The sequence below is a fragment of the Flavobacterium pectinovorum genome (genome assembly GCF_022802975.1).
GTDB lineage: Bacteria > Bacteroidota > Bacteroidia > Flavobacteriales > Flavobacteriaceae > Flavobacterium > Flavobacterium pectinovorum_B.
This window is the reverse complement of record NZ_JAFEVZ010000001.1, coordinates 519043-576713: the sequence shown is the minus strand read 5'-3', so window position 1 is coordinate 576713 and position 57671 is coordinate 519043. Positions and strand designations below refer to the sequence as shown.

Genomic DNA, 57671 nt, shown 5'->3' with positions numbered 1-57671 from the left:
TTCCCAATCATTACCACCGCCCACTTGTAAAATATTCCTAAAGTTAAAAGACTCAACTTCATTTCTCCACTGATTTAGTAATGCTATAGATGGAACCAAAATAATTGCTTTGTAAGACTTTTTAACCTTGTAAAGATTTAATAGACAATTTAGTGAAGTTATAGTTTTACCTGTTCCTGTAGCCATTGCAAAAACCCCTTTATAATCATTCTTTAGCCAATTTTCATAAGCTTCAATTTGATAATTTCTAGGACCTTCTATGTAAGGGAATTTTGGGTCATTATTTTGTAATTCCAACTTCTTTAATAATTTATATTAGAACGGTTTAAATTGTATACAATTAATTTTAACCTACAATTGAGTTAAAATATCACCTTACTATTTTTTTAGCTTCTTTTGTCAAATTTCATTATTTCTTTTTCTGACAAAGGAGTTATAGATAGTATTTTCAGTCGTTCTTGTATTTCTCCTGATTTACTCCCAGTATCTAAAATTTCTCTCTTTGTCAGTAACTGGATTTTTATTTTAACCAGATCATTTGAGAAAATTTTCTGAGGAAATAAATCTGAATATGAAACCAACTCTAATGCAGTTGCTATTCTAGATAACATTCTAATGTTGTATTTTCCTGGTTGTTTTAGATTTTCTACTTTGCCAAAATACCCTTCTGATACTCCTACCTTATGAGCTAAAGCAACTTGAGATAGACCAAATTTTATCCTTAATTCCCTAACTCGCTCAATTAAATAAAAATCTAATTCCGATATGATAATTTCTATAATCATGTGATTCAATTAATATAGTAAGAAAAGGATTAATCAAATATTTAACACATACCCATAGGTATGTGTTAAATAAATTTTGTACATTTGTTTGAAATTCATATTTCTAATAGAATTTTTGCGATTCTTCTGACATAATATTTGAAGCATTCGCTTAGAATCTCGCACTAGAAAACTGGTAATTTTTGCAACGAGATAATAAGTAAGATGCTCACGTCCTAATGGCGTGGGCTCACTTATTGTTGCTCGGTATACCAGTACCTCTAGTGCAGTAAGCTGAGTTCCATGCCTTTTTTATTAGGCATGATTATCTTGGTTTAAATTCTTAGCAATACTTCTTTAAGTTATTGGATTTGCAAAAAGTAAAAGTTTAACCTTTTAAAGCGTTTATCCATGTGAAAAAATAAAAATCTTATATGACCATTAAGCCGTTTACTTAATGCATAAAAAATGGCCCTCTACGACAGCGACCAAACTAGTATAGAGGACCATAGCTAATCAAATCTTCGTTTAACTAACCAATTCAATATTATGAATAATTTTTCATTTTATAAGGATGGGAAAGATCTTTATTGCCTATTTTTTATCTGGCTTTGTTTGTCCTTCTCATCTCTTTTTGCCAAATCTTCCAATGGGCATAATGCCATTTTTTTTCAACAGCATCAAATTCAGGGTACTATAACTGATGGTAATAATCCTTTGCCGGGAGTAACTATTGCTGTAAAAAGTAAACTTAATTCTTCTACCATTTCAGACTATAGTGGTCAATACACCCTTTTTACCTCTCCAACCGATACGCTGATTGTCTCTTTCATCGGATTTAAAACAGCGCTTGTACCCATAAAAGACCGTACAAAAATAGAGATACAATTGCTCTATGATACCACAACCCTGCAAGAGGTTCGTGTAAATGCAGGGTATTATTCTGTAAAAGAAAGTGAGCGTACCGGAAGCATTGCCAAAATATCGGCAAAAGATATCGAAAAACAGCCTGTTACCAATGTACTGGCCACCATGCAGGGACGCATGGCCGGAGTGGATATCATTCAGGATTCAGGAATACCCGGTGGAGGCTTTCAGATAAAAATAAGGGGGACCAACAGTCTGCGTGAAGAAGGCAATCAGCCCCTGTACATTATCGACGGAGTTCCCTACTCTTCCGATATCATTGGATACAGCAATACCACAACAGGCATTCCGACCCCGACAAGCCCTCTTAATAACATTAATCCCTCTGACATAGAAAGTGTCGAGGTCTTAAAAGATGCCGATGCCACTGCTATTTATGGCTCCCGTGGAGCCAATGGCGTTGTATTGATTACCACTAAAAAAGGAGCATCTGGAAAAACCCGTGTAACAGTCACTGCCTCATCCGGATTTGGGCAGGTAACCAAAATGATGAACCTGATGGATACTCCCCAGTATCTGCAGATGAGAAGACAGGGATTTGTAAATGATGGTATTACTTCTTATCCTGCTACAGATTATGATATCAACGGAACTTGGGATCAAAACCGGTATACCGACTGGCAGAAAGAGCTCTTGGGAGGAACCTCCGTTATGACCAACCTTCAGACATCCCTCTCGGGAGGTTCTGATCTGACACAATATCTGCTAAGCGGTACCTATCATACAGAAACAACTGTGCTTCCCGGAGATTTTGGATATGATAAGGGAGCAGTTCATTTTAATATGAACCATGCCAGTGAAGACAGAAAATTTAAACTTACTTTTTCAACCGGTTACACCTTCCAAAACAACAAACAGGCCGCAACAGACCTGACCCGTACTGCCAGAAACCTAGCGCCAAATGCTCCGGCTTTATATAACCCTGACGGGAGTCTGAACTTTGAAAACAGTACTTTTCAAAATCCTCTTGCAGCGCTTCGTGCTGTAACCACTGCCAAAACAAATGATCTTGTTGCCAACAGTGTGATCAGCTATGAATTCAGACCGAACTGGGAACTTAAAGTCAATCTGGGATTCACGGATCTAAAAAATACAGAACAGCGATTACTGCCTTCTACCATGTATGACCCTGCTTTTAAAATCGGCAGCAGCAGATCATCGATGTATTCCAATCTTACCTCAAGACAATCCTGGATTATCGAGCCTCAGCTTCGCTGGAACCATGAATTTGAAAGTAGTAAACTCGATGTTTTAATTGGTGCTACGGCGCAGCAGCAAAACTCCTCAAGATTATACCAATATGGTCGTGGTTTTACAAGCAACAGCCTAATTACTGATATTGCATCGGCAACAACAAAATCAATTTTCGTAAGCGATCAGACCATTTATAAATATCAGGCTTTCTTCGGCAGGATCAATTACAATTGGGATGAGAAATACATTTTGAACCTTACTGCCAGAAGGGACGGTTCAAGCCGATTTGGTCCGGGAAAACAGTTTGCTGTTTTTGCAGCGGCAGGCGCTGCCTGGCTATTCTCAAAAGAAAACTTTTTAAAAGAAAACTCTTTTCTGAGTTTTGGAAAACTTCGCGCCAGCTATGGAAGTACCGGAAGTGACCAGATCGGAGATTACCAATATTTAGACACCTATGTGTCCTCGGGTCAAAGTTATAATGGCATCATCGGTATGGATCCTACACGTCTGTATAATCCGGATTTCAGTTGGGAAATCAATAAAAAACTCGAAGTGGCAATAGAAACCGGTTTCCTAAGGGATCGTATTTTCTTTACCGCTGCCTGGTACCAAAACAGATCTTCAAACCAGCTCGTTGGAATACCGCTTCCCGGTACCACAGGATTCAGTTCCATAAATGCCAATCTGGACGCAACCGTTCAGAATTCAGGTTTCGAATTTACCCTTCGCACTGTAAATTTTAATGCCGGGGCTTTTAAATGGTCTACAAACTTTAATATCTCGCTTGCCAAAAACAAACTGATTTCTTTTCCCGGACTCGAAGGATCTACCTACTCCAACAACTACGTAATAGGACGATCTACAAACATTGTAAAAGTTTACCAGTACAATGGGATCAATCCACAAACCGGATTATATGAAGTTGAAGATGTAAATAAAGATGGTCAAATTACTTCTTTGGAAGACAAAAAAACGATCGCTGATCTGACCCCAAAATATTTTGGAGGTTTGGAAAACCAGCTTCAATACAAAAACTGGCAGCTTGACTTTCTCTTTCAATTTGTAAAACAGCAAAATTACAATTACACTTCAAATGTACCCGGAGGAAGTCCAATAAACCAGCCATCGCAGATGACTAATGCATGGACACAAGCTGGTGATAATGGCTCCTTTCAAATTAATACCTCGGGGCAAAATTCAGATGCAGTAAACGCCTATTACAATTACATTGACAGCAATTCCGGGATTGTAGACGCTTCCTATGTGAGGCTGAAAAATATAGCCCTGAGTTACGATCTTCCCTTGAGCACAATAAAGGGTGTCCGTTGCAGAATATCGCTTCAGGGACAGAACCTGCTGACCTTCACCCCATACAAAGGCGGTGATCCTGAATTTAGATACACCGGTTATCTGCCTCCTCTGAAAGTATGTACCGCAGGAATACAAGTCACATTTTAACTTAACACTCAAAACCATGAAAAATATACTTAAAATACCACAATCTCTCTTTTTTAGAGATAAGAATCGTTTAAGTAATTGTCAATTCCTGCTCCTTGCACTATGTACCCTTTTGGGCTCCTGCAATGACTTTGTGGATGTGGACATTCCTAAATCCCAGCTTACAGCCCAGGCCGTTTTTGAAGATGCCGCAACAGCCAATGCTGCGATGTCCGGAGTATATACCAAAATGCGAAACAGCGGAATACTAGCAGGAGACGCAACGGGTATTTCCTGCTATCTGGGTTTGTACGCCGATGAATTTGACTATTATCAGCAAAATGCCGTAAGTAACTTTTACAACAACTCTTTATTTGCAGCAGACTTGGGAGTAAATGATATATGGAATCAAAGTTATAACCAAATATATTCTGCCAATTCTATAATTGAAGGATTAAATAAATCCAATTCCATTCCTGAACCCGACAAAAAACAGCCTCTGGGGGAAGCCATTTTTATAAGAGCCTTGCTCCATTTCTATCTTTTAAATCTATATGGGGATATTCCGTATATCACCACAACAGATTATTTGCAGAACAGCCGGGTTTCAAGATTATCTGCAGATCAGGTTTACCAGAACATTGTAAAAGATCTGGACCAGTCCATTGCATTGCTCTCAGAGAATTATACCTCAACTGATCGCATTCGTCCCAACCGCGGTACAGCCCAGGCTCTTCTGGCAAGAGTATATCTCTATATGAAATTATATCCCGAGGCGTCCAATGCTGCATCGGCAGTGATCAATAATCCGCTTTATGTAGGAGAGAGTGATTTAAATAAAATATTTCTAAAAACAAGTAAGACCACCATTTGGCAGTTTATGCCCTCAGCAGCCGGGGCCAATACATCAGAAGGTAGTCTCTATATTTTTACAGCAGGACCTCCGGCTATTGTAGCCCTTAAACCTGAATTTATAAATGCTTTTGAGGCCAATGATCAGAGAAAAACACACTGGACTACAGAGGTCACAAATGACGGAGCAACATGGTATTATGCTTCCAAATACAAACAGGAATCCAGTACACCCACTTCGGTGGAATACTCTATCCTGTTTCGACTCTCGGAGCAATATCTTATCCGTGCAGAAGCCAGAGCCTATCAGGGAGATTTAATTGGTGCCAAAGAAGATTTAAACATCATTAGAAACACCGCTGGGCTTTCCAATACAACTGCCATAAGTGCAGAAGAGATTATTAGGGATGTACTCAACCAGCGCCGTTTTGAATTCTTTACTGAATTTGGGCAACGTTTTTTTGATTTAAAACGAACCGGAAAATTAAATGAAACTCTAACCATTTCTAAGCCCGGCTGGAATGCAACGGACAGTCTCTGGCCAATTCCTGTTCTGGAACTAAATGCCAATCCAAATCTAAAACCACAGAATCAAGGATACTAAATAATACGTTATGACCAATCTCTTTTTAATAAAAAGAAACATTAACGTTTCCATTTTGAATTGGTTGCTTTTGCTGTTAACCTGCCCTTTAACGGGGCAGGCGCAGCAAAAAAAACATCTTAAGGAAAGCGATTACATCAAATGGGGAACTTTAAATGTAAAGGCTCTTTCTGATGACGGTAACTGGACGAGTTATCAAATGTCTTATGAAAACCACCTTGATACTTTGTTTGTACAGAACACTCATACAAATAAAACCTTCGCTTTTGCAGGCGCTAAGGACGGCCATTTTGCAGGGAAAAACATATTCACGTTTACACAGCCTGAATCCTGCTTAAAAATCCTTACTCTTAAAACAGGCAAACTCAAAACAATTGAAAGTGTTAAGCACTATGAAGTGGTATTGGACGGAAAGTACATTCTTAGTTTTGATCAGGATTATGGCAAGAAAAGTCTTTTGAAAATTAGAAATGATAAGGGAGAAATAGTAGACAGTCTGGCTAACATTTCAGAGCACTGCTTAAGTTCCCAAAAAAATACCTTACTCTATACAACCAAAGCCAAAAAACAAATTGAAGTGGGGATAATCCAGTTTCAGCCTTACTCCAGATGTATTATATCAAAAGACAGTATTGGTAAATTCTGCAATTTAGTCTGGCAGAATAACGCCGAATCAGTTGCTTTTCTCCATGAAAAAGATTCTGTTTCAAAAGAGCCCGATCTTAATTACTTCAGGATTGCCGGCAAGAAACTTTTTTCTTTTGATTATACTGTTCAAATAGGATCCCCAGAGAATCGGACTGTATTTAAAAACACCTCATTATCGATTTCTCCTGACGGGAAAAAAGTGTTTTTTATGGAGATTAAAAAAAAGGATCCCAATACAAACAAAGATTCAAAAACAGTAGAAATCTGGAATGGAAATGATAAATGGCTCTTTATAGACAAACAGCGTATAGAAAGTAAGACAGGGATTGCTAATCTGGCGCTCTGGTATCCAGAAACTAATGGATATTTGACAATAAATAACACTGAACTGCCAAATTTTATGCTGACCGGCCAGCAGGATTATGCTGTTCTTTATGATCAAAATGCATACGGTCTGCAGTCCAAATATTATGACGAAGTAGATTACTATCTCAAAGATCTGAATAATGATACCCAGAACCTGATTCTAAAAAAACAATCTTGTGATCCCAGCCAAATAGGATTTGATCCACTGAGTAACAAAATACTTTATTATAAAGAAAAGAATTGGTGGATTTACGATCCCTTGCAAAACACACATATCAATCTTACAGGTAAGATTACGACTTCATGGGATAACAGCACAGAATCTTCCGCCCCTCATCAGTTTATGGTCTATGGAAACCCTGGCTGGAGCTCGAATGGCAATAATATTTTACTTTACGATGCCTATGATATCTGGCTTACAGCAACAGATGGCTCTGCATGTATCCGACTCACCGAAGGCCGTGAGAAAAACATCGTTTACAGGATCGCATCCTGTGAATTCAATAACAGCTCACAGCTCAGTTATAACGGGAGACTGCAGGCATCTTTTGATATGTCCAAAGATTTGATCCTCTCTGTTGAGAATACACAAAACCATTCAACTGGTTATTGCATTTTAAACATCCATTCCGGTATAAAACCAATTGATTATGGTTCTTATGATTTGAGTGAAATACAAAGAAGCCCGAATAACACTTATCTGTACAAAAAACAGACCTATGATCAAGCGCCATGGCTGGAAATTAAAAGAAAAAAAGATAGCAAAGCTGCTGTTTTATTTGCTTCCAACAAACAGCAAAAAAACTATTTCTTTGGTAAATCCGAGTTGCTCTATTACGACAGTCCCAAAGGAGAAGAATTAAAAGCTGCCCTTTTTTTCCCTGCTGATTTTGATCCTTTAAAAAAATACCCGATGGTGGTCTATATCTACGATAGTATGTCTGATGAAATACACAGATATGTCAATCCGTCTTTACTCAACAGCGAAGGCTTTAATGTCACTAACTATACTCTTAACGGATACTTTGTTTTGTTGCCAGATATCCAGTATGAATTAGGAAATCCTGGTATGTCAGCCTTGACCAGCGTAACTGCTGCAGTAGAAACAGCTACGCAAAAAGGTTATGTCGACAAGAATAAAATTGGTTTGTTTGGACACTCCTTCGGAGCGTACCAGACTAATTTCATCATTTCTCAAAGCAATCTTTTTGCAGCGGCTGTATCAGGGGCGGGAGTCAGTGATGTTATCGGAGCTTATTTCAATATCAGCAGAAATGGTATTTTTCAGTCCGACATGTGGCGCTATGAAAGCCAGCAGTTCCGCATAGGAAAATCTCTGTACGATGATAAAGAAAGTTACTCTAGAAATTCTCCTATTTTAAATGCTCAAAATGTAAAAACACCATTGCTTTTATGGACAGGTAAAAACGATCGAATAATTCCATGGAACCAGAGTATTTCCTATTATTTAGCCCTTAGAAAACTGCGAAGTAAAAGCATTATGCTGGTCTATCCAAACGAGGATCATTCCCTTGAGAATACGGACAATCAAATTGATCTTACCAATCGGATGATGCAATGGTTTGACTACTTTTTAAAAGATGATCTCAGACCTTCATGGATTACCAAAGGAGTATCTTACAACTAAAAAAATAATGCAGTTTCTACTTTTAGAAACTGCATTACTTTTTAGGATTAATTTGATTCATTTAATTGCGGTGCAATTGCAGGGTACAAGAATCTGGGGATTCTTTTCCATAAGCTGTAAAGCTGCCGCTAAGACAAGTTGGACCTGCTCCAGGGCTACAGTTGACCTGCACAGGCTGGCAGTCATCTACTGCCGGGTTGTGAATGTAAGCCGTAATTAAAGCATCCGCTTTACTCTCTTTTGCTGTATTGGTGCTAACAGCACCGGCACTAGCCAAAACAAATGCAGCCACAGGCAGTACAATTGCTTTCAAAATTGTAGTTTTCATAATCTTAAAATTTAAATTAATAAAATTTGATCTACTCTTTTCTACAGGTTTTCGATCATTACTCCTGCTACCGGCCGGTATCTTTTAAACTCATTATTAAGTCACTTTTTAAATTTTGATTTAAGGTTTTTTCCGTATCCATATTTGAGCAGATAATGTCCCGAAATGATATACATAGCTGAATCGGCTGCAAAAAAATTGTTCATGCGAAAGCCTTCTTCATCATACACGTAAAAACTTAGTATATAATGCTGTTTTGATATATCATATACATCAACAGCTGTGGCATGTTTCCATACATCATTCCCTTCATATCTGCCTCGGAGCAGAGAATTGACAAAAAGCAGATTATCACAAAGTGTGGTATGCCGATTAACCATATAAGGCGGCGCTGCAAGTTTAGTATCCCCCGATTGCTTTAGCTTTACCACTTTCAATTTTGCTTTGCTGGTGGTATCAATGGTATTTGCCCGATATTGAAGCTTTAAATTTTCATCTGCTGCGATATACTCGTTGCGGTAGTAATAAACATAAATCAGTTTTCGTAATGATCTGCTGTATTGCATTGTTCCATCCGTATCAAAAATCCCATCAATCTGTTTCTCTAATAAACCCTTATTATATTGTATCTCTGAACCAGTGTAATTATTACTTAAGCCCAGAATATTTTCCCCTGTATACTGCTTTTGAGTTCTGATGAATGCCTGTTTGCCATCATGGAAAATGATATCTGAAAAGCGAAATTTACCATCACTTATTACTTTTGCTTTCCATGTTGAAATAAGCCCTCTGTAAATTACCGGAACACTCCCGTCAATAACATAAAAATAGGGAGGATTTAGTCGAACTTCAACAGTCCTAAATTTGAAATTCTCACGATCCAGTGTAATGGTATGACTCTTTTTATTTTTGAAATCGGAATCCACTTCTAAGATTTGAAGCGGAGCCAGACGATTGGCTAAATATATTTTATCCTTATCGGCACCAATAATATAATACGAAAAATTCCTTAAGTCAATTCGATCAGTTTTTGCTGCACTGGCATTTGGAAAACGTCTAATAAAAGGATTTTCTTTCTCCATAATATCTTCAGAAAAAAGAAATAATGCCGTTACGAAAATAACACCTGCCAAAACAGCAATCGCAAATGGAATTACAATACGATTGCTTTTGGCATTGAGTCTTATAGCGGTAATGCCTAAGATTAAAAATCCCAAATTAAAAATTAAATGTGCAGTCCATCCTAACTTTTCTAAAATGCCTCCACAGGAACAGGGTATAAAAGAACTGAAATTTAAAATGATTACGATATAAGCGGTAAACATACTCATCAAAACTACTGCCCCCCATAAACCTAAATACCTTACTTTGGGAATACTTATAAAAATAGCCATAACAAGTTCAATTACAATTACACTAATTGAGAAAAATTCAGCATAAAGGCTTAAAATTGGAGACTGTCCCAGTTGAGTTTGAAAATTCTCAAAGTCTAATAATTTGCTCAAAGCCGCATAAACAAAAAGAAGAATGTACAGAAGACAAATTGACTCTATAATAACACTTTTAATATTGATCTTTGATTTCATTTTTTTGCACGTTTAGTAAAAAACATTAGAACTTTGAACTATCAACATCATCTGAAGATTCTTTACCTTTTTATATTTCAGTTATGTTGATTTATTACCAGGTTAAATAATACAGTAGACTAAATTTCCTATTCATTTTGTTCAGAGTCATATCCAAAGCAAAATTACAATAGACAGTAAGTGTGATTGTTATCAAAAACAAGCCAGGATTTTTCAATAACATTCAATTGTAGTTAAAAAACAGAATAAGGGGGAGTTTATAATGAAAAAGATGCCATTAGAAATTATTTTTCTAATGGCATCAAGTAATTGTTGATTTTTAAATGTCGCTACTTTATTGCATCACCAAGGACACTCAGTTTTTCACTCAGTTCAATAAGCCCTGCTTTTTGTAAACATTCCTCCCCTAAGAGTTTTAATTCCTGAAGGTTTTCTTCTTGAATAGTTGTCATAAGAATCGATGGTTTATCATTGTCCTTAGCAGATAATCCACGTTCAATAACATGATTTAATAACAATACATTTTTTCGTGAAATTTTCAAATCAATCTTCACTACATCATTCATGCTTGGGATACTAAGAACAGTATCCAAAACCTTGGCCACATCATTTGTTGTCATAATCTTCACGTTTTTAATTAATAAATTATTAATACAAAGATATAAAGGCAGTCTTAAAGTGTCATGGACATAATATGTCCATCATAGGTAAAATCCATTTCGCTTACTTAATTTTGTCTCTGAATTAAACAGCAAAGACCAAAATGAGCAATCAAAAACCTTCCTTAAAACAGTCAGGATTTTGTTGTTTTAAAATTGGTTTACTGCTTTGAAAGAGCACGTTTTTCAATCTAAAATTCGGAAGATAAATTGGCATAATAGATACCCGGTTATAATAGTTCTGAATTTTATACAGAGTGCACTTTCCTTGAGTTCTAAAAATAAAATGAAATAGATTTTACAAAAAATATTAAAAATTGAATGACTGTCTTTATAGTGTATTGAGTTCTGGCAACAATACAGTTAAAATATCAAATTGTCCAAAAAGAGGTAATAATTGGATATTTTGAATTTTTAAAATCTTAGAAAATACCAGAATGTCTAAAGAACATTAAAGTATCAGTAGGATTGCCACGTTCCTGCAATCGGCAAGATGTCCTGTTGTTAAACAACAGCCTTCTTGCTGCTCTGCACTCGGGACTCGTGAGCAGTGATTGCGGAAGGATAAAAAAAGTTTGACAACAATCAAAAAGAGAGATGATGAAAAGAGAAAATTCAAACAGAACACGCATTGTCGGGTTACGTTTTACACCCGAAGAGTATGCGAAAATTGAGAAAAAATGGAAAGCCAGTACCTGCCGTAAGCTGAGCGATTACATTCGCAAACACCTATTTGAGAAATCTATAAATACCATTTACAGGAACCAGTCTTTAGATGATATGGTCCATGAAATGATGCCGTTGTTCAAGCAATTAAATGGTATTGGAAACAACTTCAATCAGGCAGTAAAAAAACTACATACCCTAAATCAAATTCCGGAATTTAAAGTATGGATAATAAATGCTGAACTGGATAAAAAAATCCTTTTTGACAAGATTGATGAAATCAAAAATTACATCCGGAAAATCTCCGAAAAATGGTTGCGATCATAAAAACAGGATACGCTATCCATAAGGTTTTCTATTACAATGAAAACAAAGTAAAAGAAAATGTGGCCCAGTGTATAGGTGCCGGAAATTATCCCATTGATGTTGATAAAATGAGCCTTCCTTTGAAACTGAACCGTTTTTTAAAACAGCTGGAACTAAATGAAAATGTAAAGCGAAACAGTGTACATATTTCAATCAACTTTGATCCTTCTGAAAATCATTCCAAAGAAAAATTAATGGCTATCGCGGATAATTATATGGAAAAAATCGGATTTGGCCAGCAGCCCTATCTGGTATATCAGCATCACGATTCCGGACATCCGCACATCCATCTGGTCTCCATAAATGTGCAAAGGGATGGTAAACGAATTGACATGCAAAATATTGGTAAAAACCGATCTGAACCGGCAAGAAAAGAAATCGAAGAACGCTTTGGGCTTATGAAGGCGCAAGGGAGGAAAACCAGTACTGATTTACAGCCAAAGTTAATTATCTCAGGAAAGATTCAATACGGGCGAAACGACTCAAAAAAGGCTATTACAAATGTACTGGATCAGGTGCTGTCATCCTATAAATATACCAGCTTTCCAGAGCTCAATGCCGTGCTCAAACAATACAATGTTTTAGCAGACCGGGGCAATGAAGATTCAAGAATGTTTAAAGCAAAAGGATTAATGTACCGGATACTGGATGATGATGGTAAACCTATCGGAGTCCCCATAAAAGCCAGTCTCTTTTACAACAAGCCGACACTGAAATTTTTAGAGGAAAAATTTGCATCCAATACCGCAAATAATGTCTCAGATATAAGAAGGGTAAAAAACGCCATTGATATGGCATTTTTCAAAGCGGAAATATCACTTACTGATCTGGTTCAACTACTGCAAAAAGAGGGAATCAATACTGTATTTAGAAAAAACCCAGAAGGATTGCTTTATGGAATTACCTATGTCGATCATACCACAAAATGTGTTTTTAATGGCAGTACGCTGGGTAAACAATACAGTGCCAAAGCAATACAGGAACGCTGCGCATCCATTAATCCGTCTGAGCAAAAAACGGCAAATTTGGTTAGTAAAAAATTACACAAAATCACATTTGAAACGCCTAAGTCGGAAATCATTGCAACGCTGTTTGGGGATGATCTTCTGGATAACAAATACATAGGATCCAGCACTATAATGGGGCAGTTAGCAGAGATGCTCATGCAATCTGAACAGACAGCTAATTATCTGCCGTACGAGCTGAGAAACAAAAAGAAAAAAAGAAAAGGACATTCTAATAATCGATAAAACTTGAAATCATGGCTATGCAGACAGGAGAAAACGAACAGGCACTGAGAAAGATCTTGGATATGACAAGACTCATCAGCATCATTATTTTAGTAATCCATTTTTATTATTACCTCTACGCGGCTTTTCGGACCTGGCATCTTGTAAGCGGCTTTAGTGACAAAATAATGGGTAATATTTACCATACAGGACTATTCAGTAATTTTCATAAATCCAAACTCTTTGCTCTGGGATTTTTAATCATTTCTTTAATTGGAGCAAAAGGGCGAAAAGATGAAAAACTAAATTATAAAACAGCTTTTGCCTACATCATTACGGGGATCCTTATTTATTTTATAAGTTGTCTCTCATTATACCTGAAAATAGAATTAGTTCTGGCAGCAATTGCCTATATGATCCTAACTTCCAGCGGCTTTCTTCTGATGCTTTCCGGAGGTACTTTATTATCACGTATTATAAAAAACAGGCTCAACAGCAAGGATATTTTTAATAACGAAAATGAAACTTTTCCCCAGGAAGAAAGATTCTTGGAAAATGAATATTCCATCAACCTTCCGGCCCGATATCACTTAAAGGACAAGGTAAGGGACAGTTGGATAAATATTATTAACCCTTTTCGGGGACTCTTGGTTTCAGGTACTCCCGGATCCGGGAAATCCTATTTTGTTATTCGTCATGTGATTACCCAGCACATCCGAAAAAAATTTACCATGTTTGTCTATGATTTCAAGTTTGATGACCTGACCAGAATTGTCTATAATACCTGGCTAAAATACAAACATCTCTATCCGAAATTACCACAGTTTTATGTCATTAATTTTGATGATTTGACCCGTACCAACCGGTGTAATCCCCTAGAGCCGTCAGGGATGAGTGACATCACGGATGCTTCAGAATCGGCACGTACTATTTTACTCGGACTCAACAGGGAATGGATCAAAAGACAGGGTGATTTTTTTGTAGAGTCACCGATTAATTTTCTATCGGCCATAATATGGTATTTGCGAAAATACAAAGACGGCGAATTCTGCACCCTTCCTCATGTAATTGAACTCATGCAGGAAGACTATGACAGCCTTTTTACCCTGCTTAGGACTGAAAAAGAAATCGAAGTCCTTATTAATCCCTTTGTGAATGCCTACCTAAATAATGTAATGGACCAGTTGGAGGGTCAGATTGCATCAGCAAAAATTGCCATGGCACGGCTTTCCTCGCCACAATTGTATTATGTTTTATCAGGCAGTGATTTCACATTGGACATCAATAATCCTGAAGATCCCAAGATTGTATGTATGGGCAATAATCCTCAGAAAATCCAAATATATGGAGCTGTATTATCACTGTATGTTAACCGATTGGTAAAGCAGGTGAACCAAAAAAAGAAACAGAAAAGCAGTCTGATATTCGATGAATTCCCAACTATTTACCTCAACAATATGGACAGTTTGATTGCTACAGCCCGAAGCAATAAAGTAGCAACTTGTTTGGGTATTCAGGATTTTAGCCAGCTGCGTAAAGATTATGGACGGGAACAGGCCGATGTGATTATGAATATTGTTGGAAACGTTGTCAGTGGACAGGTAACAGGAGATACTGCCAAACAATTATCGGAACGTTTTGGGAAAATTATGCAGGACAGGGAAAGCCTTTCCATTAATAGCGGAGATACTTCAATCAGCCGGTCCAAACAATTGGAATCTGCAGTACCGCCGTCCAAAATTTCCGGACTGAGTTCCGGTGAATTCGTGGGAATGGTAGCGGATGATCCGGACTGTAAAATTGAACTCAAAACATTTCATTCGGAAATAATAAATGACCATGAAGCATTGAAAAAAGAACAGGATGGGTATGTCGATATTCCTATTATCCGTAAAGTCGATAATTCCATGGTACAACGCAATTATCTGCAGATAAAAAAGGACATCAAAGATATCATTTATGCTGAGAAAGAAAGATTGTTAAATGATATTGAACTGAGCCATTTAGTAATTAAGAAGTAATAAGAAGGGAAAAATTAAATCTAAGAAAAATGATAGAGCAACAATTTACCGATATTATCCAATTAATAAAGCAATCAAGATCAAATGCTATTACAGCAGTTAACACTGAAATGATTAATCTCTACTGGAATATTGGGCAGTACATTCACAATCGTATCGAAACAGCGCAGTGGGGAAAATCAATAGTCAAAGAACTGGCTGATTTTTTACAGAAAAGCGAACCAGATTTAAAAGGGTTCTCCGATGCGAATCTTTGGCGCATGAGGCAGTTTTATGAAATCTATAAAGATACACCAAAACTCGCACCACTGGTGCGGGAAATTAACTGGACAAATAATCTGATTATTTTTTCAAGATGCAAAACAGTAGAAGAACGAGAGTTTTACCTTATCTTCTCTAAAAGGGAAAACTATAGTAAACGAGAACTCGAACGCCAGATTTCCTCCAGCCTTTTTGAAAGAACAATGATCGGAAATTCAAAACTCGCACCACTGGTGCGGGAAATACACACGGATCTCAATAATACTTTCAAAGACAGTTATATTTTTGATTTTTTAAATCTTTCTGACCCCTACAGTGAGAGCGAATTACAGCAGGGACTAATCAAACAGATGAAGAATTTTATTTTGGAATTAGGGAAAGATTTTATCTTTATCGATCAGGAATATAAACTCCAGGTGGGCAATACTGATTTTTACATTGATCTTTTATTTTATCACAGAGGACTGCAGTGTTTAGTTGCTTTCGAACTAAAAGTAGATAAATTTAAACCGGAACATTTAGGACAGCTGAATTTTTATCTCGAAGCATTGGATCGGGATGTTAAGAAACCTCATGAAAATCCAAGTATTGGGATATTATTGTGCACCGATAAAGACAGCAAGGTAGTGGAGTATGCTCTTAATAGGAGTATGTCTTCTACTATGGTTGCTGAATATAAGATTCAGCTTCCCGACAAAAAATTACTGCAGCAAAAAATGCATGAATTACTGGAATAGAGATGATTCGCGGTTCATGCTTTTTGAAATTGGATTTATTAAAAAGTGTCCGATGATTCAAATCTTAAATACAAAAACGTAAAAATTAAATTTTGCCAGCGAAAGGTTGAAAATTGCAGTTAAATTTGTACTTGTTTAAGCAGCCATCCCAACAGATTTTAATTATGAAAAAATGCCTTTTATGCCAAGAAAAAGAAGCTGATAAAACAGGTTCCCACATAGTCCCTCATTTTTTAATGAAACGAATTGACAACCAAAACGGGGCAAAAGGAAGGGATAAGGAGTTAGGATTTGTTATAGGAAAACTGGAAACCAAGGGTTATTTTGGTAGAAATATACTCCCTGAAGACTTAGAGAAAATTTATGGAGAGGTTGACGAGCAGTTAATTGAAAATAATGATATTTCTCTTGTAGTAGACCATTTTTTCTGTTCTGACTGTGAAAAAAATTTAGGAAATCTGGAAAGCCTGTATGCCGTAAGTTTAAATAAAACAGCAGATCATGACACCACTTATAACAGTATTGAAAAGGAAGGTATTGGTTTTTTGTTTTGGATTTCAATTCTTTGGAGATTGTCCATATTAGAAAAGTGCGGAATTAAGCTTAAAGAAAAGGAAGAAAGAAAACTAAGAAGAATTTTAAAAAAGTACCTGACTGATGATAATTTCGTCACTTCTGATGAAGACTTGAAGAACATAGGATACAAATTAATAAGGGCGGCAAATTATAAGCAGGTACCTCATACATACCTTCATTGCTCAGGGTTCAATATTAGACCATATTCAATAATGGTTGATGAGTTTATTCTATTTTTCTATTTTAAAACCACGTATTTGAAAGCTATGGAATGTACGTTTTACGGTTCAGAAATTTTAATAAAAAAAGCGGAATATAATACAGCTTTTGCGCCAGAGAGGATATTGTCAATTAAGGAAAGTGAACTGCAGGAAATTATTCAAAATCTTGTCAACCATATTGCATCTTTACGAATGAACGAATATGCTCAAATCCTTGATCAATTACACCAAAAACTAGGTGGTAAAGGAAAAATGGATGTAAGATTAAAGCAAAAAATATTCGATAACATTGCGGCAAGCGAGGAACCCATTGGCAAAAAATATAGTTTTGAAAATATTAGAAAAATTATGGTAGCGACTATTATGGAAGATAACTAAGGCGCAAAAAGGTTACAATTATTTGGACTTTCCATACCAGTTTTCCGGATAGAGCCGCTTACCTGAACGTAATTGGTTATAGTAGTTTAGAGCATTATTTCTTATCCATTTGTTGGGGGTTGAAGGAGATTTATTTGATATTAGAACGACATTTTCTTTAGTTTTTAAACAGAATTATTTTTATGTACATTCGTCTTTTAATTCCCTTTTAATGAAACAACAAATCAAAGAAATTGATCAATGGGTTGACATAAGAAGCAGTTTGAATAATTCTTATGATTACTCAGGGCAGTGGAATATCGCTGTAATGATTTTTCAAAATAGAATTCTAACAAAATATTTTAATGCAATCAACAATCTTATCCATCCCAATACCAAAGAAGGTGAGGGTTTTGCAATAGTAACTCTGCAGTGTGCGCTAATTGAAATGTTTGCCGCGTTTAAAAAAGGAGCAGTTTACAACCATGGCTTAACTCCTAACAGTCCTGCATATGAATACAATAACAGCAGTTTGCTGTTTACAGAATTCCTTACTACGGCTGCAATTTTTGAAGGAATTTTTCATGCGAAAGACAAAGCAGGAAATCCCAGAAATACTCCTTTTAGTGCAGCATCTTTTTATGCCCATGTGCGATGCGGATTAATGCATGAAGCCAAAACAAAAGGAAGCTGGCATATTAATGCCACTTCAAATGATAATCCGTCAGATCGAAAATTTATTAAACAGAAACAGAAGGGGAATGTAATATACAGGACCTTGCTTCAATATGCATTGGAAGCGTATTTTAGAACATATTTAGGCGACTTACAAAATCCTGATCCCGCCTACAATCCCCTGCGAAGAGTTTTTGCCAGAAAAATGGATAACCTGTATGATCTTAAGGATAACTTCGAATGGTGGGCACCTTGAGACGTCCCACTTTGCAGTACCTCTTAATAAATAAATGACACTTCAAATGCCGATACAAAATAAAATTTCTGATTTCTTCTACACTGATGCGCATGAATTTCTAAAGCGTTATGAAATCTTAAACGAGCATGCTTCTCATTTAGGCAATAGAAGCAAATTACTCGTTGATTTGTGCTTTGCCTTGGAATGCGCTTTAAAATCTTTGATCTTTCTTGAAACCCGTATAGATGTAAAAGAAGCGTATAATAAAGTAAAAACGCACAAGCTGGCAAAACTTGTTGATCTGCTTGAGCCTGACTCGAAAATAAAATACAATGAAATCATTACAACAAACCTTGAACAATACCAGGTATATCTTCGATATCAGCTCGAAAGTGAAATTGATTTTAGAAATGAAACAGGAATTCTCGATAATCGGTATTATTCTACTATCGTTAATCAGCAGTGGCTTGATAGTATTTACCATCAGGTAAACAGCTTACTGGAATATATAAAAAGTCGTAATCCGGTTGATTTGACACCAATTAGTATTGCAGATATTAATGTGGAGGAAGAAATGGAGAAACACAGGACATTAATCAATCTTCGAATCCGAAATTAATTTAATACATAGATATTAATTCCCTTTATGTATAAACGCGGGGAATTAATTGTTTAAGTAACTTTTATAAATTGAAAGTTAAAGTCTATACTCAATCCCTCTCCTTTTCAGAATAGTGCTTTTTCAAAAGAAAATATAAGTTATTTCTTTAAGCAGCAAAGAATCCTTTTGCAAATGAAATAATGCGTAATCCCCATATAAATAGTATTTTAAAGAAAGGAAAAATGTCTTTTTTATATTTTTTAGTTATCATATATAACTCTATTTTCTCCAGTTTATTTGGGATATAGTCGGGACTGGTCAGTACAATAAAGGTTAAAAAATCTTCACCTGCCTCTTTAATGTGATGATACTTTACTTTACTGGGATTTTTAAAAACAGACCGGATAAAAGGTTTCTCATTTTGCTGGTTTTCAATGGTGTCGGGAAAAATCACAAAATGGATCTTCCCATCTGATGACTGTGAAATTATTAATGCTCCGCCATCTATCACCTCAAGTTCGCTTTTCATCAGTTCACCTTCTTTGTCAAACTCTTGCTGAAATCTTCCTGATGGTCTTTTCCCAATGTAAAACTGTATAAAGTTGGAGAAATTTGTAGTTCTTAGAAACATCACATCCTGCTCATCAATTATATACAGAGAATCATAATACTTTATCTCAGAAGCTGTACTTATGATCTGTGAAAAAATCTCTCTTGCAAGTTCACGTAACGAACTCCAGTCTCGTCTGGCAGCATGGGCCTTCTGTAGGCTTTGTGTTTTTTTTCTGTTGAGATTCTTCAAGAGGTTTTTCATTTGATAGATGCTAATGTTTCGACGAGGGTTTTTTCAGTCTGCTGTAAATGTAAATAGAAAGTATAAATATTTCATGAATCACGGAATATAAACTGTAAAGCTACATTTTATATTTCCCGGGATTCATCTTGTTATCCCGTCCTGACTACTTTGTTGCTCCGTTTTTTTCTGCTTTAAGTGTTAAATATTTATTTTCCTGCAGGATGCCCGCTGCTTTATTTTCCTCGTTGTCCTTAAAATAAAATCACTTTAAGGCGCATTCAAATCAAAAGGCCTCATCCGTTCAAAACGCTTGATCATTTCTAAAGGAAGTTGTAGGTTATCTCAGGCAGTTTTCACTCGAAACGGACTAAAAGGGCAGCTAAGATAGTGACTTCAGCATGCCCTGTGCGCATAATGGCGGCGCTCCCCTTGCCACCCTTCGGGACTTATAGCACCTGTGCATCCTAAAGCCACTGGAATCTTGCTTTCTTTTTTCCCGTTTTTCGTTTTGAAAACATTTTTTGTGGGAGCAGGATCAGAGAAAGTAACCAGTAGTAATCCTTAAAAATTAAAATTATGGAAATCACAGGACGAGTAACAGCAGATGCATCAGTTCAAAAAGTGAACAATGACAAACAAGTGGTCAATTTCAGTATTGCCATCAATGACAATTACAAGCCAAAAGGCAGTACCGAAGTAAAGCAAGTCGTTACCTATATCGACTGCTCCTATTGGCTGAATACAAAAACAGCACAGTGGCTTAAAAAAGGGACACTCGTACAGCTCTTTGGGCGTATTGGCATGAATGTCTACAATAACAGCCAAGGCGAAGCAGCAGGCACGCTGACCTTTCACACCAACAACATCAAGATTTTGGTTTTTCCCAAAAAGACAGAAAGTAATACAGCCAATTCAGTAGTAAAGAAAAAGAAATCAAAAAAAACTGCAGACGTACCTTTTTAACAGCATCACAATCATTTAAAACTTAACATCATGGCACACAATATCAATTACAACGAGAAGTGCGGAAAACACAGTTTTTTCAGTACTAAGCAAAAAGCATGGCACAATTTGGGGCAGATTATTACCGATTACCCCACAAGCGCCCAGGCAATTCAGCACGCAGGTTTGGATTATGAGGTGGAAAAACGCAAACTGTTTACAGCCGGTTCTGCCGAAATTATTCTGGATAAACAAATCATTCTGAGTAAAATAGAAGTACCAAATTACTTCAGTACGGTGCGAACCGATAATGATGCCGTACTGGGTGTAGTGGGCAAAGACTACCAAATTGTACAAAACAGGGATGCCTTTTCTTTTTTTGACAGCATCGTTGGCGGTGACGGTATCCTGTACGAAACCGCAGGGGCACTCGGGAAAGGGGAACGCATCTTTATAACGGCAAAATTGCCAGATTATATCAGGGTTGGTAACGATGATTTGATTGAAAAATATCTTTTCCTGACCACTTCCCATGACGCAAGCGGAAGCATTACCGCAGCATTCACCCCCATACGTATCGTATGCAACAATACCCTGAATGCCGCTATGAACAATAAGACCAATACTGTTCGTATTCGCCATACCTCCAATGCCAAACAGCGTTTGGAACAGGCGCACAAAGTAATGGGTATATCCGATATGCTCTCAGCGCAGATGGAATCCATTTTTAACCATTGGACAAAAATCCGAATCACGGACAATGAAGTGAAAAAACTAATACAGTCCGCCCTTGTTCCAAGTAAAGAAGTGCTTAAAACCATACAGGAGGGTAAACAAGACGAATTATCTACTTGTTTTACCAATATGGTCGATAGCGCATTTGAATACGCTATGAGCAACCCAACACAGCTTATGGATACCACCAAAGGGACTGTATTTGGGGCCTACAATGCCGTAACGGGTTATTTCCAGAATAGGAGAAATTACAAAAGCGATGAAGCCAAATTAACGTCCCTTTTGATGGGGGGTACAGCACAGATTCGCACGCAGTCCGCTTTTAACCTCTGCGTGGATTTTGCCAGTAAAGGCTCAGATGCCTTAAATCTTAATTAGTAATCAGGCAGGTATAACCTGCCTGTCCTTTTAAACCCTGACATTATAATACAAATAGAAGATAAAAACAAAGAAAACATTGATATATCCAATTTAGCCGAAGCAATAAAAAAGGCAGATTATTTCAGGAATGTTTCCCATACCGATAAACGCTTTGAAAATTTTGACCACAAACAACAGGCATAGTAGCAGGATAATTATTTTACTGATTATAAAAACCTAAATAATTGACCATAATTTGATTTATTACAGCATAATCAAATGTCACTTTATAATCTTCCCTGCCACTTATAACTTATTTTTCATTTTGGAAGCTTCTTTTATATCTATTTCCATTCTGATTTTATCCCTGTGCAGCCTTCCAAAATCCCGCAAAGCATTAATAACGGGTTTAATCGATTGGCTGTAAGGGGTCAGTTCATACTCCACCCTGAGAGAAGAGGTACTATAATTCTTTTTTATTATAAACCCGTGCTGTTCCATATCTTTTAATTCCTGGGAAAGAACTTTCGAAGCAATCTTAGGTATGCCTTTTTTTAATTCTCCAAACCTTTTATTCCCGCTGATTAAAGCCACTATAATATGAATACGCCATTTACTGCTTATAACATATAAGGTGTCAAGCACAGGTCCTATCTCAGACTTACAGACCCCTGCTATCCACTTCGGATCCTGTTCATTGTTTTTTGTTTCCATATATAATTTTTATCAAAAGACAATTATCTTACTCTTTTTCTACCCACATTAACTTTTCATTTACAAATATAATTAACTAGTCAATAACACTTACAAACCTCTATTTTTTAGCATTATTATCATTTAAAGTAAAAAAAGTTTTTTGGCACTCCGGCCAAAACCCAAAAAAGAGCTGTCCTTTCGAACAGCTCTTGAGGGCTTTTATAAATATCTACAAGTCTTTCTTTTTTTTTGTTTACTAATTCAAAAAATCTCAAACGAATAAAAAGCCCCAATTCTCAACTATCTTTAATTTATACTTTCGTTCTCAAGGGAATCGATTTGTAATAAAACGTCATTATAATGATATTTTGTAGCAGTATCCTTGATCTTAGGCAATACTAATTTTATTTTATTTTTTAAAGACTTTAATTGCGATGTTATAATACCGCTTATGGGATTAAAACCTCTAAATGGACTAGTCGATAAATTTTCATCCTCTACGGCTTTAACCAGGGTGGCAATATATTTTTGCTGCAGCCCCATATGAAAAGTGCCAACTGTAGCAGCGGTGGAAAGCTCCGGCCAGATACCCTGATCCAGATCTTTAAAAAAATCACGCGGTGTGTAGGTTTTCTCACCATACAGCAAGGCTGCATTTTCAAGGTTAATAAGCTTTTGCAGTTCAAGCAGGCTTACTAAGACACCGTCTGAAACAAGCGATGTTAGCTCACCCCTTGTAGGGCTCCAAATCTTATCCCTAATTTGGGCAGGCTGTATCCAAAGTGGCTCTTTGGCAAAGACTTCTCTATTCAAATAGGCCATAGCTTGCTGCTGTTTAGTCTTTGGAATAAGATAAAAAATCCTGGTCGTATCCCCTGCCGCCTTATTATTATAATACCCTTTGCCGATTGTATTGACAACATGGGAATGATATATGGAAAGCTGGGTTAGCAGACCTCCGTAATTTCTTCTTAAGCCGTTCCCTGAATTTATGGCATACTGATCGCCTGGCATCTCGGACCATTGCAGTAAATTAGCTGCTATCCTTTTAAGATTTTTTATGCCATAGGTATTCGCTGTGATGACATCATCACTTAAATCCTCACTTTGAGATCGGGAATCTTTTAAATCACCAAAAACTATTTGCTCTCCATAAAACAATCTGGGGCTGACCCTTAAAATATCGGTAGTTTTTTTGAACAGCATCTTTGTTTCTTCATTGAGGTCCTTTATATCAGGATACATGCGATAGCCCCATTCAATAGCCCATTTATCATAGTCCCCAACTCTTGGAAAAATACCTGCTTTGGAAATATTATCTTCAGGCTGTGCTACATAATTAAATCGGGCATAATCCATAATTGACGGTGTGTGACCGTTTTCTTCAACCCATTTTTTATCACGCAGTTTCTCTACCGGAACTGTTGATGACGAACCAAAATTATGTTTTAGCCCCAAGGTATGTCCAATTTCATGGGAGGAAACAAATCGAATTAATGCACCCATCAATTCAGTATCAAATTCCGGCTGCTGCGCACTTTTGTCAATTGCACCGGCTTGAAGGAAATACCATTCGTGAAGCAGTGTCATTACATTATGGTACCAGCTTACGTGAGAAGCAATTATTTCACCGCTTCGTTTATCACTGACATGCGGGCCCATCGCATTGGCCATAGTGGAGGGCTTGTATACAATTACGCTGTAACGGGCATCGTTCATGTTCCAGTCCTTATCCTCTTTAGGTACTTCAATGGCTTTAATGGCATTTTTGAAACCCGCTTTTTCAAATGCCGCCTGCCAGTCATTGACACCTGCTATAAGATACGGAACCCATTTCTTTGGTGTTGCCGGATCAATATAAAAAACAATTGGCTTTAAAGGCTCAACAAGTTCACCTCGCTTATACCTTTCTAAATCCTCAGGTTTTGGTTCTAGTCTCCAGCGCGAAATCTTAAGGGCCATTTGGACCTGTTTTGGATCCTTATCAAAATCATAATTAAAAGGTGTAAAATATCCTATTCTGGAATCACTGTAACGTTCTTTCATTACCTTTTTTGGCAATAACAGAAATGAAGTATTCAGAACAACTGTCATGGTGCTGTCTTTTGTTCCGATACCATACGTTTTATAGGCCTGTATTTCTGTATTGATTGGAAAAGACTCAATCTTGTCAATATAGGACTTATCTGCCTGAAAAGGCTTTTGACCAAATGAATTACCTGAAACAAGTTTGTTATTTCCCGATAGAAAATCAGTTACATCAATTAAAGTAGAAGCCTTTTCTTTCCCATAGGCCTTAACATCAAAAGCCATCCTTACACCGGGAGTACTGTTCATCTCTACAGCTCTTTTCATTCCGTTTTTAGTAGAATCCTCCGATCGGTCAAAACTCTCCGTACTGGTAATAAGAATCTTTCTGCCATTACCTTTTTTGAAAATAATGGTATTTTCTCCCAATTCTTCACCCGCAAACCCCTCTTTGTTCTTGTTTATGGCAACAGATGATTTTACAAGACGATTCAATATCAGGATCGGCTGATTTAAAATAGAATCCTTAATTTCAAAATAATACCGGTCCTTAACCGTATATACATTTATAAGACCCATAACACTCTTCGCTTCAGGGGTAATAAGCACATCAAAGGGAACCGGTTCGCTTACCTGGCTGGGAACAGTCCCTGAAGGCGCAGGCGCAATAGCCTGGGCAGCCAGAAAAAAAGGAAATAGCAATACAGCTAAAACGATATAAATATTTTTATGTAACATAATGTTTTTCTTCAGATTAGCTTAGTATTCTACAGTCTCTTTTTCCCAATATTCTACACTTCCCTGCTGGATGCTTTTCTTCGCGTTTGGATCTGAAGGCAGCGCAGGCGCCGGGGGAGTAACTACTCTTTTGGGATTCAGAAGGAAATTTGTTTTTGCCAGTAAATCCAGATAATGGTCCCTTGTATTCTTGTCTGCGGAAATCTTCGCTGAATTGCTTATTTTTTGTTTTAAATCAATAAGATGCCCTCTGACCAGTGCAATGGTATTGGTATTCATGACATCACGAGGCGTATCGATAACCATACCCAATGATTTTAAGTACATTTTTTGCAATAGCATATGATAGCTGCTTACCTTACTGGAAGTGTTTAATTCAGTCCAGACCCCCTTATCAAGATCATTTAGATACGAAATCAATGTATAGGTTTTATCGCCACCAAAACGTTCTGCCGTTGCATTTATATTTTTAAGCTTTTTAAAATCCAGTATTCGTGATAATAGGTTTGTACCGGTTAAATACATATCGTTATTATACGGAATATCCAAAGTGAGTTCTGATGTTGGATTATTTATAAGCCATTCAGGACCTTTTTCAAACAATTCAGACCTGTAAAATGCCATTGCGGCTTTCTGCTTCTCTAAAGGCACACTGCTGAATACCTTCTGGGTAGATCCCGGATCCTGGGGATTATAATAATAAGTGCCAAAAAGACTCGATACATTTTCCACATAAATATAATATTGGCCTATCAGACGGCTTAAATTAACACCAAGCTTACCTCCACTGGTTGAATATATTTCCAGCTCATTTTGGTTCCATTTAGGAAGTTTGTTTATTACTGTTCTCAAATTTTTTATCCCTAATTTACTTGCCTCAACAATATTATCACTCAGGTTATTAGGCTGGTTGCGGGGGTCCCAGACAACCTCATCCAATTTAACCTGTGCGCCATAGTATAATTGTGGGTTCACGCGCAGGCTGTCGGTGATCATTCTGCGCAGAAAATTGCGCTCTTCAATTGGATTTTTCATCTTAGGAAAAATTCTGTATCCCCATGAAATAGCCCATTTGTCATAATCCCCTACACGTCCTAAAATCCCATCTTGCGAAATATTATCCTCAGGTTGTGCCACATAATTAATCAGTGCGTTTTGCATAATAGAAGGGCTTATCCCATGTTTTGCAACCCATTGCTTATCTCTCAGCTTTTCCAGGGGAACCGTCGATGCCGCCCCGGCATTTGGCAGAAGTCCTAATGAAAGTCCTATATGACCCGTAAGTTCTGCACTAAGGAGTTCACCCATCAGCTCATTGCTGAACTGGCTGTTTTGAGCTCTTTTGTCAATGGTTCCCGCCTGAAGCACATAATTATTGTACAACTCATTGAGTACATTATGGTTTATTTCTATATTGGCCTGCAAAATCTCTCCGCTTCTTGGATCTATCACAAGCTTATGTATAATATCCGATGCCAATGAAGCCGCATAATCAATAGTATTGAGTCCCCCGTTTTTTGCATTCCAGAGAGAGTCACTAAGGGTACTCTCTTTTGCATATATGGCATTTTTAAAGCCTGCCTTTTCAAATGCAGCCTGCCAGTTATTTACTGCTTTTTTAATATAAGGAACCCATTTTTTTGGCGTAGTAGGATTAATATAAAAAACAATCGGTTTTTTAGGCTCAACGACTTCGCCCTTTTCATATTTATCAAAATCTTCTGCCCTGGGTTCTAAAAACCATCTGTTAATGATGCCGACTTTTTTGATTCTCTGGGGATCCTGGTCTAAGTCTGTTCTTAATTGTTCACTATATCCAACTCTTTCATCAGAATAACGAATAGGCATTAGCTCCAGCGGAAGCAGTAAAAACGAGGTATTAACCTCTGTAGTAACAGCAGATTGGGGTCCATCATACGTTTTTACCGTTGATAATTCTATACTCATTGGAAGGGCTTCTATACTTTTGATGTAAGAACGGTCTGCCTGAAAGGATGCCCCCTGAAATAGTTCTTTTAAATTCCCTGCAAAAATTCGTAAATCACTATTGATATAGTCCGTTACATCTATGACAATTGATTCTTTTCCGTAAGCTTTTATTTTAAATACTGACATTACAGGCTGCAGGTCATTTATTTTCAGTGCCCTGTAAAGCCCATTATCAGAAGTGTCAGTTGCCACCTCATCATACACAAAACGTTTAATGAACAAATTATCATTTGGCCCTTTGGTAAAACGGATCTGCATACTCTCTAACAATTTTCCTGCTGAAACCTCTACTGTTCTTTGCATAAGGGAAGGCCCTTTTCCTATTCGGCTGGTGATCTGAAAATCACGGTCTAAAACTGAATATGGAATCTCAAATAAGTACCGGTCTTTTACTTTAGCAACTACAAATACACCTTTGAACAAAGTGGCGTCCGAAGTAATGACCTTATCATAGGGCTGTGGTTTGTTCACATCTGATATCGTATCAGACTTCATATTCATTTTAGCTGCTTTCTCTTTTTTAGAACTTCTTTTATCAGTCTGTGAAAAAGTACTATTAATCCCTGCAATACAGAGAAGTACCGCTGGAAGGATCCAGCTGATTTTATTTTTTTTCATATTATTTATTTGTAACGAAACCTTGGCGGTTATCTATGATAACGAATGGTAAGATGTAACCCGAATAGCATATCGAATTACAGTATTCTAATTTTAAAAAATGAAAGGATATTTTATAAATCTATGGTAAGCACCTGAATTTTCTCCAGCGCTCGGCTTTACATTATTGAAAACAAAAAAGGCATCACTGGGGTTTCTGGTATTGATTTTTATCTGCATTTACACTCCCCAGCGGCTCATGATGACCACTGAATGGCCACAGAAAGACCATTCAGTTAGTCAACATTTAATTAACCGAACTAAAGTAATTGCGTTTTAACCAAAAATGTATTTTAATTAATACCCATCATTTTGTTTTAATTGGGGAGCCTTTCTTATTTCATCAATAGGAATAGGATAAAAGGCATCAGTAGATTGCCATGATTCTGGCTTAAGGGTACTCATCAGAGCGTCAACTCTCCCTGTTCTTTTTAAATCAAACCATCTGTTTCCGTATTCCATGAATAATTCGACACGTCTTTCCTGAATGACAGCATCTAGTATCTCAGATTGCGAAGTAGGTTCTATAACAGTAAGTAATGCTCTTTGGCGAATAACATTCAAATCCTCTTTTGCATTTATAAGATTATTTTGCATGGCACGGGCCTCTGCGCGGATCAGGTACATTTCGGATAATCTCAAAACAACCGAGTATTCTGAAGGGGATGTGGTCACTTCATAATCTTTATACTTTGCTGCATAAAAATAATCAGTCCCATCATAATTGAAAGTACCTACCCATGCCGTTTTTCGCGCATCCCCCGGTTCAAAAGCATTAGCTAATGATGCAGTCATCACATAGGCAGGGCCATCAGTTCCATATAAAAATCCATACATATAATAATTATCCTCATTTGTAAGAAAATGCCCTGTTTCCGTTGCCGTATTTAAAGCAAAAATACTTTCACTGCTGTCCTTTAAGAATACATCGCCAATTTCCTGACTTGGCAGGAGCTGATACAGATCAGCCGTATTGATCACTTCAGTTGCTTTACTTTCCGCATTGGCGTAATCCCCCATGTACAGGTATACTTTTGCCAGTAAGGCAGTAGCTGCGCTTTTAACAGGCCTGTCCCTTTTACCGCCATAACTGGTATAGTCTGCTGGAAGATTCGCTTCTGCCTCTTTCAAATCAGAAATAATCTGGGCATAAACATCCGCAGCAGGAGCTCTCTCTAAAGCCCTGCTAACTTTTACATCAGATGTTACTGAAAGCGGCACAGGACCAAACATATTAACCAGATAAAAGAAATTTAAAGCCCGGACAAACTTGGCCTCGGCAATAATTTTTGAGCGCCCTGCATCAGTCATTCCCTTAGAATTAGTACTGTTATCAATAATACTGTTAGCCTGATATATTATTTGATAAAATCCCCCCCAATATCCTGATGCTCCAAAATCTGAAGAAGTCAAATTATTGTTGCCAAAATTAGTATATAGAAAATCAAAAATGTAAAGCGGATCTGTTTCGTCAGCAGAAAGGCTTGTACCTAATCCTACTTGCAGTATATTATTATTTTTTACCATACTGCTATACATGCCAATCAAGGCAGCACTTGCATTGGCATCACTTTGAAATACAGACTCAGCCACTACCTCTGTTTTAGGCGGATCTATATCGATCAAATCATCACATCCCATAAACAACAATGGCAGGATTAACTGCAGTAAACCCATAAGGAGCCTTTTATATGAAATAAAATTATAGTTTCTCATAATAGTGTAATTAGTAATTAAAATGAAAATTGTAATCCGCAAACAAAAACCTGCAATGGCGGTACTGCTCCTAAACCCGTTTCCGGATCAATTCCCGCATACGCTTTTCCTGAAAAATTAATCAAAAGCAAATTCTGCCCCTGCAAATAGGCACGCATACCGGCAAGTTTCATACGTCGAGCCAGCGTATCTGGAAAATTATACGATAATGATACATTGGTTAATCGGGCATAGGACTTGGTTTGCAGAAATGCATCAGAGGACTTAAGCCTGTCAAAATCTGTAGAAAATGAACGTGTACTATATAATTTTTCTAAACCGAGTTCTCTCATTTCCTGCAACACAGCAGTTGGATAATTTGCCAAATTCCCTGGTGGACCCTGAAGTTGGGATACTATACCAAGGCTTTTGGCCCCCACTGTGAAAGTAAAATTAAAGTCAAGCTGAACATCTCCGTACTTAAGGCTATTGACTAGCCCTCCATAGAAATCAGGAGCAGATGTCCCTTTGTAAACCAAATCTCCAACCTTAGTATTTGTTCCCAATGCCGGTGTAATTACCCCATCCTTGTCTACATCTTCAAATGTCGGCCTCCCATTCGCGTCATTGCCTGTGTAATGTAGCAAATTTAAAGCCCCGACAGGCTTCCCAACTACATAACTGTAAGCATAGGGAGAATTTTCAAGACCCGGAAATGATAGCAGTTTATTGCTTACAAAACTGATATTCCCTGAAGTAGACCATCTGAATTTGTCAGTCTGAAAATTTATTGTGCTTAATGTAATTTCCCATCCCGTATTTTCAACGATGGCATCCAGATTTTGAGTATAACTTGAAAAACCGGTTTGCATTGGCAAAGGGTAATCTACCAGCTGATTGCCTGTTCGGTTTCTGTAGTAAGAAACATCCAATAGAAGCCTATCGTTCAGAAAACCAAAATCTGCAGCTAGTTCAAACTTTCTGGACAGCTCCCATTTGTAATCCGGGTTGGCTAATCTTGTTGGTACTAAACCTTTAACACCTGAATAATAATTACTTGCAGAACTACTGGAGTAAGTAGCCAGATAAGAATAGTTTTCTATATTGTCACTTCCAACAACACCATAACTGCTTCTTATTTTACCAAAACTGAACCATTGGGGTTTCCATGAGAAAAACTTTTCACTTGTAAAAATCCACGCGGCACCAACTGAACCAAAATTGCTAAAGAGATTATTAGAACCAAATTTAGAAGAACCGTCACGTCTGAAATTTCCATTAACGATATATTTTTCTTTAAAAATATAATTTATATTTCCAAAAATAGAAACATATTTATAAGAATTATCACCGTTTCTTACTTTGTAATTCGTAGCCAGGGACAAGTTCGACAAGTATAAATCTGATGCAAACCCCGAGGCTTCAATGTAAAAAGGCTGTTCGCTTGATGTTTGCTGATAAGTCCCTCCCAATAAGGCACTCAGTGAACTATTTCTCAAAGTCTTATTGTAATTGATCTGAGGCTCAAAAACAAAATTCTTATTTACGGATTCCGAATAAGTAGCCTGGCTGAAAAAGTTAGGATTATTCGGGTCCCCTGCCGAATTTGGAGTTAAAACACTTTGGGAAGATTGTGATCTGTTAAACCCTGTATTGACCGATATATTAAGATCCGGATTAATGTTATACTTTAAATTTAAACTCGTATTGTTTGAATTCATTTTATTTTCATAACTGTTGTTAAGAACAGACAAAGGATTCGCTATATTAGGAATACCCTGCGTATACCAATACAGAGAGCCATCGGGATTGTACAATGGAAAATTGGGTGGTAAGGAATAAGCATTGGTATAAAAACCGGCACTCGCTAAATTACTCACACCAGAGCCCATGGTCATAGAAATATTGGCAGTAAATTTCTGATCAGGGCTTACATAACCGGAACTGAAATGGAATCCGTAATTTTTTGAAAGACGATTGTCATCAAAAACAGAACCAGTGCTCGATAAGTTACCCGAAAGCATAAAGGTCATCCCGTTGTTCCCACCCGATACCGATAGATTACCTGTATAGGTCCTGGAGGGATCCCCAACCAATTGCTTTTTAAAATCTTTTGATTCTGTCTGGCTCCATAGGGTTAAATCCGGTGCATTACTGGTTGTTGGCGTCCTGTTATCATTGGCAAATGCCTGTCTTCTCAAAGCCAGATAATCATTCAAACCAAGTGCTTTCATTTTGGTGTTCACAATTCCAACACCCGAATTAAGATCAACAGAAATAGTAGGTTTACCTACTTTACCTTTCTTAGTGGTAATTAAAATTACACCGTTTGCCCCACGGGATCCATAAAGTGCCGTTGCATTAGCATCTTTTAACACCTCAATACTTTCTATATCCCTTGGATTTATAGTAGATAATGGACTTCCATTTCCATTTGGTCCTGTAATATAATTATAGTCGCCATTTGCATCCCTGCTTGATGCAAGCTGGTTTATTCCGCCAGCGGGGAATGCGATACCATCGACAATATATAACGGTGTACTCTTTAAAACATTCGTATTATTTTTGGCATTTATTTCATTAGTATCATTAAAAATGGAATTTTGCCCGCGAACCGCAACATTTACATCTGCTCCGTGAAGACCGCTTGTTTGAGTGATTACCATACCGGCCACCCTTCCCTGCAGCGCCTGCATGACATTCCCTACAGGCTGCTTTTCAATATCTTTACTGGTTATTTTTACCGAGTTACCCGTTGCAAAACGCTTGCTGGTCGTGATTCCGTAAGCCAGTACCTTAATCTCATCCAGCTCGCTTACCTCTTCTTCCAATCGTACCTGCGGGATCTCTGCCCTTCCACTAACGGCTATTTCCTTATCGGCAAAACCTATAAAAGAAATTACAATTTTAGCATTTACAGGAACATCATTTAAAAGAAAAAATCCACTCTCATCTGTAATAGCACCTGTATAAGTGTCTTTTATGGCAACTGAGGCTCCCTGAAAAGGTGAACCATCCGGCCTTACAACCTGTCCCGTTACTATAGGCAGAGTTTTACTATTGCTTTCTATTTTAGTACCTTTATTGCCCCCTTTTGAAATAACTACGGTTTTATTAACAATTTTATACTCTAATCCCTGAAGAACTAAACAGTAGCTTAACACTTCTTCTATTGTAGCATTCTTTAATTGTACGGTAAGATAATATTTATTAAGATCAACATCACCGCTGATAAAAACATAACCGGACTGTTTTTTAATAGCCTTGAGGATCGCCGGTAACGGCTTATCTTTAAAATTTAAATTGATTCCAGTATTGCTCTGGGCATTTATACCATGGAATGACAAAAATAAAAATAGCGCCAGGAATAGTTTTCTCAGCCGGGAAACAAAAGGATCCTTTACTATTTTAGCTTCTAAAATAGGTAGATAAATAAATTTCATTAATTTTGGTTTAGATTAATTTTTTGGTTTTTGGTTTTCCTCTTGCAGGAAATCGATTAAACCGATCTGAAAACCGTGATAGTGGTTCCAACACTATTGCGGTTCTTTTTTAATAGAAAGCTTAATCTATGATAAAATGGTTACATCATATATATTGCATTTTTTAATTAATAAATCCTTATTATTTTTCACAATTCGCATATTGCTTTGATCGCTATCGAAAAAGATTAATTTTTCACCATCAATTTATTGCCTTCCAGTTTATAATTTACACCCAGGGTTTTTAATATAGAGAGCACTTCTACTCCATTCATATTTCTGTAAATCTCCCCATTAATTGTCTTTGAAGGAACAATTCCTCCCTGATATTCAATTTTAAGATTGTACCAGCGTGCAAGCTGTTTTAACACTACATCTAATTTTTCATCCTTAAAATGAAACAGTCCATTTTTCCAGGCAAGGGCCGAATCAAAATCAGCCACTTTTACAGATATTTCATTTTTTTCTTTATAAACAAGCGCTTGCTGTCCCGGATTTAGAATCACTTCATTGAGTTTCTTCTGAACTTTAACACTTCCCTCTACAAGAGTAACGGCAGAAAAATTTTCATCTTCATATGCCTTAACATTAAATGATGTTCCTATATCTTCGATCAGCTGTCCTGCTGTCTGGATTCTAAATGGCATTTTATTGTTGTGCACCACTTCAAAATAAGCTTCCCCGGTTAGTTTTACCAAACGCTCAGGGCCCTGAAAAACTACGGGATATTGGAGTGTGGAACCTGCGTTCATATAAACCTTGGTTCCATCAGATAATACAAGTGAAAATTGCTGGCCATATGGGGTTGTCAGGGTATTATAGGCAATTTCTTTATCTGCAGGATTCTTTAAATTTTCGTATTTCAGCACACTGTCATTATAACTGCTGATTCCTAAAATTTTAGTGGGATTAATTTTATTTAAAGCATTTGATTTTAAGGCTATCTTTTCTCCATTCGCTAAAGTTAAGACAGCACCGTTTGATCCTCCCGGCAAGTCAGTGGTCACAATATTGGCTTTAATTTCCGTTGTTTTGGAAGTATACAGGAAATACGATGCTGAAGCTGTTAATAATAGTATGGATGCAGCTGCTGCGTATTTGTAAATTCTACGGTTCAGTCTGCGTACTTTCACAGGAGAAATCACAGTATTAATAGAGTTAAACATCTCCTGCTTGATAATTGTTTCTTCATCAGAAGAATCAGCTGTCCACTCTTGTGAATTTAACTGTTCCGCCCTATACCATGTATCAAGGATCTCCTTCTCCTGAAGTGTTGCGGATCCATTGAGGTACTTATGAATTAAATCTTGAATATTTTGGGAAATCATAATTTTATCTATAGACTGTACAAGAGCTCTCATACATGTTTCTATAAATAAGTCCCCTTAAGAAGTATATTACCCTTGCTCAGGTAAAAAAAAAGTTATCATTTATTTAAATAATCATCAACAGCACACCCTAAACCATCTGACAACATGAATACTGGAACTGTTTTAGTGCCTGAATTTATTTCGAATAATTTTAAGTCCTTTGGTCAAATGCCCTTCAACTGTTTTTTCTGAAATATTCATGGTTTTGGCAATTTCAGCATTTTTCATCTCATCAATTCGGCTGTAACCCACTACCAATCTGCATTTTTCAGGAAGATGCTCCATCAAATTCAATAAATAATCATTCAAGAACATCGATTCAATCTGATCATCCAGTATGGCTTCTTCCTTGACTTCCAGTTTTTCTTCCCGAATGACTCTTCTTCTTCTCTCTTTTTCAAAATGAGAATATACAGAAAATTTTAACGCGGTAGCAAGGTAAGCATCAAAATTGGTCACTTCGAGGTTTTTACGCCGGTTCCACAAACCAATAAACAAATCCTGAACAATGTCTTTAGAAATGGACTTATCTTTTGTTAAATTGTAAGCAATAGCAAGAGATTTATTCCAATACCGATCATAAAGCGCAGTAAATGATGCATGATCATCATACAAACTTATACGCTTTAGTAATTCATTATCAGAACCATTATTTGAATGATCTTTGCTCATCTACTTCCTAAATTTAACACCTGCAAGAATATATTTAAATTAAGCAATACGCAAAATTCCTTCCCTGCACTTAACTGTCAGAAGAGTCACAATATGCGCTATCTATCACTATATATTTATCAAATTTAATGATCTCTTTTACTTTAGTAATTTAAATTTTAGAATACTAATTGTATTACAAAAAAGCTTTTTTAGCTAATTTTTAAATGTAATTTGGCAAAAGACATGAGAAAAACTAATTTCTGTGTGCTAATTTAATTTAATTTTTACTCAAAAAAAATTATAAAAAAATTATAAGTAAGTAGCTTTTTTATTTTTGTAGGTTAAATTGCAAATAATTAGGAGTGCTAATAATATGACATCTGAAAATTATTTTTTTTAAATATTTTGATGTTTTACACTGTGGATATACTTCTGGACTTTACCTCTGTAAGAAAAAAGATCATGCACCCCTGGAGACAACTTTGTCTGCTTCATCACGAAAATATTCCAATTGAAAGCAAACTATCTCTAAAATTATAAAGGACAAGGAGGAACAGATGTAATCCTGCAGTTTTTAATTTTCTAAATCAGGATTTATTATCAGAAAGTCCTTCCTGTCTGATGGAATGATATTCCATCTGCATTGTGAAAACAATATGTCCTAATTATTATTTACTGTTTCAAGGCTATTTTCCAAGTAGCGTTTTATTTAAAAAGAGGACCTTTAAGATTAGTCCTCTTTTCCCTCCTTCTCCAATATTATTGAAAAGTTCCGCTTACTAATTCAAAAAAATTCCTGATAAAATAAAATATAAGAAAAGAAGTTAGTTTTTGTTAAAGATCAGTATTGCATATTTCGGGACTTATCTTTTAATAAAAATGTTTTGGATTTTTTAGTCCCTCTCTCAGTTGAGCCGGATTTAAATGCCCTGTTTTGTAAAAAAAGCAGTCAAAGCAGATTCATCAGAAGGCCTTGGTGCATTAGCGCTGATAATCCTGCCCTGAGGATCGATAAGGATAAACCTTGGAATAGCATTTATCAAATAATCCTTAATAAACTGTGAATCGAAATCATTATCAGCAAAAAGCTGTATACCTCCCATTTTTCCATTAACAATCATCTCCTTCCACTTGTCATGAGACTTTGCTTTGTCCACTGAAATACTCACAAATGCAATATTTTTACCGTGGTAGGCACTCTCCATTTTTTGCAAAAATGGAATTTCTGCCTTACAAGGTCCGCACCATGTTGCCCAAACATCAATATATACAAATTTTCCTTTAAGATCATCAAGAGACATAGTCCCACCAGCCAAATTTTCATAGTTGGAAAATTTGGGAGAAGTTACTCCCTTACCTATCTTTTTTAATTCCTCATACAGACCTGTGATTATTTTTTTTTGCTCGTCGCTCGAAGAAGCATCCATAAAAACCTTATAGTATTCCTGTAGGTCATTACTATAAGTAATTCCTTCGTTGGCTGCTGTAAAAAGCAGGTTGTTTTTTATAGAAGGCTCCTGAATTTTAGCATATGTTTTAAGCAGTGCAAGATCATCTGCGATGCCCTCGCTTTTGGCCATTAATGAAGCCTGCTTCTCAAAATATAACGATAATAAGATCTTGTAATCATCACAGTATTTATAGTCCTCTGCACTGACAAAAGTGATATTGGGCATTTCGCTTAAAAAGTCCTGTGAAACTTTAAAGTCCTCTTTTTTGGTATAGTAGCCGTGATAATCTTCATACTTGGATAATGAAACAAGATACCCGTAATTAATGTTTCTTTTCTCTCTGCTTTTAAAAGTTTCGGAAAGACCCTGAGCAGCATCCAAAATGGACATCAGGGTATTTTTAACCTCGGTAAATTTTGACTTAAATGCAGTTTCCTCGATACTATAGACTGCAGCGACATCGTCTCCCAATAATTGGTTTCTGGTTCGTGCCTTGGTTAGCAGGTAAGAGCTCGCAGCAGAGCCTTTGCCTGAAAATGCGATGGACTTCATAAAATTCTTTGCATCTGCACTCACTATAATCTCACCGCCTTTCTCTATATACAAAGGAGCATAATTTTTACCGTCAAAAATAAAATAAGTTCCTTCATCCACTCTAAGTGTATCCTTAAAACTTCCATCAGGGGCTATCTTTAAGGTTTTTGAAAAATTCTGGTTTCGGCTGGTGATTTTAAGGTCCTGCGTCTTATTGGTAATCACTCCCGAGATTAACGTATAATCAATTGTCTTTTTATTCAATGAAATAAGGCTCAAAGCCAGAAAGAGCATAAGGACTGTTTTTTTCATTTTCAGTTTGTTTTTAGTTGTTTTCAAATTGTTGTTTGATTGTTTTTACTTTTTAAATACAGGCAGGCTATATTAACTTTTTGGCTTAAATACTATTTTATAGGATTTGCCGCTCCCGATGATCGACTCTGCCAACTGCTGTATCTCTTTTTTAGTCATTTTGCTGACTATTTCTTCAAAGTTTTTAGGGTCACTGATATTTTCACCATATCTGAAATATTGGGTAAGAAGCCTCATATCATAAGAATTTTTATCTCTTGCCTGCAGATGTTCCTTTATCAGGTTGGTTTTTATCTTATCCCAGTCTTCATCAGCGATATCGCCTTTGGAAATCTTTACAAATTCAGCCTGTACAATACCCACCAGTTTGTCGGCCATTTTTGGATTACAATCAAAATTAAAAGAAACCAATACCTGAGATTTAGGCTCTCTGGATAAAGCGCCCCCGGCATTTGGACTGTAGGCGCCCCCTTCCGCCTCACGTACTGTGGCGATCAGGCGCAGCTGAAGAATGTCCCCCAGTACATTGCTGTAAAGCGCATTCTTAATGCTATAGGGCATTTCTTTTTTATAGACCAATTTAACAACTGCTTTGGGATTTTTCATCTGGATTTGAATGTCCTGCTCAATTCTCTCAGAGAGCCACTGTGGAGCATTATCAGCAAATTTTTCCTTTAAGTTACCCGTTTCTATCCCCGCAATATATTTCTTTAAAAGTGGCTCGAGCTGCGCCTGATCGATATCCCCTACCATAAAGAACTCAAAATCTGAAATATCGGAGAATCGCTGCTTATAAATGGAGCTTATTTTTTCAAAAGAAACTGCATCAGCATATTTTTGGTCGAAAATCGACTCTCTGGGATTCTCTTTCCCATAAAGGGCCAATGTCAGGCTGTCCTTGATTTTCTCTCCTACATCCTTGCTCCTTCTGATAAGATAATTAGTAATACTGCTCTGCATTACTTTGAAAGCTTCGGGGTCAAATCGCGGTTTTACAAACTGAAGATGAACCAGCTGCAGCATCGTTTCAACATCTTTAGTATTGGAATTCCCGTAAATTGATTCATTTATCTCCCCTAATGACAAAGAGATTCTGGCGGTTTTACCTGTGATAATCTTTTTTAATTCCGTACTGTTGAACTCTCCAAGACCGGACATCTCTGCCAGATTAGTTACAAAATCTGCAGAAGGCAGCTCCTCATCTTTTAAAAGTGAAGTTCCCCCGTTGCTAAGGGCATTTAAAGAAACCTTGTTTTTTTCCTTATCTGTGTGCTTATAATGAACGACAACCCCGTTGCTCAACTTAAAGGTTACTGCTCCTGTTTTTTTGTCGGTCTTTACCGATTTGATATCACCTGCCTTAATCTCCAGCCCCGATATAAGTGTTTTTCCTGCAGAGGCTTCAGTATAGGGTACAATAGAACTGCCCAGTTCCACCTCAGCTAAAATATCCAGTGCGGTTTCCTCAGAAAGACTATCCTGTCCTTCCACTGCTGTAACAATTAAAAACCTGTTTTCCCTTGTATATAAGTTTTTGATGGTGTTGTGCAACTCCTCTTTATTTAAAGAGGCTAATATATTTTTTGCAATCGGATATTCCTGCTCTACATCGGTCATGGCAGTACCCGATAGAAAGTTATCCTGAATCGCATCTTCGATTTCTTTATGGCTATTGTCATTTTTGGCAGCAATCTGATTCTCATAAGATGTCTCAATAACCTGTTTAGCCCTGTCAATCTCCGAATCGGTATAACCAAATTTCACTGCGCGCACCACTTCTGTCATAACCTCTTTGAAGGCCGCCTGCTGCAGGTTAGGTTTCGGACTTACAGATATGGCCAATGAATTAGATGTTCTTGTCATAGCAGAATAGGCGGTGCGGGCTCCAAGGAAAGAAGCCTCTGGCCTTTGGGCTTTTTCTGAAATTCGGTCAGAAAGCATTTTTAAAGCCATAGATTCCAATAGGCTTCGTTTCAAATCACCCGCTGTTTGCTCATTTAATACCCTTGGATGACGAATTCCAAAGTTCAGCGAAGCGGCTGATATTTCAGGGTCCGAAACCTGTACATACTGCATTTTATCGTTTGGGGCAATAGCAACTACAAAACGTTTCTTAGGATCTGAGATAGGTTTAACTGATGCAAATTTTTCCTTAATCTGCTGCTCTACCACCTTTACATCTATATCCCCAATAACAGCTATAGCCTGCAGATCGGAACGGTACCAGTCCCGATAGAAATCACGAAGGGCTTTATACTTAAAATTTTCCACAACCGACATCAGCCCAATAGGAAGCCTTTGCGCATATTTTGCATTATTGAATCTAACGGGAAGGGACTTTTCCATGACCCTGGATTGTCCATTTTGCCGGGTGCGCCATTCCTCCTTGATAACTCCTCTTTCAGCATCGATTTCTTCATCTGTAAGGAGTAATTTATTGGACCAGTCACGCAGTACAGTCAGGCAAACATCCACCAGTCCGTCCTTGGTGGGAATATTGTTCATGTTGTAAACCGTTTCATCAAACGAAGTGTAGGCATTGATGTCCTTCCCGAAAACCGCTCCGCTTTTCTGAAGTGTATTTAAAATGCCTTTTCCAGGAAAGCTCTCTGTACCATTAAAGGCCATATGCTCCAAAAAATGGGCTAGTCCCTGTTGGTCGTCGTTCTCTAAAATAGAACCCACATTTTGAATTATATAATAACTTGCTGCATTTCTTACCACTTCAGTCCTCTTTATATAATAGGTCATGCCATTGGGCAAGACCCCTTTTATTATAGTCAGATCAGGGGGAAGAGGGTCAGATTCCTTTACATTTTGCGCTGTGGTCTTCGATAGTACGGCGATAAAAAAACTGATGAATAAAATTAAAATGTGTTTCATAAAGATATTGCGTTAACTGATTTTTGTAATTTGTAAATTATAAACATGGTTTGTACTCTGGCTGCTAAGAAATAAGTCTCTTTTTATTTCAGAAATTCATCTAAAGCATTTCTAATTTAAAAGTGGAATGTTGCTGCCCGTCAGTTAACATACTAATACCATTAATTGATAATAGGTGACAAAAAAATAATATTTTTTTAATACCCAAATTTGAAATAAATTACCAATTTCACAAAAACACAATATTATCGTCAGTTAAATCTCATAATCACAAACAATAACACAAAAAACAGACTTTTGCAATTATATCAAAAAATTGCGCTATAATTAAAAAATCCACATTACAAGGCGTTAAAACATATTATTTCACAATATTTTAACATATACAAACATTTTTACCCACTAAACTAGCACTAATGTTGTGTTTTATATAAAAAAAAGTTAATTTCTCTGTCACCCGTTTAACATGGTAAGGGGTTATATTTTTGCAGACCCGGTTATTCGACCACGAAATAAAGTTGTTGTTAGAAACTTTTCATCTCAAATGACATCATCTTTAAACAAACCAGGATTTATAAAGATCTGTAGATCCGAAACAATCGATTAACAATGCAAGATAGATAACCATTAAATTTTATGCCCGTGAGATTAAAGCTAAACCAAAAAGAGAAAATTAAAAAACCTAACCAATTACAAATTCATGAGAAAAATATTTAATAATTTACATTCGGCCAGTCCCCGTCTGTTTCTAACCATGAAAAGAGGCCTGCTCTTTGGTCTGCTTCTTTTAAACATTTTCATTACAAAAGCAGAAAATAAAATAATATTTCAGACTTCTATAAATTTAAAGGATGTAAAAGTAGAGAGGGTATTAAATGAACTGGAAAATAATACGTCTTATAAATTTGTATACAAAATTGAAGATGTCGATTTAAATCGTATCGTAAGCATTAAGATTAGTAATGCCAAAATTGAAACGATCTTAAATGAATTGTTCAAAAACACGGGTACAAGTTTCAGGATAGCAAAAAATCATATCTTTTTAAGCAAAAAAAGCGTGACGGAAATCCAGCCAAAGTCTTCTGATCAGGATGCTATTAAAGGAAAAGTGACAGATGAGAAAGGCTTGCCTGTACCAGGGGTGAATGTATACTTTGAAACGGCTCTTACCTCAACGTTAACCGATCAGAACGGAGAATTCAGAATACAGAAAGAACCCCTGGATGACGTCCTTGTTTTTAAGGCACTCGGATTCATTACTTACAAAACTTCCCTGGGAGATAAAACGGAAATTAATGTCGAAATGAAACAAGATATAACCGAACTTTCTGAGGTGGCTGTAGTGGTGAATACAGGTATGAGCAAAAGGGCACTCAACAGCTACACAGGAGCTGCAACAACCATTACCGGAGCAGAAATAAAGCAGATCAGTGCCACTAATGTTTTTAGCGCCATTACCGCTATTGATCCTTCGGTGAGAATTGCACAGAACAATATCGCAGGGGGCAATATTAATAATCTTCCAAAAGTTAATATTAGGGGCACAAATTCTTTTCCCAATTTAACGGGCGAATTATCTGCAGATCCAAATACCCCCTTGATAATCCTGGACGGATTTGAGGTCGATATTGAAAGAATTTATGACCTTGATATCAATCTTATCAATAACATTACCATCTTAAAAGATGCTTCTGCAACTGCCATATACGGATCAAGAGGTGCAAACGGAGTTATGGTTTTCACTACTAAAACTCCTGAACCTGGTAAGTTACGAGTGACACTAATCAATGACTTCAATATTATGACACCTGATCTATCGGTCTACAACTATCTTAACAGCAGCCAGAAGTTGGACTTCGAGAACAGGATCGGAATCTACACCAAAGCAAATCCGGATAATCAATACGTTTACAGCTCCTTATACAATTACAGACTGAAATCTGCTTTAAGTGGCGTTGATACTGACTGGGCAAAAATTCCGGTGCAGAATGGCTACGGAAACCAGACTTCACTATATCTGCAGGGTGGAGATGAAAAAATCCGTTACGGGGCACAAGTGTCTGCTGATTTTCAAAACGGTGTAATGAAAAAGCAGGACAGAAACAACTTTACAGGTCAGTTTGACTTTTCTTACAGAACCAATAAACTTAAATTCAGTAATTCCCTTCGGGTTTTCCAAAACAAAGCCAATGAATCACCTTATGGAAATTTTGAAGAATATTTAAGGCTTAATCCTTATTGGGCACCTTATGATGAGAATGGCACCCCTAAAATGTATCTGGAATCATATACCATTGCAAACAGGACTTTTACTGAACGTAATCCTCTCTACGATGCAACCTTAAATTCGGTGAACAGCAGCGGTTACTTTGGATTTTCCAATAATTTTCAATTCCAGTACAAAATTTTACCTTCTCTATTTCTGGAAAGCAACTTTTCGATTAACCGCAGAAATTCACAGTCTGACCAGTTTTTTTCGGGGCAGGACAGCCGTTTTGAAGAAGTTACCGATATAAGCAGAAAAGGAAGCTATACAAAAACCAATACCGATACAAACTATTTTGAGAATCTAACTACGCTAAACTTTAACCTTCGAAGGAACAAACATCAGTTTTATTCCATGCTCGGACTCAATCTGTCGAGCAGCACTACCGAATACTACACCTTTGTAGCAGAAGGTTTTCCATATGACAAACTTGATAACCTATTATTTGCAGCCCAGTATGAACTTAATGGAAAGCCGACAGGGGATGAAAGCACTATTAGAAGAGTAGGCTTTGTTTACAGTGGAAGCTATAGTTATGATGAAAGGTTCTTAGTGGATGTCTCACTTCGCCGCGATGGTTCTTCTCAGTATGGTACAGATAAAAGATTTGGAACTTTCTGGTCGGCCGGACTTGGATGGAATATACACAACGAGGCTATTTTTAAAGATAAAGAATGGATTAACCGCTTAAAGATAAGAGGAAGTTACGGATCAACAGGTTCAACAAATATCCCGGCATACGGAGCCCAGACACGTTACAGTTATGGGGTTGAAACACTCTATAACGGTTCGATTGGAACCTCGCTGGAAAATTTGGGCAATAAATCATTAAGTTGGCAGAATGTTTATAAATTTAATGTGGGAATAGATGCTGTTTTGTTTAACAGCAGACTTGATACCCGTTTTGATTTTTATATTGAAGATACAAAAGATGCCCTTACACAAGTTACCCTTGCTCCTTCATCCGGATTTGCTACCTACTCTGAAAATCTTGGAAGCATCAGAAACAAGGGATTTGAATTTTCTGTGAGATATAAACTAATCAACAACAGGACTGAAAATATTTTTTGGAGTATCTACGCCAACGGCTATACCAACAACAATATTTTAAAGAAATTATCAAACAAACTCCAATCATCGAATAATAATTTGAATGAACTCAATACTGCCCAAACAGTTCCAAATGTACTGTTCGAGGAAGGCCAGTCAATAAATACTATATATGCCGTACGCTCACTTGGGGTTGATCCCGTTACAGGATCGGAGGTCTATTTGAAAAAAGATGGAACACAAACCTATGAGTGGGATGCTAAAGATAAAGTGGCAGTGGGTGTTACAGATCCTAAATGGAGAGGTAATTTTGGTACAAATTTCATGTACAAAGGATTTGAGATAGGCCTGATCTTCGATTATACCCTGGGGGGAGAACTTTACAACCAGACCCTGGTTGACAGAGTAGAATCAGTTAACCCACAATACAATGTTGATATAAGAGCCTACAATTTAGGATGGTCACAGCCAGGCGATGTAAGCCCTTACACGAGAATCACAGAGGGAAAAGCACCCACTAAAGTTACATCTAGGTTTGTACAGGAAGACAATACCATCAATATGCTCTCGGGTTCTTTAGCTTATAATTTTAATAAAAAAAATTATGTGTTAGAAAAATTAGGCATGAGCAGTTTGAAAATGACATTCATTGCAAATGATGTAGCACGATGGAGTTCTATTGAAATTGAAAGAGGAACAGCAAACCCGTATGCCAGAGCGTATTCATTATCAATGCTGGCTAACTTTTAAAAAATAAATAACATGAAAAAGTTACTTCAAAATATATTCTTAACAATTATCATAGCAATCTGCTTTAGCTGTGAATCCTACCTTGATGTAGAGCCAAAATCCAGCCTTTCTGAAGATAATTTATTTTCTTCCCAAATAGGATTTCAACAGGCCCTCACTGGTGTGTATGCTAAAATGGCCAGCAGGCCTCTGTATGGAGATAATATGTCTATGGGATTTGTCTCAGCCCTTGCACAAAATTACAATACAGAAGGCACTAACGCTCCGCTAGTGCAGACCCGAAATTATAATTATACTTCCAGTGAAGTAATTACCATTACAAATAATATATGGAAGGAAAGCTACAACCAGATAGCGGCAGTTAATAAAGTACTGGAAAACACAGAAAAAAATACAGGTCTTCTGACAGAGGCACAAAAAAATCATTATAGAGGAGAAGCCTTAACATTAAGAGCATATCTGCATTTTGATCTGCTCAGGATTTTTGGCAAATCAGTAGCATTTGGACCTGACAGCAAGGCAATCCCCTATAAAATCATTGTTGATGAAAAACCAACCCCTGCTTCTACTACAAGACAGGTTTTGGACCTGATCCTAAAAGACCTAAGTGATGCCGCACCACTGCTGAAAGACAGCAGCATGGATTACACACTGCTTAGTAGCCGGTTTTCAGTTAACTACTATACCGTAAAAGCACTTCAAGCGAGAGTATACTTATATTACGGAGATAACCTCAATGCATATGCTGCGGCAAATGAAGTGGTAACCTCTAAAAAATACACCTTTATCCCTACCGCAAGTGTCTCCACTACGGAACCTAACAGGGATCGACTTTTCACCTCAGAGCTTATTTTTGCATTGCGCGCAAGAGACATCACAACCTGGGAACAGAATTATTTTCATTTTTATCTTGGAAGCGCTGGCAATAGTTTGACAAGACCGGAAAAAGATATAAATACCATTTACGAACTAAGTGCCGGGGGAAGCACCGATATTAGAAGGTTATATCTGTTTGGATTTGACGGAGGTTCGCTTTATCCATCTAAATTCTGGCAGACCAGTTCAGCAGTTGCCCAGGAAACACGTCTTGATCAGATTGTCCCTCTTATCAGGCTTAGCGAAATGTATTATATACTTGCTGAAACTGCAGATGATACAGCAAAGGGGGTTCCTTTTTTGAATACTGTACTGGCCAGTAGAAATGTAAACAGAGTTTTGAACCCTGCTACGATAACCCCTGCAAATTTTAAATCAGAATTAACTAAAGAATACCAAAAAGAATTCTATGGAGAGGGCCAGATGTTTTTTTATTACAAACGTACAAATGCAGCATCAATAAACTTTTATGCCAGTCCTCTTACAGCCAATACTTATGTCCTTCCGGTTCCAGACAGTGAAAAAGAGTTTAATCCAAGTTATGACTAAAAATAATGATCATGAAAAATAAAATAAATTCAATTTCCGGCGCAGCTTTGGGGCTTATAATGCTTCTTTTATATGGCTGTGAAAAATCTGAAATTATCACTATCGACCCTGAAAACGCCGGTATTGCTTTTTACACCATAAGCAATGGAACAGAAACAGACAGTCTTTCGTATTCGTTTGCCTATAACAGTACAGAACTTGAAAAAGATACCATATTTATAAATATGCGGCTGACTGGTGAAATAAAGCCCTTTGACAGGGAAATTGGCGTGGTAGCCGATCAAGGGACAACTGCAGTTCAGGGCACTGATTTTGAGCTTCCTAAAATTGTTCTGCCAGCAGGTACATCTACGGTTAAATATCCTTTGATCCTATTCAATAAAGAGACCCTTCTTACTCAGGACTTAAAAGTAGTGCTTAAAGTAATCGAAACAAAAGACCTTAAAATAGGAGCTCTGGGAAGGGAAATAGGTACAACAACCCTTGTAAATGGTAATATCCAAATTTCTGCCACAACGGTCAATACAGACCGATATGTGGTCAATTTTAACAATAAACTTACCGAACCTGATTATTGGCTTGGACTAGAAAGTTACGGTTATGGAACTTTTAGTATAACCAAATTTCAATTTATGCTAAAAACATTGGGAACAGACAAAATAGATGCAGTATTGCAGTGGAACTACAATCAGACTTTAAGTTATCTGGTTCAGATGCAGAATGCACTGCAAAGCTATGAACAAGAAAACGGACCGATGATAGATGAAAACGGACTTCCGGTGGCATTTGAATAATTAGGAATATTTAAACAACAAAATATGAAAAGTAAAATACTACATGCCCTGACATTATTATTTTTAATATTGCTGGCCAGCTGCCAAAGTGATGACCAGGATTTCAATTATGATCCAACTAACGAAATCTCTGTTGTAACGGACACTACCCAGTATAATGTCATACAATTTGAAGTGCTTCATATTGTTCCGGAAATCGCAACTACAATAAAAGATAATCGTTCCTACACATACGAATGGTCTGCATACGCAACAATAGCACCCGGAAAACCTATTGTTTTATCAACAGAAAAAGAACTTAATGTGCCTATAGGCCTGGATGTTAAAACATATAATCTGCAGTTTAGTATAACAGATGCAGCAACAGGGGTTGTATATCTGCAACGATACGGTTTAAAGGTCAGTTCAGGATTTTATGAAGGTTGGCTTGTGGTGAGCAACAAAGAGGGACGCGGACAATTGTCATTCATTCGAAAAGACGGTCTTGTCATATACAATCCGGCGGAAGAAGTCAACAATAAAACCTATCCAGGACCAGGTTTTGATGCCGCTTCTCCTATTAATGACATAAGCGATATGCAACAAATCTATTATTTCGCCGGAGACAATATATATCTTTTTGATGCAAACAGCTTCTCCGAACTCAGTACTAGTGAAAAACTATTTGGAATTCCACTTGCCTCAACAGGGTATGCAGACGTAGCAATTGGTTCTCTGAGCATCAACTCTTATTTGATTAATAATGGCAAAATTCACCTGACAAGCATATCTCCTAGTTTTGAAGGGGCATACACTCCCGCCCTGACCGGAGATTATACGTCTGTTTTTCCCATGTCATTTGTAAATAATGATTTTAATGATTTTTTCGGCAATACCTACTTCTACGATAATGTAAGGAAGAGGTTCGTATATTCCGGATATGCAGATATTAAAATAACAGCTGTGCCTTCAACAGCATCCAGTCCGTATTTTGATATGGCCGCAGTAAACAGAACAATGCTCGCAGCAGCAAAAGGAACAGCAGGCAAGTATCATTTCATTATGAAAGATGACAGCACCTCTGAGTGTTATCTTTACACTCTTACTGACGGAAACCCCGATGACAATCAGCAAATCAACCTATCAAATATCGATCAGCTGAAAGGTTTCGATGCACTCTCCGACGGTGCTGATCTGGCGTACTTTGGTATTGGAAACAAACTCTATAAATTTGATATAGCTGCGGGCAGTACTTCTGAAATATTTGAATTTCCCGGGTCCTCTCAGATTGCAGACGTGAAAGTGTATAAAAATCCATATGTCGATTTTTCCATAAATCCTACTGACCCTGAGCATAACCAAAAAATTACAGTCGCGGTTAATAACGGTGCCCAGGGAGAAGTCTATATTTTCAGTCTGACCGGGACAGGAAACATAGCAAACGGCACTTTCTCAGAGCACTACACCGGTTTTGGAGAAATAAAATCTTTAAAATACCGAAATAAATAAAAAACATTCCGATAATGAAAGAAATTAAAAAAAAGATCTTATTGAGCATTTTACTGCTGGGAGTTATAACTTTAAGCAGCGCACAGGAACTGATTTTAAAAGGTTCGGTTGCCAATTTAAATACTAATATTGAAATTATAGAATTAAAACAGGGATCACCTAAAACCATTAAAAGTATACCAGTTGCAGACGGTACATTCTACGAAAAAATTCAGGTTGCTTCCGAACCGAAAAAATATAGGCTAAAAATTCAGGATTTATACCTAACCTTATATCTTGAGCCTGGAACTCTTACCGTAAGCGGAGATGCCAATGATAATGAGTCACTCAAATTTTCAGGTATAAAAACCATTGATGAAATCTCAGCCCATAAAGAACAATTAAATGCTGAGCAGAAAATAATTGAAGATAAGATGGGGGATCAATATGGCCTCAGCGAATCTGCCGCTCTGCGTGTCAGGTTTAATAGAGGATGGATTGCAGCGCATCCCGACAGCTACTATTGCTTTGACCTGATCGGGGAACTATACAACAATTATGACGAGGTGAAAAATGATTATGAACTCCTTGCTTTAAAATTAAAAAAATCTCCACAAGGCATTGCCCTGAAAGAAAAATTGGAGACTATGAAAAAAGCGGCCAAAGGAATGACATTTTTAAATTTTGCTCTTAAAGATGTAGATGGAAAAGAGGTCAGCATAGAATCCTATAAAGGAAAATACGTACTTATTGATATCTGGGCAAGCTGGTGTAAACCTTGCCGGGCGGAAAATCCCAATGTACTGGCTGCATATAACAAATTTAAGGATAAAAACTTCACCGTGCTTAGTGTCTCAATTGATGACAGTACTGAAAAATGGAAAACAGCCATTACACAGGATGCCTTGCCATGGACTCAGGTAAGAGACAGGGACGATAAAAAAAGTAAAATAATGGATTATTATGACATTCGTGCCATACCTGCAACGTTTTTAATTGATAAAGAAGGAAGAATCCTGGCACAGAACCTTCGCGGCGGCGCATTAGAGGAAAAACTTACAGAAGTGCTGCAGTAAGGACCAGACCCTGCAAAAAAATTTTTTCTTGATTTTTTTTAATACTATATTTATAGCCATACTGCCCGACAGTATGGCTAATTTGATTAAATATGCAGCTAAACGATAAATTAATACTGGAAAAATTAAAAAATGGAGAGGACAGTCGAAGCGCATTTAAAGAACTCTTTGAGTTATACTATGTTCCTTTAGCTTCATATTCATTAAAATTCTGCAATTCCTATATTGCAGCTGAAGATATTGTCCAGGAAGTTTTTATCAAATTCTGGGACCAACAGCTGTATTTTAAATGCCCGGAAACAGCAGGCCCCTATCTTTTCAGAGCAGTAAAAAACAATTCACTGAAATTAATCCAGCGTCATAAGACTATCTATTTTGAAAGTGTTGAAAACCAAATTAATTTAGTTTACGATGAGGACTTTATAGATGAACAGTCAGTGGAAGCAAAAAAAATAAAGCTGTATCAGGAAATAGAATTACTGCCGGCAAAAGGTCAGGAAGTCTTTAAAGCTATAGCTTTTCATAACAAGACATACAATGAGGTGGCAATAGAGCTAAACATTTCTATAAACACTGTAAAAACACATTATAGCAGATCCTTAAAACAATTACGTACAGCACTATATCTGTTAATATTGTTTTTATTTATAAAATAAGTCACCCATTTCACCTATTAACGATTATTAATATAAAAGACCTATGTTAACTAAGGAAGAAAATATACTGCCCCTGATTACTGCTTATCTCAATAAGGAGCTTTCGCACGAAGAACAAACAGCTCTTGAGGAAATGCTCAGAGAGGAAGAATATGAAAAGATTTTTCTTGAACATGTTGGTACTTACCGAAACTACAGGCAGCTTCATTTTGCAGACACTGTCAATGTTGAGGATGCATGGGGAAAAACTTCATCACAGCTCAACTGGCCCCTACAGAGAGAAGAAAAAACGATTACTTCATACCGTTTTTCTTTTAACCGCACTTTAAAATATGCCGCCATCTTAATTGTTATTATGACCGGAGCCTATTTTTTACAACCCTATTTCACTGAAGATCAAACTTTAGAAAATGCAGTAAAAGATGAAAATGCAGTGATCATCACCCTTGCAGACGGCAGAAAAAAAATTATTAACACTGGTGCTGACGATGTTTTAAAAAATTCTAAGGGCCTCACAATAGGACGCCAGCATGGAAATTCTCTTGCATACGGTGAAAACCTTAATTCTCAAACCATTCAATTCAATACCATCAGTGTACCTTATGGTAAAAAATTTACGCTCTATCTTTCAGATGGAACAAGAGTAGATCTAAATGCGGGCTCTACGTTAAAATACCCTGAAGAATTCATCAAAACAGCTCAAAATCGAGAGGTCTATTTTTCAGGCGAAGCATACTTTGAAGTTTCCAAGGATGATGCGCATCCTTTCCTTGTTCACTCTAACACAATGGAAGTCAAAGTACTGGGCACTCATTTTAACTTCCGATCCTATACAGAAGAAAAATCAGCAGCAGTAGCTCTACTGGAAGGTGCCGTAGAAGTGAAATCAAAAACCGGCAGCACTATTAAGTTAAAGCCTGATGAAATGGGAATACTAAATGAAGACGACAATGGGCTTATTAAGCAAGAAGTATATGCTGAGAATTATGCTGCATGGGTAGAGGGACGATTAATATTTCGTAAAGTTCCCCTTGATTTAATATTGAAAGCTTTGGAAAGACATTTTAATGTTGAAATAGAAAATCGAAGTAAAATACTCAAGAAAAGTCTGCTGAATGCTAACTTCGGAAATGACAATCTTGAGCAGGTGATGATTTATCTTCAGGATGACTTTGGTTTAAAATATAAAGTTAAGAACAAAAAAATAATACTTTATTGAAAATAAATTTTCATCCGTCGAAAATCAATCTAAGAAAGGAAAACTGCAGAAATATAACTAATAATTAAGTTTAGGATTAAAGTTATTTCAAATACCTTAAATTTTTTGCTTGTCTTATTGTGTAGACAAAAAACAAGCTCATGTTTTCTATCAGCTCTACAGCATTTTTATTCACTGGGTTAAAGCACTTATTAAAAACCAAAAAATCATGATATTAATGCATCAAGCATAAATACAAATTGAGTCAAGATCAAATTAAAAGAAAACGTAATCCAGAAAAAAGTATAAAAATCTCTCCCTGAGCAGTACTTTTTATTTAATGGATAGAGACCCAAATCAAAAGATAAAATCCGGTAAAAAACAGAACTATACTCTGGGAAAATGTATCTCCAATAACCTTTCGCGGTTTGCTACTTTTTACCATCCATTTGCAGGCAGGGAAGGGAAAAAATCTATGTTGAATTTGAATGTAAATTTAAAATCTGGAATGTAGAACAAAACACTCATTTAAGAAAATAAACCTCTTACTTACATCTTGCTATAGCACTAGGTTCTCTGAACTTTAAAAGCTTATCTGTAATCACAATTGCAGTAATGAAATCAACAACAAAGTATTCCTTATCAAAAAAATTGAATTATAAAAAAGCAAATTTATTTTTTTTGCTTCTTTTATTCTAAATCAAGTCACCCATTTCAAAGAATAAGGGTTATTAGTTAAAGAGAGATTGAAATTATAATAACTCAGTAAGTTAATATGAAGGATTATCTCAATAGTAAGTTCCATCAGGCTCAGAAAGGGCACCACTATAAACAGCTAACCAATAATACCATATGAAATTTAAAATTTTACTTTTAATCGGGTTGTTTTGTTTTAATTATATCTTAAGCCAAACAATTCCCTCAGTGGCTTTAAACAACGTCCGCACATTTGAAGTAACTGCATGTAAACCTTCAAAAAACACAATAATAGCTGCCTGGATGGAGAAAAGGCCCAACAGAACTGATAATGATGAATCAGCTGCCAATACCTCGGTAGCATATAAATTCTCAAATGACAACGGTAATCATTGGAATGAGAAAGCCCTAATTGATATACCCGACACATTTGGAACTGGAAACCCCTATCTCACAACTACTGCGGATGGCAAGGCATATCTGGCTGTTATGCACATTGGCAATAATTTTTATGAGGGCAATATTTCCGTGTATGAATTTAATTTCGATAAAAAGATATTTGAACTCAAATCAGTTCCTTTTAAAAGTGACAGCATGCTGCTTGATAAACCAGCAATCGCAGCTTTTGGAAACGAAATCCATTTAGTTTATACAGCATATCCAAAAGCAAATAAAAATTCCTTAAAATATCAAATGTCTCTCGATAAAGGTAAATCCTGGAGCGAGCCCGTTACAATCCAAATAGGTGATAATGTAAGTCACCTGGGAGCATCGATTGCCCTGTTGAAAAATAATCAGGTAATCATCTCATGCGGTACCTATAGCGGAAATGACAATATTTATTTAATAAAAAAGAAAGTCTCTTTGGACAGTATCGCTTTTGAGAAGCCTGTCATTATAAAGAAAGGCCCAGATAACCGCAACGCAGTGATGTCCGAATTATCCAGCTCTAATGATCATTTGGTGGTTAGCTGCCAAAGTCCCCATCAGCCTGACAAAGTCTTTATTTCTTACAGTACAGATCAGGGCAACCATTGGAGCGATACTTCTTCGATAACACAAAAAGGTAATTTACTATCAGCACACTTTGATCAGCAAGGTGATATGCATATCCTTTATTCAGACTTTAATGATAATCAGTTTTCTGTTTTGTATAAGTCATTTGACCAAAATAATAGCGTCGTGAACCAAAAAACTATTTGTGAACCCGCAGATTTTAAGCAACAGGAATACATCGGTGCTTTCCAAAAACTGCTAATACAAGATTCACAATATTATTGTTTCTGGATCGATTACACAAATAACTCTGAATTGAGGTTTACAAAATGGAAAAACTAACTATTTAGTATTAAAAAAAGCTCTTCCTGGATAAAATAAACTACTGTCACCCCCCATTTAAACAATACTTAAATTCATGATTACCATATAGATAAATAAAAACTAAACAGCAGATCAATGCAAAAAGCATTGACAAATGTCAATGCTTTTTTTTATCATTCATCATCGTTTTCAGTACTCACTAAAATGGAATTTTGACTCACATCTAAATCAGTATAATCACAAGATTAATTCTTAGCAATTATTTTAAAATAATGCTCTTATCATTTGTTTCTCTTCCGTGCAATGTGCCGCTAAAAAAGGATTTTTTTTTATTAATATAATATAGCTATGTCAGTAAATTCCAGTTTTGACCAAAACAAGCATATTTTTGATTTATCAAAAGGAAGTGAACTAGCCTTTACGATTTTATATGATAAATATAAAAATGTGGTATATTCCACTGCTTTAAAGATTACCAAATCAACAATTTTGGCAGAAGAAGTAGTCCAGGATGTTTTTTTGAAGATCTGGCAAAAAAAAGAAAATCTTATAGATATAGAAAACTTTGAAAATTATCTTTTTATATCTGGACGAAATCATATTTTTAACATGATCAAAAAGATAGCCCGGGAAACTGCTTTACGTAACAAAATCGGTTATGATGATTTTTCATATACCACTGCAGATACTTCTTTAGAGGATGAACAATATAATAGAATTTTAAATCAAATAATTGAGCAGCTCCCCCCTCAACAACAAAAGGTGTTTAGAATGGCCAGGATTGAGGGTTATACACATCAGGAAATCGCTGAGCAGCTGCAAATTTCTACTTTTACAATTAAAAGACATATGAATGAAGCTTTGAAATTTATTAAATTTCAGCTTTCTCGTCATATAGACCTCATCCTTTTAATATACTTTACTTGCTTATCCAAAACTACATTCAACTAATTGTTTTTCAATAATTTAACTTTAAGTTAAAAATAATTTTGCATTTTTTTAACTTTAGACTGGTACCTGTCCAGTTTTAAATTGTCTTTATATAAAAAGGAACTTATCATTAAAGAGTTTCTGTGGTTTTAACAACTATTGTAATTTATATATAGAGATGCAAAAAAAGGTATTTGAAAAATTATTTGAAGGTTACCTGCAAAATACACTTTCACAATTAGAAACCGATGAGTTAATGAAAGCCATGAACGATGGTCTTTATGATGATTTCGTTAAAGAACAAATTGATATTTCATTACGGGACGAGGAAATTGCTTTTGAAATGGATCAACAACAGGGAGATTCTATTCTCAAAGGTATTTTATCTAAACCTGTAAATACACCTACCCTTGTTCCATTTATTAAAAAGAAAAAAAGAAGTACACGTTTTATATTGGCAGCAGCAAGTGTTACAGCAATTTTATTAATGGCATCTGTCTTCTTTTTTAAATCAAATCATTCTCTTCCTGATGCTTCAGTACAAAAAAACATCAAGCAGGATTTTACTATGGCTTTTAGTGGAAAACAATTGATTCATCTCCCAGATGGAAGTACCGTTTTACTAAACAATAAAAGTAGCCTAACATACAATCAGGATTCTTTTAATAAGAAAACCAGAGAAGTAATACTGACTGGAGAGGCTTATTTTGATATAAAAAGAAACGAAGAAAAAACCTTTATTGTACATACCGGGAAAGTAGAAACTAAAGTTTTAGGTACCGCTTTTAATATCGATGCACGAAATTCTTCGCAAAACATTGAAGTTACCGTTACAAGAGGTAAAGTTCAGGTTGGGAATGCACAAAAAATATACGGTATAATTACTCCTAATGAGCAAATTAAGGTTAACAAAAAGACTTTAGATTTTGAGCAGAAAAAGATAAGTGCCGACCTGGTAACGCAATGGAAAAGTAATTATCTGATCCTTGATGATATTAATATAAAAGAAGCTGCGTCTTTAATCTCTAAAAAGTATAATGTGCAGATTTTATTATCAAATGAAAAAATTAATAACTGCAGGATAACAGCCAGTTTCTTAAACGATGAGGATCTGGAACATGTTTTAAAAGTAGTCTGCAGTGTTATTGAAACAGAATACCGCTATACTGCAAAAGGATCAATTCTTTTGGAAGGAAAGGGCTGTGAATAAGAGAAATAAACTGAATAAATAACTTAAAAAAAGTATTGCCTATAGAATTAAACAAGTACTGTTATATCCAAAAAAAAACCATCCGGCTCCGACACCAGATGGCAACTATTTTTAATAATTAAAATCGAACTAACCATTAAAAACATGCAAATTTATGAAATTACGCTGTAAAACAACCATGTTTGACAGGGAAAAGAAATCATCTTTTTTCAATCTGTCAAAAAAAACCATTATGATTATGCGAATCAGTTTATTCCACATTTTCTTACTTACCTGCGGTACACCTATGGTATTTGCCAACGAGATGAGTGGCCAGAATTTAGAATCCATATCCATTGATATTGAACTTCGTAATCAGGATATTAAAACTTTATTTAAAACCATTGAAAATAAAACGGGATTACTGTTCGCTTACCAGCCCCAGATCATAAAAGATTTTCCAAAAATAACGACACCTAAAGGTTCACGCAGTGTAAGTGATATTTTAAATACCGTATTTCAGGGTACTAATCTGGTCTACAAACAAGTGGACAAAAATGTAGTCATTTACAAAAAAGAAAAGACTGCTGACCAAACAGAAACAAATTTTTCTAAAAAAGGGAAATCCGATGATGCAGATTATATGCTTACGGGAAAAATTCTTGATGAAAACGGCCTGCCCTTACCTGGAGTAACTGTTTCATTAGTGGGCAGTAACAAACAAGGCATCACTGATTTTGACGGACAATTTTATATTGAGCTTCCCTCAGGAAAACATACCCTTAAAATATCTTACTTAGGATATAAAACACAAGAAATCACGGTTGAAAACCAAACTTCGATTACCATTAAGATGCAGTCCGATTTCGCGAAACTAGATGAAATCGTTGTGATTGGTTACGGTACAACAACCAAAAGGACTACCACAGGATCTGTAGTTAAAATTACATCTGAAGATATTGAAAAACAACCCGTAACTAATATTTTGCAAACCCTTCAGGGAAGAACTCCGGGGGTTTTTGTTACACAGACTTCTGGTTATGCCGGATCTGATATGAACATCAATATTCGTGGAACAAATTTCATACAGAGGCCTGGCTCAACACTTAATAAAAATCTTCCGTTGTATATCATTGATGGGGTCCCTTTTATTTCCAATGATATAAAGGAACAAGCACAAATTAATGAGCTTCAACCTAATATTATTAGAGGAGCTCAAAAGTCAACAAGCCCTTTAAATATTATTAATCCAAATGACATTGCAAGTATAGAAATTCTTAAAGATGCTGATGCTACTGCTATCTATGGATCACGAGGTGCAAATGGAGTAGTCCTTATTACTACAAAAAAAGGAAAATCGGGCAAAACAGAGTTTACTATAAACACCAATTCAGGAATATCAGAAGTGGGGCATAGAGTAAAAACACTCAATACGCCTCAATATTTAAATATGTTGCAAACAGCATTAACAAATGCCGGTGGCACACCTACTAACTATAGCAATGGGATTGCTTTGCTGGAATGGGATCAGAATGCTCAAACCAACTGGCAGGATAAACTCATTGGAGGTTCTGCTAATTTTAATGATTATTCAGCGAGTTTAAAAGGAGGAAATGACAATACCAATTTTCTTTTAAGCGCCTCTTATCATAAAGAAACTACTGTTTTGCCAGGAGATTTTGGTTATAATAAATTCTCTACTAACTTCAATATTAATCACACTACATTAAACAACAAACTAAAAATAGGTGCCTCAGTATTATTTGCTACTGATAAAAATAAATTGCCTTTTTATGATATAACAAATTATGCTATAAATACTGCACCTAACCGTCCTATTTATAATGCAGATGGAACCTATTACTGGAATGGAGAAGATTTTGGTGACATGAATCCCTTGGCTGCTTTAGACAGGAGAGTAGAAGATAAAGGAAATAATTTATTAACAAGTCTTAGCTTAGATTATCAAATCTTAAAAGGATTTTCGTTTAAAACAGATTTGGGTTATGGAAGAGGCCAAGCAATATCTAAACAAATTTTACCGGCTTCAGGAATGAATTATGTGTTTTACGAAAATAATAATATAGATCTTAATTTTTCAAGACAGTATACCGTTTCAACGAACATTACAGATAATTTTACTATTGATCCACAATTAAATTATTCGACTCCTTTGTGGAAAGGGAATCTTAGTGCCTTAGTTGGTGGTTCATGGCAAACTAGAAAATCCGAAATGCCTTCTTATGTTAGTACTTCAGGCTACAGCGCAGATAACCTAATTGGCATTACTGGCTCGGCAAAAAATGTTACTTCTTCTAATGCAAGTACGGAATACAAGTATATTTCAATTTTTAGCAGGCTAAATTATAATATTTTAAATAAATATATTGTTAATGTTAATTTTAGAAGAGATGGTTCTTCTCGTTTTGGCCCTAATAAACGTTATGGTAATTTTGGTTCTTTAGGTGCTGCCTGGGTTTTCTCTGAAGAAAGTTTATTGAAAGATAGCTCATGGTTGAGTTTTGGTAAGCTTCGTTCTAGTTACGGAGAAGTTGGTAACGACGCTATTGG

General features: G+C 36.5%; 38 protein-coding genes (2 of these 38 only partly in view). 23 read left to right on the top strand and 15 right to left on the bottom strand.

The genetic code is table 11. The annotated features are described in order from the left end of the window. Both FLV_RS02340 and FLV_RS02335 read right to left on the bottom strand, forming a co-directional pair. Positions 1–297 carry the 5' portion of a DEAD/DEAH box helicase gene (locus FLV_RS02340; RefSeq protein ID WP_243230451.1) on the bottom strand. 1113 nt of this gene lie to the left of the window's left edge, so the window shows 297 of its 1410 coding nt (coding positions 1–297); it begins with the start codon at positions 295–297; its stop codon lies off the left edge, out of view. An 89-nt stretch (positions 298–386) separates the two neighbouring features. Next, positions 387–785, bottom strand: coding sequence for a helix-turn-helix domain-containing protein (locus FLV_RS02335; RefSeq protein ID WP_243230450.1), 399 nt, complete (start codon positions 783–785; stop codon positions 387–389). 528 nt (positions 786–1313) lie between these two features. Here FLV_RS02335 and FLV_RS02330 point away from each other — a divergent pair. The 3 genes from FLV_RS02330 to FLV_RS02320 are packed head-to-tail and all read left to right on the top strand — an operon-like array spanning position 1314 to position 8440. Next, positions 1314–4343: a SusC/RagA family TonB-linked outer membrane protein gene (locus FLV_RS02330; protein ID WP_243230449.1), complete on the top strand. Its 3030-nt coding sequence runs from the start codon at positions 1314–1316 to the stop codon at positions 4341–4343. A 16-nt stretch (positions 4344–4359) separates the two neighbouring features. Then, a complete protein-coding gene (locus FLV_RS02325) occupies positions 4360–5778 on the top strand; it encodes a RagB/SusD family nutrient uptake outer membrane protein (protein WP_243230448.1) in 1419 nt (472 codons plus the stop codon). A 10-nt stretch (positions 5779–5788) separates the two neighbouring features. After that, positions 5789–8440, top strand: a complete 2652-nt coding sequence (locus FLV_RS02320) for an alpha/beta hydrolase family protein (RefSeq protein WP_243230447.1) — start codon at positions 5789–5791, stop codon at positions 8438–8440. Between the two features lie 61 nt (positions 8441–8501). On the opposite strand, the gene FLV_RS02315 is transcribed toward FLV_RS02320, so the two are convergent. From FLV_RS02315 to FLV_RS02305, 3 genes are all read right to left on the bottom strand, one after another. Further along, a complete protein-coding gene (locus FLV_RS02315; RefSeq protein ID WP_243230446.1) occupies positions 8502–8768 on the bottom strand; it encodes a DUF6520 family protein in 267 nt (88 codons plus the stop codon). A 101-nt stretch (positions 8769–8869) separates the two neighbouring features. After that, the gene (locus tag FLV_RS02310; protein WP_243230445.1) at positions 8870–10354 is read right to left on the bottom strand and encodes a MauE/DoxX family redox-associated membrane protein; all 1485 of its coding nucleotides are present in this window, start codon (positions 10352–10354) and stop codon (positions 8870–8872) included. A 329-nt stretch (positions 10355–10683) separates the two neighbouring features. After that, positions 10684–10974, bottom strand: coding sequence for a hypothetical protein (locus tag FLV_RS02305; RefSeq protein ID WP_262916377.1), 291 nt, complete (start codon positions 10972–10974; stop codon positions 10684–10686). A gap of 639 nt (positions 10975–11613) precedes the next feature. Between FLV_RS02305 and FLV_RS02300 the strand changes: the two genes are divergently transcribed. From FLV_RS02300 to FLV_RS02270, 7 genes are all read left to right on the top strand, one after another. Continuing rightward, on the top strand, positions 11614–12006 hold the full coding sequence (locus tag FLV_RS02300; protein WP_317235658.1) for a plasmid mobilization protein: 393 nt from the start codon (positions 11614–11616) through the stop codon (positions 12004–12006). Continuing rightward, positions 11991–13295, top strand: a complete 1305-nt coding sequence (locus FLV_RS02295; RefSeq protein WP_243230443.1) for a relaxase/mobilization nuclease domain-containing protein — start codon at positions 11991–11993, stop codon at positions 13293–13295. Before FLV_RS02300 ends, FLV_RS02295 begins: the two co-directional genes overlap by 16 nt. A 17-nt stretch (positions 13296–13312) precedes the next feature. Continuing rightward, positions 13313–15295, top strand: a complete 1983-nt coding sequence (gene mobC / locus FLV_RS02290) for a conjugal transfer protein MobC (protein WP_243230525.1) — start codon at positions 13313–13315, stop codon at positions 15293–15295. A gap of 32 nt (positions 15296–15327) precedes the next feature. Next, a complete protein-coding gene (locus tag FLV_RS02285; protein ID WP_410745949.1) occupies positions 15328–16293 on the top strand; it encodes a PDDEXK nuclease domain-containing protein in 966 nt (321 codons plus the stop codon). 164 nt (positions 16294–16457) lie between these two features. Beyond that, positions 16458–17468, top strand: a complete 1011-nt coding sequence (locus tag FLV_RS02280) for a hypothetical protein (protein WP_243230441.1) — start codon at positions 16458–16460, stop codon at positions 17466–17468. A gap of 211 nt (positions 17469–17679) precedes the next feature. After that, on the top strand, positions 17680–18378 hold the full coding sequence (locus tag FLV_RS02275) for a hypothetical protein (RefSeq protein WP_243230439.1): 699 nt from the start codon (positions 17680–17682) through the stop codon (positions 18376–18378). A 46-nt stretch (positions 18379–18424) separates the two neighbouring features. Beyond that, positions 18425–18979, top strand: a complete 555-nt coding sequence (locus FLV_RS02270) for a hypothetical protein (protein ID WP_243230438.1) — start codon at positions 18425–18427, stop codon at positions 18977–18979. A gap of 148 nt (positions 18980–19127) precedes the next feature. Here the strand turns inward: FLV_RS02270 and FLV_RS02265 are convergent, their stop codons facing one another. Next, positions 19128–19763 carry a hypothetical protein gene (locus tag FLV_RS02265; protein ID WP_243230437.1) on the bottom strand — a complete coding sequence of 212 codons (636 nt, stop codon included), beginning with the start codon at positions 19761–19763 and terminating at the stop codon, positions 19128–19130. Positions 19764–20333: 570 nt separating this feature from the next. Here FLV_RS02265 and FLV_RS02260 point away from each other — a divergent pair. Beyond that, positions 20334–20720 (top strand): single-stranded DNA-binding protein, encoded by a 387-nt coding sequence (locus FLV_RS02260; RefSeq protein ID WP_243230436.1) that lies wholly within the window; start codon positions 20334–20336, stop codon positions 20718–20720. 30 nt (positions 20721–20750) lie between these two features. After that, positions 20751–21812, top strand: coding sequence for a DUF932 domain-containing protein (locus tag FLV_RS02255; RefSeq protein ID WP_243230435.1), 1062 nt, complete (start codon positions 20751–20753; stop codon positions 21810–21812). Positions 21813–22100: 288 nt separating this feature from the next. Here the strand turns inward: FLV_RS02255 and FLV_RS02250 are convergent, their stop codons facing one another. From FLV_RS02250 to FLV_RS02210, 9 genes are all read right to left on the bottom strand, one after another. Then, the gene (locus tag FLV_RS02250; RefSeq protein WP_243230434.1) at positions 22101–22508 is read right to left on the bottom strand and encodes a winged helix-turn-helix transcriptional regulator; all 408 of its coding nucleotides are present in this window, start codon (positions 22506–22508) and stop codon (positions 22101–22103) included. 288 nt (positions 22509–22796) lie between these two features. Next, positions 22797–25256, bottom strand: coding sequence for a zinc-dependent metalloprotease (locus tag FLV_RS02245; RefSeq protein ID WP_243230433.1), 2460 nt, complete (start codon positions 25254–25256; stop codon positions 22797–22799). Between the two features lie 21 nt (positions 25257–25277). Beyond that, positions 25278–27863 carry a zinc-dependent metalloprotease gene (locus tag FLV_RS02240; RefSeq protein ID WP_243230432.1) on the bottom strand — a complete coding sequence of 862 codons (2586 nt, stop codon included), beginning with the start codon at positions 27861–27863 and terminating at the stop codon, positions 25278–25280. 336 nt (positions 27864–28199) lie between these two features. Next, positions 28200–29579 (bottom strand): RagB/SusD family nutrient uptake outer membrane protein, encoded by a 1380-nt coding sequence (locus tag FLV_RS02235; protein ID WP_243230431.1) that lies wholly within the window; start codon positions 29577–29579, stop codon positions 28200–28202. 56 nt (positions 29580–29635) lie between these two features. Then, positions 29636–33040, bottom strand: a complete 3405-nt coding sequence (locus tag FLV_RS02230) for a SusC/RagA family TonB-linked outer membrane protein (protein WP_243230429.1) — start codon at positions 33038–33040, stop codon at positions 29636–29638. 227 nt (positions 33041–33267) lie between these two features. Beyond that, positions 33268–34440 carry a FecR family protein gene (locus FLV_RS02225; protein WP_243230427.1) on the bottom strand — a complete coding sequence of 391 codons (1173 nt, stop codon included), beginning with the start codon at positions 34438–34440 and terminating at the stop codon, positions 33268–33270. 132 nt (positions 34441–34572) lie between these two features. Continuing rightward, on the bottom strand, positions 34573–35121 hold the full coding sequence (locus FLV_RS02220) for an RNA polymerase sigma-70 factor (protein ID WP_243230426.1): 549 nt from the start codon (positions 35119–35121) through the stop codon (positions 34573–34575). Positions 35122–36023: 902 nt separating this feature from the next. Continuing rightward, positions 36024–37400, bottom strand: coding sequence for a TlpA family protein disulfide reductase (locus tag FLV_RS02215; RefSeq protein ID WP_243230425.1), 1377 nt, complete (start codon positions 37398–37400; stop codon positions 36024–36026). 72 nt (positions 37401–37472) lie between these two features. After that, complete coding sequence (locus FLV_RS02210) at positions 37473–40283, bottom strand: M16 family metallopeptidase (RefSeq protein WP_243230424.1); 2811 nt, start codon at positions 40281–40283, stop codon at positions 37473–37475. 700 nt (positions 40284–40983) lie between these two features. Here FLV_RS02210 and FLV_RS02205 point away from each other — a divergent pair. The 11 genes from FLV_RS02205 to FLV_RS02155 all read left to right on the top strand — a co-directional run. After that, positions 40984–44349 carry a SusC/RagA family TonB-linked outer membrane protein gene (locus tag FLV_RS02205; RefSeq protein WP_243230423.1) on the top strand — a complete coding sequence of 1122 codons (3366 nt, stop codon included), beginning with the start codon at positions 40984–40986 and terminating at the stop codon, positions 44347–44349. A gap of 12 nt (positions 44350–44361) precedes the next feature. Continuing rightward, positions 44362–45774, top strand: a complete 1413-nt coding sequence (locus FLV_RS02200) for a RagB/SusD family nutrient uptake outer membrane protein (RefSeq protein WP_243230422.1) — start codon at positions 44362–44364, stop codon at positions 45772–45774. Between the two features lie 11 nt (positions 45775–45785). Then, the gene (locus tag FLV_RS02195; protein WP_243230421.1) at positions 45786–46568 is read left to right on the top strand and encodes a DUF4843 domain-containing protein; all 783 of its coding nucleotides are present in this window, start codon (positions 45786–45788) and stop codon (positions 46566–46568) included. A gap of 24 nt (positions 46569–46592) precedes the next feature. Further along, the gene (locus FLV_RS02190) at positions 46593–48056 is read left to right on the top strand and encodes a PKD-like family lipoprotein (protein ID WP_243230420.1); all 1464 of its coding nucleotides are present in this window, start codon (positions 46593–46595) and stop codon (positions 48054–48056) included. A gap of 14 nt (positions 48057–48070) precedes the next feature. Continuing rightward, on the top strand, positions 48071–49111 hold the full coding sequence (locus tag FLV_RS02185) for a TlpA disulfide reductase family protein (protein WP_243230419.1): 1041 nt from the start codon (positions 48071–48073) through the stop codon (positions 49109–49111). 92 nt (positions 49112–49203) lie between these two features. Next, positions 49204–49767 (top strand): RNA polymerase sigma factor, encoded by a 564-nt coding sequence (locus FLV_RS02180; RefSeq protein WP_243230418.1) that lies wholly within the window; start codon positions 49204–49206, stop codon positions 49765–49767. 43 nt (positions 49768–49810) lie between these two features. After that, a complete protein-coding gene (locus tag FLV_RS02175) occupies positions 49811–50986 on the top strand; it encodes a FecR family protein (RefSeq protein ID WP_243230417.1) in 1176 nt (391 codons plus the stop codon). Between the two features lie 903 nt (positions 50987–51889). Next, a complete protein-coding gene (locus FLV_RS02170; RefSeq protein WP_243230416.1) occupies positions 51890–52999 on the top strand; it encodes an exo-alpha-sialidase in 1110 nt (369 codons plus the stop codon). Between the two features lie 330 nt (positions 53000–53329). Continuing rightward, entirely contained in the window at positions 53330–53932 is a 603-nt protein-coding gene (locus FLV_RS02165; RefSeq protein ID WP_243230415.1) for an RNA polymerase sigma factor, read from the top strand. A gap of 157 nt (positions 53933–54089) precedes the next feature. Next, complete coding sequence (locus FLV_RS02160) at positions 54090–55121, top strand: FecR family protein (RefSeq protein ID WP_243230414.1); 1032 nt, start codon at positions 54090–54092, stop codon at positions 55119–55121. Positions 55122–55275: 154 nt separating this feature from the next. Next, positions 55276–57671 carry the 5' portion of a TonB-dependent receptor gene (locus FLV_RS02155; RefSeq protein ID WP_243230413.1) on the top strand. Its footprint extends 1033 nt past the window's final position, so only the first 2396 of its 3429 coding nucleotides appear in the window; its start codon is at positions 55276–55278; its stop codon lies off the right edge, out of view.

Excerpts from the sequence above, each read along its gene's own strand:
- FLV_RS02195 (WP_243230421.1), top strand. The coding sequence starts at position 45,786 with ATGAAAAATAAAATAAATTCAATTTCCGGCGCAGCTTTGGGGCTTATA.
- FLV_RS02235 (WP_243230431.1), bottom strand. The coding sequence starts at position 29,579 with ATGGGTTTACTGCAGTTAATCCTGCCATTGTTGTTTATGGGATGTGAT.
- FLV_RS02255 (WP_243230435.1), top strand. The coding sequence starts at position 20,751 with ATGGCACACAATATCAATTACAACGAGAAGTGCGGAAAACACAGTTTT.
- FLV_RS02200 (WP_243230422.1), top strand. The coding sequence starts at position 44,362 with ATGAAAAAGTTACTTCAAAATATATTCTTAACAATTATCATAGCAATC.
- FLV_RS02330 (WP_243230449.1), top strand. The coding sequence starts at position 1,314 with ATGAATAATTTTTCATTTTATAAGGATGGGAAAGATCTTTATTGCCTA.
- FLV_RS02180 (WP_243230418.1), top strand. The coding sequence starts at position 49,204 with ATGCAGCTAAACGATAAATTAATACTGGAAAAATTAAAAAATGGAGAG.
- FLV_RS02275 (WP_243230439.1), top strand. The coding sequence starts at position 17,680 with ATGAAACAACAAATCAAAGAAATTGATCAATGGGTTGACATAAGAAGC.
- FLV_RS02160 (WP_243230414.1), top strand. The coding sequence starts at position 54,090 with ATGCAAAAAAAGGTATTTGAAAAATTATTTGAAGGTTACCTGCAAAAT.
- FLV_RS02310 (WP_243230445.1), bottom strand. The coding sequence starts at position 10,354 with ATGAAATCAAAGATCAATATTAAAAGTGTTATTATAGAGTCAATTTGT.
- FLV_RS02210 (WP_243230424.1), bottom strand. The coding sequence starts at position 40,283 with ATGAAACACATTTTAATTTTATTCATCAGTTTTTTTATCGCCGTACTA.
- mobC (WP_243230525.1), top strand. The coding sequence starts at position 13,313 with ATGCAGACAGGAGAAAACGAACAGGCACTGAGAAAGATCTTGGATATG.
- FLV_RS02240 (WP_243230432.1), bottom strand. The coding sequence starts at position 27,863 with ATGAAAAAAAATAAAATCAGCTGGATCCTTCCAGCGGTACTTCTCTGT.
- FLV_RS02295 (WP_243230443.1), top strand. The coding sequence starts at position 11,991 with ATGGTTGCGATCATAAAAACAGGATACGCTATCCATAAGGTTTTCTAT.
- FLV_RS02305 (WP_262916377.1), bottom strand. The coding sequence starts at position 10,974 with ATGACAACAAATGATGTGGCCAAGGTTTTGGATACTGTTCTTAGTATC.
- FLV_RS02320 (WP_243230447.1), top strand. The coding sequence starts at position 5,789 with ATGACCAATCTCTTTTTAATAAAAAGAAACATTAACGTTTCCATTTTG.
- FLV_RS02225 (WP_243230427.1), bottom strand. The coding sequence starts at position 34,440 with ATGAGAGCTCTTGTACAGTCTATAGATAAAATTATGATTTCCCAAAAT.
- FLV_RS02325 (WP_243230448.1), top strand. The coding sequence starts at position 4,360 with ATGAAAAATATACTTAAAATACCACAATCTCTCTTTTTTAGAGATAAG.
- FLV_RS02190 (WP_243230420.1), top strand. The coding sequence starts at position 46,593 with ATGAAAAGTAAAATACTACATGCCCTGACATTATTATTTTTAATATTG.
- FLV_RS02245 (WP_243230433.1), bottom strand. The coding sequence starts at position 25,256 with ATGTTACATAAAAATATTTATATCGTTTTAGCTGTATTGCTATTTCCT.
- FLV_RS02300 (WP_317235658.1), top strand. The coding sequence starts at position 11,614 with ATGAAAAGAGAAAATTCAAACAGAACACGCATTGTCGGGTTACGTTTT.
- FLV_RS02165 (WP_243230415.1), top strand. The coding sequence starts at position 53,330 with ATGTCAGTAAATTCCAGTTTTGACCAAAACAAGCATATTTTTGATTTA.
- FLV_RS02335 (WP_243230450.1), bottom strand. The coding sequence starts at position 785 with ATGATTATAGAAATTATCATATCGGAATTAGATTTTTATTTAATTGAG.
- FLV_RS02185 (WP_243230419.1), top strand. The coding sequence starts at position 48,071 with ATGAAAGAAATTAAAAAAAAGATCTTATTGAGCATTTTACTGCTGGGA.
- FLV_RS02230 (WP_243230429.1), bottom strand. The coding sequence starts at position 33,040 with ATGAAATTTATTTATCTACCTATTTTAGAAGCTAAAATAGTAAAGGAT.
- FLV_RS02215 (WP_243230425.1), bottom strand. The coding sequence starts at position 37,400 with ATGAAAAAAACAGTCCTTATGCTCTTTCTGGCTTTGAGCCTTATTTCA.
- FLV_RS02270 (WP_243230438.1), top strand. The coding sequence starts at position 18,425 with ATGCCGATACAAAATAAAATTTCTGATTTCTTCTACACTGATGCGCAT.
- FLV_RS02220 (WP_243230426.1), bottom strand. The coding sequence starts at position 35,121 with ATGAGCAAAGATCATTCAAATAATGGTTCTGATAATGAATTACTAAAG.
- FLV_RS02175 (WP_243230417.1), top strand. The coding sequence starts at position 49,811 with ATGTTAACTAAGGAAGAAAATATACTGCCCCTGATTACTGCTTATCTC.
- FLV_RS02250 (WP_243230434.1), bottom strand. The coding sequence starts at position 22,508 with ATGGAAACAAAAAACAATGAACAGGATCCGAAGTGGATAGCAGGGGTC.
- FLV_RS02280 (WP_243230441.1), top strand. The coding sequence starts at position 16,458 with ATGAAAAAATGCCTTTTATGCCAAGAAAAAGAAGCTGATAAAACAGGT.
- FLV_RS02205 (WP_243230423.1), top strand. The coding sequence starts at position 40,984 with ATGAGAAAAATATTTAATAATTTACATTCGGCCAGTCCCCGTCTGTTT.
- FLV_RS02260 (WP_243230436.1), top strand. The coding sequence starts at position 20,334 with ATGGAAATCACAGGACGAGTAACAGCAGATGCATCAGTTCAAAAAGTG.
- FLV_RS02315 (WP_243230446.1), bottom strand. The coding sequence starts at position 8,768 with ATGAAAACTACAATTTTGAAAGCAATTGTACTGCCTGTGGCTGCATTT.